Annotated in this window: 55 protein-coding genes; 24 read left to right on the forward strand and 31 right to left on the reverse strand. The window is 72.4% G+C overall.

The annotated features are described in order from the left end of the window. Window positions 1–716: 716 nt before the first annotated feature. Window positions 717–1,370, reverse strand: coding sequence for a DNA-3-methyladenine glycosylase (locus AB0A97_RS00005; RefSeq protein WP_361142163.1), 654 nt, complete (start codon window positions 1,368–1,370; stop codon window positions 717–719). Window positions 1,371–1,567: 197 nt separating this feature from the next. Between AB0A97_RS00005 and AB0A97_RS00010 the strand changes: the two genes are divergently transcribed. The 3 genes from AB0A97_RS00010 (at window position 1,568) to AB0A97_RS00020 (ending at window position 3,948) form a co-directional block, all read left to right on the forward strand. Continuing rightward, window positions 1,568–2,350 (forward strand): sporulation protein, encoded by a 783-nt coding sequence (locus AB0A97_RS00010; RefSeq protein ID WP_361142166.1) that lies wholly within the window; start codon window positions 1,568–1,570, stop codon window positions 2,348–2,350. Window positions 2,351–2,447: 97 nt separating this feature from the next. Further along, the gene (locus AB0A97_RS00015; protein ID WP_361142169.1) at window positions 2,448–2,987 is read left to right on the forward strand and encodes a YbhB/YbcL family Raf kinase inhibitor-like protein; all 540 of its coding nucleotides are present in this window, start codon (window positions 2,448–2,450) and stop codon (window positions 2,985–2,987) included. A 457-nt stretch (window positions 2,988–3,444) separates the two neighbouring features. Next, the gene (locus tag AB0A97_RS00020; RefSeq protein WP_361142171.1) at window positions 3,445–3,948 is read left to right on the forward strand and encodes an HNH endonuclease; all 504 of its coding nucleotides are present in this window, start codon (window positions 3,445–3,447) and stop codon (window positions 3,946–3,948) included. 12 nt (window positions 3,949–3,960) lie between these two features. Here AB0A97_RS00020 and AB0A97_RS00025 read toward each other — a convergent pair whose 3' ends face one another. The 4 genes from AB0A97_RS00025 to AB0A97_RS00040 form a co-directional block, all read right to left on the reverse strand. Continuing rightward, window positions 3,961–4,728 carry a sulfite exporter TauE/SafE family protein gene (locus AB0A97_RS00025; RefSeq protein WP_361142174.1) on the reverse strand — a complete coding sequence of 256 codons (768 nt, stop codon included), beginning with the start codon at window positions 4,726–4,728 and terminating at the stop codon, window positions 3,961–3,963. A 134-nt stretch (window positions 4,729–4,862) separates the two neighbouring features. Continuing rightward, window positions 4,863–5,813, reverse strand: coding sequence for an SPFH domain-containing protein (locus AB0A97_RS00030; RefSeq protein ID WP_361142177.1), 951 nt, complete (start codon window positions 5,811–5,813; stop codon window positions 4,863–4,865). A 139-nt stretch (window positions 5,814–5,952) separates the two neighbouring features. Next, window positions 5,953–6,363 carry an NfeD family protein gene (locus AB0A97_RS00035; protein ID WP_030021396.1) on the reverse strand — a complete coding sequence of 137 codons (411 nt, stop codon included), beginning with the start codon at window positions 6,361–6,363 and terminating at the stop codon, window positions 5,953–5,955. A gap of 103 nt (window positions 6,364–6,466) precedes the next feature. Continuing rightward, complete coding sequence (locus AB0A97_RS00040) at window positions 6,467–7,258, reverse strand: ABC transporter ATP-binding protein (RefSeq protein WP_030021395.1); 792 nt, start codon at window positions 7,256–7,258, stop codon at window positions 6,467–6,469. Between the two features lie 108 nt (window positions 7,259–7,366). On the opposite strand from AB0A97_RS00040, the gene AB0A97_RS00045 reads away from it, so the two are divergent. Further along, window positions 7,367–8,188, forward strand: coding sequence for a hypothetical protein (locus AB0A97_RS00045; protein ID WP_361142180.1), 822 nt, complete (start codon window positions 7,367–7,369; stop codon window positions 8,186–8,188). 129 nt (window positions 8,189–8,317) lie between these two features. Here AB0A97_RS00045 and AB0A97_RS00050 read toward each other — a convergent pair whose 3' ends face one another. From AB0A97_RS00050 to AB0A97_RS00065, 4 genes are all read right to left on the reverse strand, one after another. After that, window positions 8,318–8,563 (reverse strand): chaplin, encoded by a 246-nt coding sequence (locus AB0A97_RS00050; protein ID WP_361142182.1) that lies wholly within the window; start codon window positions 8,561–8,563, stop codon window positions 8,318–8,320. A gap of 112 nt (window positions 8,564–8,675) precedes the next feature. Then, window positions 8,676–8,915 (reverse strand): chaplin, encoded by a 240-nt coding sequence (locus AB0A97_RS00055; protein WP_361142185.1) that lies wholly within the window; start codon window positions 8,913–8,915, stop codon window positions 8,676–8,678. A gap of 191 nt (window positions 8,916–9,106) precedes the next feature. After that, complete coding sequence (locus AB0A97_RS00060) at window positions 9,107–9,805, reverse strand: response regulator transcription factor (RefSeq protein ID WP_361142187.1); 699 nt, start codon at window positions 9,803–9,805, stop codon at window positions 9,107–9,109. Window positions 9,806–9,824: 19 nt separating this feature from the next. Next, window positions 9,825–11,000 carry a GAF domain-containing sensor histidine kinase gene (locus tag AB0A97_RS00065; protein ID WP_361142190.1) on the reverse strand — a complete coding sequence of 392 codons (1,176 nt, stop codon included), beginning with the start codon at window positions 10,998–11,000 and terminating at the stop codon, window positions 9,825–9,827. A gap of 202 nt (window positions 11,001–11,202) precedes the next feature. Between AB0A97_RS00065 and AB0A97_RS00070 the strand changes: the two genes are divergently transcribed. From AB0A97_RS00070 to AB0A97_RS00085, 4 genes are all read left to right on the forward strand, one after another. Next, complete coding sequence (locus tag AB0A97_RS00070) at window positions 11,203–11,847, forward strand: SDR family oxidoreductase (protein ID WP_361142193.1); 645 nt, start codon at window positions 11,203–11,205, stop codon at window positions 11,845–11,847. Further along, entirely contained in the window at window positions 11,844–12,962 is a 1,119-nt protein-coding gene (locus AB0A97_RS00075; protein WP_361142195.1) for an S-adenosylmethionine:tRNA ribosyltransferase-isomerase, read from the forward strand. Before AB0A97_RS00070 ends, AB0A97_RS00075 begins: the two co-directional genes overlap by 4 nt. A gap of 16 nt (window positions 12,963–12,978) precedes the next feature. Then, the gene (locus AB0A97_RS00080) at window positions 12,979–13,680 is read left to right on the forward strand and encodes a nitroreductase family protein (RefSeq protein WP_361142198.1); all 702 of its coding nucleotides are present in this window, start codon (window positions 12,979–12,981) and stop codon (window positions 13,678–13,680) included. 364 nt (window positions 13,681–14,044) lie between these two features. Further along, window positions 14,045–14,791 carry a transglycosylase SLT domain-containing protein gene (locus tag AB0A97_RS00085; protein ID WP_361142201.1) on the forward strand — a complete coding sequence of 249 codons (747 nt, stop codon included), beginning with the start codon at window positions 14,045–14,047 and terminating at the stop codon, window positions 14,789–14,791. A gap of 120 nt (window positions 14,792–14,911) precedes the next feature. Here AB0A97_RS00085 and AB0A97_RS00090 read toward each other — a convergent pair whose 3' ends face one another. Next, window positions 14,912–17,575 (reverse strand): FHA domain-containing protein, encoded by a 2,664-nt coding sequence (locus AB0A97_RS00090; protein ID WP_361142203.1) that lies wholly within the window; start codon window positions 17,573–17,575, stop codon window positions 14,912–14,914. A 230-nt stretch (window positions 17,576–17,805) separates the two neighbouring features. Here AB0A97_RS00090 and AB0A97_RS00095 point away from each other — a divergent pair, with 230 nt between their 5' ends. Further along, entirely contained in the window at window positions 17,806–19,875 is a 2,070-nt protein-coding gene (locus AB0A97_RS00095) for a streptophobe family protein (RefSeq protein ID WP_361142206.1), read from the forward strand. A 183-nt stretch (window positions 19,876–20,058) separates the two neighbouring features. Beyond that, window positions 20,059–21,306: a phosphoserine phosphatase SerB gene (gene serB, locus AB0A97_RS00100; RefSeq protein ID WP_361142209.1), complete on the forward strand. Its 1,248-nt coding sequence runs from the start codon at window positions 20,059–20,061 to the stop codon at window positions 21,304–21,306. Between the two features lie 163 nt (window positions 21,307–21,469). Here serB and AB0A97_RS00105 read toward each other — a convergent pair whose 3' ends face one another. From AB0A97_RS00105 to AB0A97_RS00120, 4 genes are all read right to left on the reverse strand, one after another. Continuing rightward, window positions 21,470–21,988: a histidine phosphatase family protein gene (locus AB0A97_RS00105; protein ID WP_361142212.1), complete on the reverse strand. Its 519-nt coding sequence runs from the start codon at window positions 21,986–21,988 to the stop codon at window positions 21,470–21,472. A 111-nt stretch (window positions 21,989–22,099) separates the two neighbouring features. Further along, entirely contained in the window at window positions 22,100–22,309 is a 210-nt protein-coding gene (locus tag AB0A97_RS00110) for a hypothetical protein (RefSeq protein ID WP_361142214.1), read from the reverse strand. Between the two features lie 233 nt (window positions 22,310–22,542). After that, complete coding sequence (locus AB0A97_RS00115) at window positions 22,543–22,659, reverse strand: SGM_5486 family transporter-associated protein (protein ID WP_275126387.1); 117 nt, start codon at window positions 22,657–22,659, stop codon at window positions 22,543–22,545. A 4-nt stretch (window positions 22,660–22,663) separates the two neighbouring features. Beyond that, window positions 22,664–23,989 (reverse strand): MFS transporter, encoded by a 1,326-nt coding sequence (locus AB0A97_RS00120; RefSeq protein WP_361142217.1) that lies wholly within the window; start codon window positions 23,987–23,989, stop codon window positions 22,664–22,666. Window positions 23,990–24,130: 141 nt separating this feature from the next. On the opposite strand from AB0A97_RS00120, the gene AB0A97_RS00125 reads away from it, so the two are divergent. Beyond that, complete coding sequence (locus AB0A97_RS00125; RefSeq protein WP_361142220.1) at window positions 24,131–24,802, forward strand: FCD domain-containing protein; 672 nt, start codon at window positions 24,131–24,133, stop codon at window positions 24,800–24,802. A 76-nt stretch (window positions 24,803–24,878) separates the two neighbouring features. On the opposite strand, the gene fabI is transcribed toward AB0A97_RS00125, so the two are convergent. Together fabI and fabG are read right to left on the reverse strand one after the other, a co-directional pair. After that, the gene (fabI, locus tag AB0A97_RS00130; protein ID WP_030021378.1) at window positions 24,879–25,655 is read right to left on the reverse strand and encodes an enoyl-ACP reductase FabI; all 777 of its coding nucleotides are present in this window, start codon (window positions 25,653–25,655) and stop codon (window positions 24,879–24,881) included. Window positions 25,656–25,660: 5 nt separating this feature from the next. Continuing rightward, window positions 25,661–26,365 (reverse strand): 3-oxoacyl-[acyl-carrier-protein] reductase, encoded by a 705-nt coding sequence (fabG, locus tag AB0A97_RS00135; RefSeq protein ID WP_361142223.1) that lies wholly within the window; start codon window positions 26,363–26,365, stop codon window positions 25,661–25,663. A 207-nt stretch (window positions 26,366–26,572) separates the two neighbouring features. Here fabG and AB0A97_RS00140 point away from each other — a divergent pair, with 207 nt between their 5' ends. The 3 genes from AB0A97_RS00140 to tyrS all read left to right on the forward strand — a co-directional run bounded on the left by AB0A97_RS00140 (window position 26,573) and on the right by tyrS (window position 31,044). Continuing rightward, window positions 26,573–28,105, forward strand: a complete 1,533-nt coding sequence (locus AB0A97_RS00140) for a TldD/PmbA family protein (protein ID WP_361142226.1) — start codon at window positions 26,573–26,575, stop codon at window positions 28,103–28,105. Further along, the gene (locus AB0A97_RS00145; RefSeq protein WP_361142229.1) at window positions 28,102–29,505 is read left to right on the forward strand and encodes a metallopeptidase TldD-related protein; all 1,404 of its coding nucleotides are present in this window, start codon (window positions 28,102–28,104) and stop codon (window positions 29,503–29,505) included. The genes AB0A97_RS00140 and AB0A97_RS00145 overlap by 4 nt, the downstream gene beginning before the upstream one ends. 135 nt (window positions 29,506–29,640) lie before the next feature. Further along, on the forward strand, window positions 29,641–31,044 hold the full coding sequence (tyrS, locus tag AB0A97_RS00150) for a tyrosine--tRNA ligase (RefSeq protein ID WP_361142232.1): 1,404 nt from the start codon (window positions 29,641–29,643) through the stop codon (window positions 31,042–31,044). 100 nt (window positions 31,045–31,144) lie between these two features. Here tyrS and AB0A97_RS00155 read toward each other — a convergent pair whose 3' ends face one another. Further along, on the reverse strand, window positions 31,145–31,423 hold the full coding sequence (locus AB0A97_RS00155; RefSeq protein ID WP_361142235.1) for a GlsB/YeaQ/YmgE family stress response membrane protein: 279 nt from the start codon (window positions 31,421–31,423) through the stop codon (window positions 31,145–31,147). Between the two features lie 218 nt (window positions 31,424–31,641). Between AB0A97_RS00155 and AB0A97_RS00160 the strand changes: the two genes are divergently transcribed. Both AB0A97_RS00160 and AB0A97_RS00165 read left to right on the forward strand, forming a co-directional pair. Continuing rightward, window positions 31,642–32,016, forward strand: a complete 375-nt coding sequence (locus tag AB0A97_RS00160) for a DUF3099 domain-containing protein (protein WP_361142238.1) — start codon at window positions 31,642–31,644, stop codon at window positions 32,014–32,016. Between the two features lie 262 nt (window positions 32,017–32,278). Next, window positions 32,279–32,578 (forward strand): hypothetical protein, encoded by a 300-nt coding sequence (locus AB0A97_RS00165; protein WP_361145090.1) that lies wholly within the window; start codon window positions 32,279–32,281, stop codon window positions 32,576–32,578. A 262-nt stretch (window positions 32,579–32,840) separates the two neighbouring features. On the opposite strand, the gene moaA is transcribed toward AB0A97_RS00165, so the two are convergent. The 3 genes from moaA to AB0A97_RS00180 all read right to left on the reverse strand — a co-directional run bounded on the left by moaA (window position 32,841) and on the right by AB0A97_RS00180 (window position 36,016). Continuing rightward, window positions 32,841–33,830 (reverse strand): GTP 3',8-cyclase MoaA, encoded by a 990-nt coding sequence (gene moaA, locus AB0A97_RS00170; protein WP_361142241.1) that lies wholly within the window; start codon window positions 33,828–33,830, stop codon window positions 32,841–32,843. A 177-nt stretch (window positions 33,831–34,007) separates the two neighbouring features. Beyond that, the gene (locus AB0A97_RS00175) at window positions 34,008–35,672 is read right to left on the reverse strand and encodes a cation acetate symporter (RefSeq protein ID WP_361142244.1); all 1,665 of its coding nucleotides are present in this window, start codon (window positions 35,670–35,672) and stop codon (window positions 34,008–34,010) included. Beyond that, a complete protein-coding gene (locus AB0A97_RS00180) occupies window positions 35,669–36,016 on the reverse strand; it encodes a DUF485 domain-containing protein (RefSeq protein WP_361142247.1) in 348 nt (115 codons plus the stop codon). The genes AB0A97_RS00175 and AB0A97_RS00180 overlap by 4 nt, the downstream gene beginning before the upstream one ends. Before the next feature lie 581 nt (window positions 36,017–36,597). Here AB0A97_RS00180 and AB0A97_RS00185 point away from each other — a divergent pair. Further along, window positions 36,598–38,121: a S8 family serine peptidase gene (locus AB0A97_RS00185; protein ID WP_361142250.1), complete on the forward strand. Its 1,524-nt coding sequence runs from the start codon at window positions 36,598–36,600 to the stop codon at window positions 38,119–38,121. Window positions 38,122–38,199: 78 nt separating this feature from the next. Here AB0A97_RS00185 and AB0A97_RS00190 read toward each other — a convergent pair whose 3' ends face one another. The 3 genes from AB0A97_RS00190 to AB0A97_RS00200 form a co-directional block, all read right to left on the reverse strand. After that, window positions 38,200–39,753: a TIGR03086 family metal-binding protein gene (locus AB0A97_RS00190; protein ID WP_361142253.1), complete on the reverse strand. Its 1,554-nt coding sequence runs from the start codon at window positions 39,751–39,753 to the stop codon at window positions 38,200–38,202. Between the two features lie 91 nt (window positions 39,754–39,844). Continuing rightward, window positions 39,845–40,552, reverse strand: a complete 708-nt coding sequence (locus AB0A97_RS00195) for a lysoplasmalogenase (protein WP_361142254.1) — start codon at window positions 40,550–40,552, stop codon at window positions 39,845–39,847. Next, window positions 40,549–41,505 carry a sterol desaturase family protein gene (locus tag AB0A97_RS00200; protein ID WP_361142257.1) on the reverse strand — a complete coding sequence of 319 codons (957 nt, stop codon included), beginning with the start codon at window positions 41,503–41,505 and terminating at the stop codon, window positions 40,549–40,551. The genes AB0A97_RS00195 and AB0A97_RS00200 overlap by 4 nt, the downstream gene beginning before the upstream one ends. Window positions 41,506–41,850: 345 nt before the next feature. Between AB0A97_RS00200 and AB0A97_RS00205 the strand changes: the two genes are divergently transcribed. The 5 genes from AB0A97_RS00205 to AB0A97_RS00225 all read left to right on the forward strand — a co-directional run bounded on the left by AB0A97_RS00205 (window position 41,851) and on the right by AB0A97_RS00225 (window position 46,747). Next, a complete protein-coding gene (locus AB0A97_RS00205) occupies window positions 41,851–42,882 on the forward strand; it encodes a DEDDh family exonuclease (protein ID WP_361142260.1) in 1,032 nt (343 codons plus the stop codon). A 63-nt stretch (window positions 42,883–42,945) separates the two neighbouring features. Beyond that, window positions 42,946–43,179: a hypothetical protein gene (locus tag AB0A97_RS00210; RefSeq protein WP_063726112.1), complete on the forward strand. Its 234-nt coding sequence runs from the start codon at window positions 42,946–42,948 to the stop codon at window positions 43,177–43,179. 48 nt (window positions 43,180–43,227) lie between these two features. Then, entirely contained in the window at window positions 43,228–44,172 is a 945-nt protein-coding gene (locus AB0A97_RS00215) for an SURF1 family protein (protein ID WP_361142263.1), read from the forward strand. 29 nt (window positions 44,173–44,201) lie between these two features. After that, window positions 44,202–45,986 carry a glycoside hydrolase family 15 protein gene (locus AB0A97_RS00220; RefSeq protein ID WP_361142266.1) on the forward strand — a complete coding sequence of 595 codons (1,785 nt, stop codon included), beginning with the start codon at window positions 44,202–44,204 and terminating at the stop codon, window positions 45,984–45,986. A 5-nt stretch (window positions 45,987–45,991) separates the two neighbouring features. Then, a complete protein-coding gene (locus AB0A97_RS00225; protein ID WP_361142269.1) occupies window positions 45,992–46,747 on the forward strand; it encodes an SDR family oxidoreductase in 756 nt (251 codons plus the stop codon). A 399-nt stretch (window positions 46,748–47,146) separates the two neighbouring features. Here AB0A97_RS00225 and amaP read toward each other — a convergent pair whose 3' ends face one another. The 5 genes from amaP to AB0A97_RS00250 all read right to left on the reverse strand — a co-directional run bounded on the left by amaP (window position 47,147) and on the right by AB0A97_RS00250 (window position 49,725). Further along, window positions 47,147–47,752 carry an alkaline shock response membrane anchor protein AmaP gene (gene amaP, locus AB0A97_RS00230; RefSeq protein WP_361142272.1) on the reverse strand — a complete coding sequence of 202 codons (606 nt, stop codon included), beginning with the start codon at window positions 47,750–47,752 and terminating at the stop codon, window positions 47,147–47,149. A gap of 8 nt (window positions 47,753–47,760) precedes the next feature. Further along, complete coding sequence (locus tag AB0A97_RS00235) at window positions 47,761–48,549, reverse strand: DUF6286 domain-containing protein (RefSeq protein WP_361142275.1); 789 nt, start codon at window positions 48,547–48,549, stop codon at window positions 47,761–47,763. After that, window positions 48,546–48,950 carry a hypothetical protein gene (locus AB0A97_RS00240; RefSeq protein ID WP_361142278.1) on the reverse strand — a complete coding sequence of 135 codons (405 nt, stop codon included), beginning with the start codon at window positions 48,948–48,950 and terminating at the stop codon, window positions 48,546–48,548. Before AB0A97_RS00240 ends, AB0A97_RS00235 begins: the two co-directional genes overlap by 4 nt. Before the next feature lie 6 nt (window positions 48,951–48,956). Continuing rightward, the gene (locus AB0A97_RS00245) at window positions 48,957–49,154 is read right to left on the reverse strand and encodes a hypothetical protein (RefSeq protein ID WP_361142281.1); all 198 of its coding nucleotides are present in this window, start codon (window positions 49,152–49,154) and stop codon (window positions 48,957–48,959) included. Window positions 49,155–49,242: 88 nt separating this feature from the next. Beyond that, entirely contained in the window at window positions 49,243–49,725 is a 483-nt protein-coding gene (locus AB0A97_RS00250; protein ID WP_361142284.1) for an Asp23/Gls24 family envelope stress response protein, read from the reverse strand. A gap of 192 nt (window positions 49,726–49,917) precedes the next feature. On the opposite strand from AB0A97_RS00250, the gene AB0A97_RS00255 reads away from it, so the two are divergent. Next, window positions 49,918–50,706: a hypothetical protein gene (locus AB0A97_RS00255; RefSeq protein WP_361142286.1), complete on the forward strand. Its 789-nt coding sequence runs from the start codon at window positions 49,918–49,920 to the stop codon at window positions 50,704–50,706. Window positions 50,707–50,730: 24 nt separating this feature from the next. Here AB0A97_RS00255 and AB0A97_RS00260 read toward each other — a convergent pair whose 3' ends face one another. The 3 genes from AB0A97_RS00260 to AB0A97_RS00270 all read right to left on the reverse strand — a co-directional run bounded on the left by AB0A97_RS00260 (window position 50,731) and on the right by AB0A97_RS00270 (window position 53,810). Next, window positions 50,731–51,510, reverse strand: coding sequence for an enoyl-CoA hydratase/isomerase family protein (locus tag AB0A97_RS00260; protein WP_361142289.1), 780 nt, complete (start codon window positions 51,508–51,510; stop codon window positions 50,731–50,733). A 121-nt stretch (window positions 51,511–51,631) separates the two neighbouring features. Further along, window positions 51,632–51,853: a helix-turn-helix domain-containing protein gene (locus AB0A97_RS00265; protein ID WP_030021347.1), complete on the reverse strand. Its 222-nt coding sequence runs from the start codon at window positions 51,851–51,853 to the stop codon at window positions 51,632–51,634. Window positions 51,854–52,211: 358 nt separating this feature from the next. Beyond that, window positions 52,212–53,810 carry an ABC-F family ATP-binding cassette domain-containing protein gene (locus AB0A97_RS00270; RefSeq protein ID WP_125057036.1) on the reverse strand — a complete coding sequence of 533 codons (1,599 nt, stop codon included), beginning with the start codon at window positions 53,808–53,810 and terminating at the stop codon, window positions 52,212–52,214. Between the two features lie 352 nt (window positions 53,811–54,162). On the opposite strand from AB0A97_RS00270, the gene AB0A97_RS00275 reads away from it, so the two are divergent. Further along, entirely contained in the window at window positions 54,163–55,053 is an 891-nt protein-coding gene (locus AB0A97_RS00275; RefSeq protein WP_361142292.1) for a neutral zinc metallopeptidase, read from the forward strand. The last annotated feature ends 16 nt before the right edge of the window (window positions 55,054–55,069 follow it).

Consider the following 55,069-nt stretch of genomic DNA (forward strand, 5'->3'; position numbering starts at 1 on the left):
TTTCCGGGTTCTCCCGGTAACACACACGAGAGCGGAACAGGAAGCGGAATAGGCTTCCCGTTCACAGCGTCCTCGCTGTGTGTGCCACCCGCACCGTGAAGGTGCTGGTGGGCTTTTCAAAGGAACCTCATCCTCCGGCGTGTGCCGGTGGACGGGGTATCAACATATTTGGCGTTGACTTTTGGCACGCTGTTGAGTTCTCAAGGAACGGACGCTTCCTTTGTGCCTGTTTCACCAGGCTCTCCGGGCGCTTCCCTTCGGTCTTGCGTTTCCGACTCTATCAGATCCTCGCGGTGCTGATTTTCGCCGGTGCGTTTCGGCCTTTCGGCTTCTTCGCGGTTCCAACCTTACCAGATCCGTTCGGCGTTTCCGCTTTCCGTTTCCGGCCCCTGCTGGAGCGGGGCGGCCGTTCAGCTCTCGCTTTCCGGCCCTTCCGACGTTATCAGATCCGATTCCCGGTCCGTTGCCGGATCGAATTCGTTTCCGATGCCCCGTCGGCGGGGTGTGTTACGCCTTTCGGCGTGATCACTACTTTAGGCGAATTCCCGTGCGGCACATAATCGCGCCGTGGCGGCTTCGAATTTCGGCAAGCGAAACAAGACCCCGCCGGGGGTGATCGTTCGTAGGTAGTGGGTTTGCGTCGCTCGGCGGCCCGCGCAGACAGCGCTGCCCGTGTCAAGCGGCTCGGGCCACGTTAGGCGGTCCGGAGCGCAGAGTCAAGCAGCCCTGCTCCGGCGCTTGCGCGGCACGTGGGCGCGGTACGGGCTGACGGTGGGGTCGCCGTCGATCCAGAAGCGCCACGGGTGCACGGCGCCCTCGCCACTGATGCCCGTACGCGGCCCGTTGAGCACCTCGGCGGCCTCCGCCGGGTGGCCGTGCAGGACGGTGAGCGGCTGGTCCGGGTCGGTGGAGCAGATGTCCGTGCCGTCCAGGGAGCGGTCGATGTCGAGGGCGGTGGCGAGCCGGGCCGGGCCCTTGGCCAGTTCGCGGGCGTTGCGCGCCTTCGGACGGCGTTCGGCTGCCTGCTCCGTTCCGGTGAGCACTTCGCCGGCCCGGAGCAGCACACCGCTGGCGGTGTCCTCCTTGTTGCAGACCAGGTTGAGGCTGAACCACATGCCGTAGATGAAATACACGTACGCGTGACCGGGAGGTCCGAACATCGAGGCGTTGCGCGCGGTACGTCCCCGGTAGGCGTGGGAGCCCGGGTCCGAGGAGCCGTTGTATGCCTCGACCTCGGTGATGCGCAGTTCGATCGGCCCCTGCGGGGTGCGGCGTACGAGAGTGCGGCCGAGCAGCTCAGGCGCGACGTCCAGGACGGGACGGTCGAAGAAGTCCCGCGTGAGCGGTCGGCGGTCCGGTGCGACGATCATGCGGATCAAGGGTAACGGAGAGCGACGCGAAGCACCGGGGGGCGACTGGCCACCGGGGCGTTCCGTTGGGAGGGTGGCGCCCACGGAACCGGTCGCCGCGGAACCGGCGGCGGCCGTCCGGCGTGGGTAGGGAACGGACCGGCCGGGATCACGGCGCATCACACGAGGTACAGGCGTCTGCCTGGGGAGGAACGAGCATGGGGTTCAAGAAGCTGCTGGCCAGCTTGGGGGCCGGAGGCGCGTCGGTGGAGACGGTGCTCTTCGAGGAGAACGTCGTGCCGGGCGGGGTCGTGCAGGGCGAGGTGCGGATCGAGGGCGGTTCGGTCGCCCAGCAGATCGAGAAGCTGTCGGTGGGCCTCCAGGCGCGGGTGGAGGTCGAGGGCGGTGAGCAGGAGTACAAGCGGGACGTCGAGTTCACCAAGCTCCGGCTCGGCGGGGCCTTCGAGGTGCAGGCCGGCGCGGTGCACACGGTGCCGTTCGGGCTGGAGATCCCGTGGGAGACGCCGGTGACGACGTTCCTCGGGCAGCAGCTGCACGGGATGCACGTCGGGGTGACGACGGAGCTGGCGATCGCCCGTGCGGTGGACTCCGGCGACCTCGACCCGGTCAACGTGCATCCGCTGCCCGCGCAGCAGGCCCTGCTGGACGCCTTCGGCCGGCTCGGGTTCCGGTTCAAGAGCGCGGACCTGGAGCAGGGGCACATCCGCGGTACCCGGCAGCGGCTGCCCTTCTACCAGGAGATCGAGTTCCACGCGCCGCAGCAGTACCGGGGCCTGAATCAGGTCGAGCTGTCCTTCGTGGCGGACGACCGGGAGATGGACGTGGTGCTGGAGATGGACAAGAAGCCGGGGCTGTTCAGCGAGGGCAGCGACACGTACCGCTCGTTCGTGGTGCCGCTGGACGGCTATCAGGCGACCGACTGGGCGGCGTACCTCAACCAGTGGCTGGCCGAGGTCGGCGGCCGGCGCAACTGGCTCTGACGGGCCCGTGTCCGCACCCCGGCCGGGCGCCGGGGGTCGCGGCGCAGGATCTAACCTGGCCGGACAGGTGTCCATTCGCGACTCAGGAGGTGCCCAGGTGTCCGAGCTCAAGCGCCGGCCGCTCCCGCACGATTTCCATCCGCCGGTGGCCGGGTTCACCGTGGTGAGCGACGAGGTGACCGACGGCGGCAGGCTTCCGTCGGCGCAGGTGCAGGCGGAGGGCAACACCTCGCCGCACCTGCGGTGGGAAGGCGCGCCGGAGGGGACCCGCAGCTACGCGGTCACCTGCTTCGACCCGGACGCGCCGACCGGCAGTGGTTTCTGGCACTGGACGGTGTTCGACATCCCCGCGTCGGTCACCGAGCTGCCCGCCGGTGCCGGCAGCGGTGCCATGAAGGGGCTGCCGGAGGGCGCCGTGCACGTACGCAACGACGCGGGGTCGCCGGACTTCACGGGTGCGGCGCCGCCGCCCGGTGACGGGCCGCACCGCTACGTCTTCACCGTGTACGCGGTGGACCAGGAGAAGCTGGGCCCGGACGCGGACGCGACGCCGGCCGTGGTCGGCTTCAATCTGCGGTTCCACGCGATCGGGCGGGCGCAGCTCATCGGCGAGTACGAGGTGCCGGCCGGTAGCTGAACAGGGGGCCGGTGTCCGTACCGGGCCGTTTCCGCCCGGTACGGACACCGGCCCTAATTCCGTTGCGCCCCGGCGCTTCCGCTCGCACAGTGGTGCATGGCTGGCAAACGGCGCGCAGGACGGCCGTCGGGCAGCCGGTACCGCAGCGGCGGGGACGGCGGGCGCAGGTGTGTCGCCGGCCGTCTGCCGGAGTCCGTTCTCGTGTCGGACGGCCGCATCGGCTGCCATACGCTCCGGGGTCCCGGCGAACGCACGGGGGTGGGGCCCCGGAGCGTGCCGCCCGCTCCGCGCCGCGGCGTGCTTCCTTCCGCCCCCTTCCGCGCACCCGTACCTTCACCTCCCCGTCATCTCCCATCTCCCTTGTGGCGTGCGGAAATTGCGTTGTCCAGGGGATCACTGGAGCTGCACAGTGGAGCCACTTCGCCGAGCGGCGAACGGGGACCGGGAGGTGGACGGGATGCGCGAGACACTGGTGCTCAACGCGAGCTTCGAGCCGCTGGCGACGGTGTCGCTGCGGCGGGCGGTGGTGCTGGTCATGCAGGACAAGGCCGTGGTCGAGCAGGCGCATCCGGGGCTGCGGATCCGGGCCGCGGCGGTGGAGGTGCCGGTACCTCGGGTGATCCGGCTGAGCCGGTACGTACGGGTGCCGTTCCGAAGACAGGCGGCGTGGTCGCGGCGGGGTGTGCTGGTGCGTGACCAGCACCGGTGCGCGTACTGCGGGCGGCGGGCGACGACCGTGGACCACATCGTGCCGCGGTCGCGCGGCGGCGGGGACAGCTGGCTGAACACGGTCGCGTCCTGCGTCGAGGACAATCACCGCAAGGCGGACCGGACGCCGGAGCAGGCGGGGATGCGGCTGCTGACCCGGCCGTTCGAGCCGACGCCCGCCGATGCGCTGGTGGCGGCGCTGGCCGGTTCCGTACGGGAGGAGCTGCCGGAGTGGCTGGGGCTGTCGGCGTAGCGTCCGGACGGGTCACCTCAGCAGCAGTTGGGTGATCGCCGCGATGCCGACGGCGACGATCACTCCGCGCAGTACGGCGGGTGGCAGCCGGCGGCCGATCCTGGCGCCGAGCAGGCCGCCGAGGGCCGAGCCCGCGGCGATGAGGACGACGGCGAGCCAGTCGATGGGCGCGGCGAAGAGGAAGAACAGCGCGGCGACGCCGTTGACGAACAGGGCCAGTACGTTCTTGACGGCGTTGAGGCGTTGCAGGTCCTCGCTGAGCAGCAGGCCCATCAGGGAGAGGTAGATGACCCCTTGGGCGGCGCCGAAGTAGCCGCCGTACATGCTCGCGAAGAAGAGTCCGGTCAGCAGCAGGGCACCACCGTCCGTCCGGACGGTGGTGCCGTTGCGTTCGCGGCGGGCGCGCAGGGCGGCGGCGAGCCGGGGCTGGAGGACGACGAGGACGAGCGCCACGGCGATCAGGGCGGGCACGATCGCGTCGAAGGCGTCGGACGGCAGCACCAGGAGGAGGGCCGCGCCGATCAGGCCGCCGGCCAGGGCCGCGGCGCCGAAGCGGCGTATGCGGTGTGCCTGGCCGGCCAGTTCGCGGCGGTAGCCGAAGGCGCCGCTGAGCGAACCGGGCACCAGGCCGAGGGTGTTGGAGACGTTGGCGGTGACCGGTGGCAGACCGACGGCCAGCAGGACCGGGAAGGTGATCAGGGTTCCGGAGCCGACGACGACGTTGATCGCGCCGGCCGCACCGCCCGCGCCGAAGACGGCGAGCGCTTCCCAGACGGTCATACGGGCTCCCTCGTACATGATCGGTACGGTCCGGCCTGATCATGCACCAGGGCCCGCCCCCGGTAACAGCACTGCGCGCGTGCTGCCGGGGGCGGGCCCTGGGAGGAACCGGGCCGGTCCTGGGAGGAACCGGGTCAGTCGATGGGGGGCTGTTCGCGGTGCGGGGCGGACTTGGTCATGCCGGGGCCGCCGGCCGGGGCGCCGCCGCCCGCGGGGTTGAAGCTGTTGATGGCGCCGCCGAGGCCCTTGAGGGCGTCGCCGATCTCGCTGGGCACGATCCAGAGCTTGTTGGCGTCCCCCTCGGCGATCTTCGGCAGCATCTGGAGGTACTGGTAGGACAGCAGCTTCTGGTCCGGGTCGCCGGCGTGGATGGACTCGAAGACCACCCGGATCGCCTGGGCCTCGCCCTCGGCGCGCAGCGCGGCGGCCTTGGCCTCACCTTCGGCGCGCAGGATCGAGGACTGCTTCTCACCTTCGGCGGTGAGGATCTGGGACTGCCGGACACCTTCGGCCTGGAGGATGGCGGCGCGCTTGTCACGGTCGGCGCGCATCTGCTTCTCCATCGAGTCCTGGATGGAGGTCGGCGGCTCGATGGCCTTGAGCTCGACGCGGTTGACGCGGATGCCCCACTTGCCGGTGGCCTCGTCCAGAACGCCGCGCAGGGCCGCGTTGATCTCCTCGCGGGAGGTCAGGGTCCGCTCCAGGTCCATACCGCCGATGATGTTGCGCAGGGTCGTGACGGTGAGCTGCTCGATCGCCTGGATGTAGCTGGCGACCTCGTACGTCGCGGCGCGCGCGTCGGTGACCTGGTAGTAGATGACGGTGTCGATGTTCACGACCAGGTTGTCCTGGGTGATCACCGGCTGCGGCGGGAAGGGGACGACCTGTTCGCGCAGGTCGATGCGGTTGCGGATGGAGTCGATGAACGGGACGACGATGTTCAGGCCCGCGTTCAGGGTGCGGGTGTAACGGCCGAAGCGCTCGACGATGGCGGCGCTGGCCTGCGGGATGACCTGGATCGTTTTGATGAGTGCGACGAAAACGAGCACCACCAGGATGATCAGGACGATGATGATCGGTTGCACTGCGGCTCCCCGGTACCCCTCGGTTGCTGACTGCGGCGGCCTGTGCCGGCCTGGTCTTGATCGAGTCTTTCAGAGCGGCCGGCCGCCACGCAGGCGCTTCGCCTCATCCGTGCGCTCGTACGACGACTGGCTTGAACGCTCACATGACGACCGCGGTGGCACCTTCGATCTCCACCACGTCCACCTTCTGGCCCGGTTCGTAGACCTGGTCCCCGTCCAGCGCTCGGGCGGACCAGACCTCGCCGCCCAGCTTGACCCGGCCGCCCGAGGCGTCGACCCGTTCCAGGACGGTGGCGGAGCGGCCCTTGAGGGCGTCGATCCCCGAGGCCAGTTGCGGGCGTTGGTTCCGGTGGCGGTTGGCGATGGGGCGTACCACCGCGATGAGCGCGACCGAGACGGCGGCGAAGACGACGAACTGCATGACCGTGCCTCCGCCGAGTCCCGCGGTGACGGCACCGGCGACGGCACCGACCGCGAGCATGCCGAACTCGGGCATCGCGGTCACGACGAGCGGAATGCCCAGTCCTACGGCGGCGATGAGCCACCACACCCATGGATCCACGCCTTCATGGTAGATCCGCCGGACGGCCCGGGACAGGGGCCGTCCGGTCAGGAAGGGCGCGGTGGTGCCGCGCTCTTCAGGAAGGGGCCCTTCAGGAGAGCGGCAGGCCCTGCGCGGTCCAGCGGTCGCCGTTGCGCTCGACGACCAGCGGCAGGCCGAAGCAGTGCGAGAGGTTGCTGGAGGTCAGTTCCAGGTCGAGCGGTCCGGCGGACAGGACCTTGCCCTGGCGGATCATCAGGACGTGGGTGAAGCCCGGGGGGATCTCCTCGACGTGGTGGGTGACCATGATCATGGAGGGGGCGTACGGGTCGCGGGCGAGCCGGCCGAGGCGGCGTACGAGGTCTTCGCGGCCGCCGAGGTCGAGGCCGGCCGCGGGCTCGTCCAGGAGGAGCAGCTCGGGGTCGGTCATCATCGCGCGGGCGATGAGGGTGCGCTTGCGCTCGCCTTCGGAGAGGGTGCCGAACTTCCGGTCGAGGTACTCGTTCATGCCGAGCCGGTCGAGGAAGGCGCGGGCGCGCTGCTCGTCGATGTCCTCGTACTGCTCGCGCCAGCCGGCGGTCATGCCGTAGGCGGCGGTGAGCACGGTCTGCAGGACGGTCTGGCTGCGCGGCAGCTTGTCGGCGAGGGCGATGCCGGCCACGCCGATGCGCGGGCGCAGGTCGAAGACGTCGACCTTGCCGAGGGTCTCGCCGAGGATCGAGGCGGTGCCGGTGCTCGGGAAGACGTAGCTGGAGGCGACGTTGAGCAGGGTGGTCTTGCCGGCGCCGTTGGGGCCGAGGATCACCCAGCGCTCGCCCTCCTTGACCGACCAGGAGACCTGGTCCACCAGAGCCCGTCCTTCGCGGACCACGGATACGTCCACCAGCTCCAGCACATCGCTCATGAGCGCGTTGTCTCCCATTGCATATCGGTCGGTCTCGTGCGCCTGTGGGCGCATCCCCCCTGCAAACCTACGCCACTCGATGTCAGTGCCTGTCCTTAGGCTGGGGACATGCTCGATGAACCTCGTTCGGGACGGCTGGCCGCGTGGGGAAATGCCCTGTTGGCCGGGCTTGTCTCACCTGATGAAGCCGCGCAGCGGATCGCGGACGACGACGCGGTGCACCGCGTGCGGGGCCTGCCCGGGGAGCCGGGCCCGGTCGGGCTGACGCTCGCCCTGGGGCGGTTGCGGGCGCTGGGGGCGACCGGCCTGCGGGTGGCGCTGCCGGTGCCCGGGCATCCGCTGGGGCTGAGCGGCCCCGCGGAGTTCAATGCGCGGGCGATGGAGGCCGAGGAAGCGGTGCTGGCGTCCGGGGCGGGGCTCGGGCTCGTCCCGGAGGTGTGGGAGTCCGGACCCGAGGGCGCCGGGGTGCCGCGCGAGGACGTGCATGTGGAGGTGGTCTGGCACTGCCTGCCCGTACGGGACGCTCCCCCGGCGGACGTGCCCTCCCTCGGCGAGGCGGAGCGGGAGCTGGCGGAGGCGCTGCGGGAGGCGACCGAGGTGCTCTCCCGGCTGGACGTGGCGGGTTCCGGGCCGGTCGCGCAGGCGGCGCTGGAGGCGTACCGCGCGCGGGCCGAGGCCGGACGGCAGGTGCTGGCGCCCGGATATCCGCCGCGGGCGGTGCGGGTGCTGGAGCTGGCGCAGCGGGTCGGCGCGCTGATCGGTATCGCGCGGGGCGCCGGCGGGGACGGGCGGGAGCACGGCGGTGCGGTGAGCGCGTCCGAGATGGCGGCGCGGGCCGAGGCGCTGCGGCCGGTGGAGCGTACGGCCCGGCGGGCGCAGGTGGCGGCGTACAACGCGTATGTGGAGGAGGCGGAGCGGCGCCGGGGGTGAGCGCCGGCGGGCGGGGCCGGGCCGCCTCCGTACGGAAAAGGCCCCGCCGACCGGGGTGCGGTCGGGCGGGGCCTTCGGGTGGCCGCGGGTGCCGGCGCGGTCCGGGGGTGCGGCGGAGTGTGCCGTGGGTCAGCGGTTCGCGGCGGCGTTGCCGTGGGCCGGGTTGAGGAGGCCGACGACGTTGACGGTGTTGCCGGAGACGTTGACGGGCACGTTCACGGGGATCTGTACGAGGTTGCCCGAGAGGACACCGGGGGACTTGGTGGCCGCGCCGTTGGCGTGCGCGTTCCCGGTCGCGGCGGCGGACCCGGCGGCGGCACCGGCGGCCAGTCCGGCGGTGGCGAGGACGAAGGCGGCCTTCTTGGCGGTGTTCATGGAAGTGTTCCTCACGTGTCGGCGCGGGGCCGTGGGGTGGTGGTCATCGGGTGCTCGGCGAGGCCGGCCCGTCGGGGGTGGGTGGCCGGGCCGGCCCGTCGCGCGGAGGCGGTCAGGAGTTGTGGCTGCGGTTCCCGAAGGCCGGGTTCAGGACACCGATGACCGAGACGGTGTTGCCGGTGACGTTGACCGGGACGTGCACCGGGACCTGGAGCAGGTTGCCGGAGGCGACGCCGGGGGAGTTCACGGCGTGGCCCTGCGCGACACCCTGGGCGGAGGCGATACCGGCACCGGCGACGGCGAGTCCGCCCGTGGCGATCGTGACGGCCACGGCCCTCTTGATGTTCTTCACTTCTCTGACCTCTCCTAACGACGGCCGCGGTCGACTTCCGCGGCACGTCATGGAGAACGGCCGGACGCCTGACGGGTTGCGCCACACGGGTGACGTACACCCGACGGTATGAATCTCGGATGGGATGACGGCGAACCGGCGCACGTCCTGATAGTCGGACCGGCGCCGGTGCGGCTCCCGGCCGCCGTCCCTCAGGCGCCGATGCCGTGCCGGACCGCCCAGAGGGCGGCCTGGGTGCGGTCGGCCAGGTCCAGCTTCATCAGGATGTTGGACACATGGGTCTTGACGGTCTTCTCGGACAGCACCAGCGCGCGGGCGATCTCGCGGTTGGAGCGGCCGTCCGCTATCAGGCCGAGGACCTCACGCTCCCGCTCGGTCAGCGAGGTGCCACGCCCCTGCCCGTTGTTGCCGTCCTCCTGGGAGAGGAGGGCGCCGGCCACCTCGGGCTGGAGGAGGACGTGTCCGGCGTGCACGGAACGGATGGCGCCGGCCAGCGCGTCCGGGTCGACGTCCTTGTAGACGTAGCCCGCGGCGCCCGCGCGGAGTGCCGGGACGACGGTGCGCTGTTCGGTGAAGCTGGTGACGACCAGCACGCGGGCCTGGTTGTCCAGTTCGCGCAGCTTGCGGAGGGCTTCGATGCCGTCCATGCCCGGCATCTTGACGTCCATCAGGACGACGTCCGGGCGCAGTTGCTCGGCGGCGGCGATGCCCTCGGCGCCGTCGGACGCCTCCCCCACCACCTCGATGTCGTCCTGGACCTCCAGGAACGTGCGCAGTCCGCGGCGGACGACCTGGTGATCGTCGACCAGCAGGACCCTGATGGCCCGCCCGTCGCCCGCCACCGCCCTTCGTTCGGAACTCCCCCGGGCTTCGCCCGGGGGGACCCCCATCGCGCTGCCCCTCGTGTCTTCACCCACCGGGTACCTCCATCTCCACAGCAGTGCCCTTGCCGGGCTCCGATTCCACGGTGAGCCGGCCGCCGACACCGCTCGCCCGGTCCCGCATCGACACCAGGCCCAGGTGACGGCCCGCGCGGCGGACCGCGCCGGTGTCGAAGCCGCGGCCGTCGTCGGCGACGCGCAGCAGGGCGCCCGGGCCGTGGCGTACGAGGGTGACCTCGACGCGGTCGGCGCCGGCGTGCCGCAGGGCGTTGTGCAGGGCCTCCTGGGCGACCCGCAGCAGTGCTTCCTCCTGGGCGGCGGGCAGGGCGCGTACGCCCTGGGCCTCGAAGGTGACCTGTGCGTGGTGGGCGCGGTCCAGGACCTGGGTCTGGGAGCGCAGGGTGGCGACGAGGCCGTCCTCGTCCAGGGCGGCGGGCCGCAACTCGACGACGGCGGCGCGCAGTTCGTCGGCGGCTTCCGCGGCGAGGGCGGCGACCTGCTGCAACTCGTCCTTGGCGCGGGCCGGGTCGCGGTCCACCAGGGCGGTGGCGGCCTGGGCGGTCAGCCGGAGCGAGAAGAGTTTCTGGGCGACGGCGTCGTGCAGTTCGTGGGCGAGCCGGGCCCGCTCCCCCGCGATGGTCAGTTCGCGGCTGCGCTCGTAGAGGCGGGCGTTGGTGAGGGCGATGGCGGCGTGCTGGGCGAGTATGCCGAGCAGCCGTTCGTCCTCGGCGGTGAAGCCGCAGCCGCCCGCGGGCTTGGGGCACTTCTTGTTGGCGAGGAAGAGCGCGCCGAGGATCTCGTCGCCGTCGGCGACCGGCAGGCCGATGAAGTCGGACATGTCCGGGTGGGCGGCGGGCCAGCCGCCGAAGCGGGGGTCGGTGCGGACGTCGGCGAGCCGCTCCGGGGTGGCGTGGTGCAGCATCGCGGCGAGGACGCCGTGCTGGCGCGGCAGCGGGCCGATGGCCTTCCACTGCTCCTCGCTGACGCCGTCGACCACGAACTGGGCGAAGCCTCCGTGGTCGTCGGGCACGCCGAGGGCGGCGTACTCGGCGTCGAGCAGTTCGCGGGCGGAGGCGACGATCGTCTTGAGCACGTCGCGCACCTCCAGGTGCCGGCTCATGGCGAGGATCGCGCTGCTCACGGCGGGGATCCCGGCGCCCGGCCCGTCTCCCGGCCCGTGTCCGTCTCCCGGTCCGTTGGTCATGGCTTCACGGTACCGGCGGGCACTGACAGCCGTATCGGACCACCGGCGGCCTTCGCTTAGGCCCACCGGCCTAGGGCGAAGTGCCCTGGGCCGTCCCGCCCGCTGCCCGAGGCGGCCCGGGCCGTCCGGTTCCTAGCGTGAGCGGCGAGGACGCGGATCGGGGCGGCGACGGCGCCCGACGAGGCGAGAGGTGGTGCGGGCCATGCCGGTGGCGGTCGTCACGGGAGCATCGAAATCGAAGGGGCTGGGGCGAGCGCCGGGCGCGGCGCTGGCCGGGCGTGGCTGGGACCTGGTGGTGGACGCCAGGTCGGCCGGGCCGCTGGAGGAGGCACGGGGGATGCGCCGGGCGGGGGCGCGGGTGATGGCGCTGCCGGGGGACGTGGCGGACGCCGCGCACCGGGCGGAGCTGGTGGCCGCGGCGCGGGAGCTGGGCGGGCCGGACCTGCCGGTGAACAGCGCGAGCGTGCTGGGTGCCGAGCCGCTGGTGCGGCTGGAGGCGCACCCGCTGGACGGGCTGCGGGCTGCGCTGGAGGTCAATGCGGTGGCGCCGTTGGGGCTCGTACAGAAGGCACTGCCGTTGCCGCGGGCCTCGCAGCTCTTCGCGGCGTCCGCCCCTTCCCCTTCTATAGGGGATGGCGCTGCACCTATACGGACAGAAACCACCAAAGCGCCCGGCTCCGGTGGGGCCGTACTGAACATCGGCTCCGACGCGGCGGCCGTGCCGGACGGCGACGGCTCCGGGCGTCCGCTGCCCGAGACGGTCGTACCGGCGCCGGGGCGGCTGCTGGACGCCGGTGCGGCCAGTGGGCGGCACGCGGCGCCGGGCCTGCTGGGCGGTGCCCGGTGACCGCCGAGGTGCTGCGGGTGCCGGTCGAGCCGGCGGCGCGGGAGCCGGCCGAGCAGCGCGCGCCGGGCCTGGGACGGAACGCGGTGCGTCTCCTGGTCAGCCGGGGTACGGCGGAGCCGGCGCACCACGCGTTCCGGGAGCTGCCGGAACTGCTGTCGGCCGGGGACGTGCTGGTGGTGAACACCTCGCGCACCCTGCCGGCGGCGGTGGACGGCCGGATCGGGGACGGGCGGGGCCGCGGCGAGCCGGTGGTGGTGCACTTCTCGACGCGGGCGGACCGGCGGTATCCGCGGCCGGAGGCGGCGGCCGGGGACTGGGCGGTGGAGCTGCGGACGCCGGACGGTTGCGGCAGTACCCGGCAGCGGGCGGGCGGCCCGGCGGGCGCGGTGGTGCGGCTGCCGGGCGGCGCGCGGCTGACGCTGCGGGCGCCGGTGGACCCCGGGGGCGTACGGCTGTGGTGGGCGCGGGTGTCGGGGGCGCCGGTCCTGGACGTGCTGCGGCGGTACGGGCGGCCGATCCGGTACGGCTGCACGGACCGGGACCAGCCGCCGGCCGCGTACCGGACGGTGTTCGCGGTGGGCTCGCCGGACGGCGGGGGCAGTGCGCGGATGCCGAGTGCGGCGCGGCCGTTCACCGCGTCCCTGGTGGCGCGGCTGGTGAGCCGGGGGGTGCAGATCGCGCCGGTGACGCTGCACACGGGGGTGGCGTCGGCGGAGGCGTACGAGCCGCCGTACCCGGAGCGCTTCGCGGTGCCGCCGTCCACGGTGTGGCAGATCAACGCGGCGCGGGCGGGCGGCGGCCGGGTGGTGGCGGTGGGGACGACGGTGGCGCGGGCGCTGGAGAGCGCGGCCGGGCCGGACGGACGGATCCGGGCGGCCTCCGGGTGGACGGATCTGGTCGTCACCCCGGAGCGCGGGGTGCGGGCGGTGCACGGGCTGCTGACCGGGCTGCACGAGCCGGGGGCGTCGCACCTGCTGACGCTGGAGGCGGTGGGGCGGGCCGCCGCGGGCGGCGCGGGCTTCGGCGACGCGCTGAGCCGGGCGTACGCGGAGGCCGCACGGCAGCGGTACCGGTGGCACGAGTTCGGGGATCTCCACCTCGTACTGCCGGCCTGACCTCCAGACTCGGAGCATGTCGACACCAACGAGGAACTGGACACCGACCCACGGCGATCCCTACCGGTCGGTGCCGTACCACCCGGAGCGGATGCCGGCCGGCGAATCGCTGGCCCGCGCCGCCGACCTGCGGGAGCGGATGGACCGGCGGCGGACCGTCCGGCAGTTCTCCGCCGATCCGGTGCCGGAGCAGGTGGTGCGGGACGCCATCGCCTGCGCGGCCACCGCGCCCTCCGGCGCGCATCAGCAACCCTGGACGTTCGTCCTGGTCAAGAACCCGGAGGTGCGGCAGCGCATCCGGGAGGCCGCGGAGGAGGAGGAACGTGTCTCCTACGCGGGGCGGCTCGGCGAGGAGTGGCTGGCGGCGCTGCGGCCGCTGGGCACGGACGAGATCAAACCGCATCTGACGGACGCCCCGCACCTGATCGTCGTCTTCCAGCAGCGGTACTGGCTGGGCCCGGACGGCAGCAAGCACAAGCACTACTACGTGGACGAGTCGGTGGGCATCGCGGTCGGGATGCTGCTGTCCGCGCTGCACCTGTCGGGTCTGTCGGCGCTGGTGCACACACCGAGTCCGATGCGCTTCCTCCAGGAGGTGCTGGGGCGGCCGGCCAACGAGAAGGCGTTCGCCGTGATTCCGGTCGGATATCCGGCGCGGGACTGTCGCGTACCGGATCTGGTCCGAAAGACCCTGGACCAGGTGCTGGTGGAGATCTAATTCACTGACGCAGTGTGCGAAGGCAATCACACCGGGCAACTAAACCTTGTGCCCGGTGTGACGCCGCACATAGGACCCAGGTCACTTACGAACGGCATTAGTGGCTTTCCGGCATGCGTACGACTTTTGGATGATGCGGGCTGTACCTGGGGTGGACCCGGTGATGACGCCGGGAGAACCCGGCCGTGACGCGATATCCGCGCCCCGGGTTCCACTAAGCGGCATCGTAAAGCGGCTCTTTGCTCGTCGAATTTTCGGCCGCTAACAATGACTCCCGTCGCTCGGCGCCGTGGACAGAACTCGGCGTTCACCGCCTTTCCCGGCCACAGCGGCGCACCCCCGTCGGATAGAGGTCAGTCCCCCCATGCCCAAGCACGCCATTCCCGGCTACGCCCGCCTGAACCGGACGCACAAGCTCTCGGCCGCCGGCGTCGCCGCGGCAGGTGCCGCCGCCCTGGTCTTCGCCGTCGTACCGGGCTCGGCCGACGCCGAGCAGGGTCACGACCGGGCCGCCGTCCAGAACGTCAAGCCGGTCGCCTTCAGCGCGGTCGACAACGCGGCCAAGACCCAGCAGGACACCATCGGCAAGCAGGCGGACGCCTCCGCCCAGCAGGCCGAGAAGGACGCCGCCGAGGCCAAGAAGAAGGCCGAAGACGCCGAGAAGGACGCCAAGGCCAAGGAAGAGGCCGACGCCAAGGCCAAGGCCGACCAGGAGCGCAAGGACCAGGAGGCCGCGAGCAGGTCCGCCGACCGCGCCGCCGCCCCGGCCCCGGAGCCGGCCAAGACGTACAGCAACGACCTGGACGGCTGGATCCGCGAGTCGCTGGACATCATGCAGAAGCAGGGCATCCCCGGCTCCTACGACGGCATCTACCGCAACATCATGCGCGAGTCGACCGGCAACCCGCAGGCCGTCAACGGCTACGACTCCAACGCGCAGCAGGGCACCCCGTCCAAGGGCCTGCTCCAGGTCATCGACCCGACGTTCCAGGCGTACCACGTCGACGGCACGTCCTGGGACATCTTCGACCCGGTCGCCAACATCACCGCCGCGTGCAAGTACGCCGCCGCGACCTACGGCTCGATGGACAACGTCAACTCGGCGTACTGAGCCGGACCGGCGCGCGCCGCGTAGGCCACGCCGTCCGTCCCCGTCAGGACGCGCGACCGCCGAGGGGCGGCACCCGCACCGGGTGCCGCCCCTCGGCGGTCGTCGTCGTGCCGTGCGCCCCTACTTGCGCATGACCTCGGGCTCGTGGCGGCGCAGCAGCCGGGCCACCACGAAGGCGAGGGCCACGCCGAGGGCGAGCAGGATGACCAGGTCCATCGCGTAGACGCTCGCCTCGTGCTTCCACAGCGGGTCGGGGTTGCCCGCCTCCCACGGCAGCAGCGTGTTCATGTCGGCGGTCGCGCCCATCGCGGCCACCGCCCAGCGCGACGGCATCAGCCACGCCACCTGCGCGACGCCGACCGTGTCGAAGAGCTGGAAGAGCACACCGGTGAAGACCACCTGCACGATGGCGAACATGACCAGCAGCGGCATGGTCTTCTCGGCGGTCTTGACCAGCGCCGAGATGATCAGGCCGAACATCATCGAGGTGAAGCCGAGCGCGATGACGGCGAGCCCCATCTCGACGGCCGGCAGGTTCTTGAGCAGCACGCCCTCGGTGGGCATCTTGCGCGGGCTGAAGCCGATCACCGCGATGATCACGCCCTGGAAGGCGGTGACCACGCCGAGCACGATCACCTTGGACATCAGGTACGCGGAACGCGACAGGCCGGTGGCCCGTTCGCGCTCGTAGATGACCCGCTCCTTGATCAGCTCACGGACCGAGTTGGCGGCGCCCGAGAAGCACATGCCGACCGCCAGGATCAGCATGATCGTACTGGCGTCGCGGTTGGGGCCCTTGGGCCCGTAGCCGAGGCCGTGCTGGCTGGGGATGAGGATGGACACCACGCCGAGCACCGCCGGCAGGATCAGCATCAGGCCGAGGAAGCCGCGGTCGGAGGCGAGCACGGAGACGTAGCGCCGCATCAGGGTCCACAGCTGCGCGCCCCAGCTCTGCGACTTCTGCATCCGGGCCGGGGGTGCCTGGACCGAGACCGACTGCGGGGCGACGGCGTCGATGTCCGCGGCGTACATCTGGTAGTGCGGGGAGCCGCGCCAGCGGCCCATCCAGTCGTAGTCGCGGTAGTTCTCGAAGGCGGAGAAGACGTCCGCCCAGGAGTCGTACTGGAAGAAGTTCAGCGCTTCCTCGGGCGGGCCGAAGTAGGCCACGCCGCCGCCCGGCGCCATCACCAGCAGCTTGTCGCACAGGGCCAGCTCGGCGACGGAGTGGGTGACCACCAGGACCGTACGGCCGTCGTCGGCGAGGCCGCGCAGCAGCTGCATGACGTCGCGGTCCATGCCCGGGTCCAGGCCGGAGGTCGGCTCGTCCAGGAATATCAGGGACGGTTTGGTCAGCAGCTCCAGGGCGACCGAGACGCGCTTGCGCTGGCCGCCGGAGAGGGAGGTGACCTTCTTGTCCTTGTGGATGTCGAGCTTGAGCTCGCGCAGCACCTCGTCGATCCGGGCCGTGCGCTCGGCCTCGGCGGTGTCACCGGGGAAGCGCAGCTTGGCCGCGTACTTCAGGGCCTTCTGGACGGTCAGCTCCTTGTGGAGGATGTCGTCCTGCGGGACCAGGCCGATGCGCTGGCGCAGCTCGGCGAACTGCTTGTAGAGGTTGCGGTTGTCGTACAGGACGTCGCCCTGGTCGGCGGGCCGGTAGCCGGTCAGCGCCTTGAGCAGGGTGGACTTGCCGGACCCGGACGGGCCGATCACCGCGACCAGCGACTTCTCCGGGACGCCGAAGGAGACGTCCTTGAGGATCTGCTTGCCGCCGTCGACCGTGACGGTCAGGTGGCGGGCGGAGAAGGACACCTCACCGGTGTCGACGAACTCCTCCAGCCGGTCGCCGACCAGCCGGAAGGTGGAGTGGCCGACGCCGATGATGTCGTTCGGACCGACCGGCGCCTTGCCGGACTTGGGGACCGGCTGGCCGTTGATGTACGTACCGTTGTGGCTGCCGAGGTCGTGGATCTCGAAGCGGCCGTCGGGCGTGGCCCGGAACTCGGCGTGGTGCCGGGAGACCTGGAGGTCGGAGACGACCAGCTCGTTCTCCAGCGCGCGGCCGATGCGCATGACGCGGCCGAGGTCGAGGCGGTGGAACGTGGTCGGGCTGCGGTCGCCGTAGACCGGCGGGGCGGCGGCGCGGGACCGGTCCCCGGGGGGCTGCTGGGACGCGGGGGGCTGCTGGGCCACGGCGGGCCCGCCGTGCGGGGGCTGTTGGGCGTACGGGGCCTGCGGCTGCTGATTCCAGCCCTGCTGCGGCACCTGGTGGGCCGGGGGCTGGCGCGGTGCCTGGTGGGCGGGTGCCTGACGGGCCGGGGCGTGGTGGGCGGGGGCCTGGTGGGCGGGCGCCTGATGGACCGGCGGCTGCTGGGCGTGCGGCGGCGCGGCCCAGCCCGGCGCGCCCTGCTGCTGCGGCGCGGGCCTGGCGGCCTGCGGCGGAGCCATCGCGGTCGGCGCGCCGTGCACGCCGGCCGGCGCGGCACTGCCGGACAGGGTCAGCCGCGGGCCGTCCGTGGCGTTGCCGAGATGCACCGCGGAGCCGGGGCCGATCTCCATCTGGTGGATCCGCTGCCCCTGGACGTACGTGCCGTTGGTGCTGCCCTGGTCTTCGATGACCCAACTGCGCCCGCCCCAGCGCACGGTGGCGTGCCGCCAGGAGACCCTGGCGTCGTCCAGCACCATGTCGCCCTGCGGATCCCTGCCCAGGCTGTAGGACCGGGACGGGTCGAGCGTCCAGGTCCGTCCGTTCAATTCGAGTACGAGTTCAGGCACTCCATGCCCCATTACATAGTCCCCCGAGTGACGCCCTGTATGGGAAGTCTAGGGATGGCGAACATCGTGAGGAACTATTTCAGGCGCGGTGCCCGGAGCCAAAAAACCGGTCGCGCAAGGTCCTGAGCCGGCTGCGTTGACGACGGCGAAAGGCCCACGGAGAGTGGTAAGCGCCCACGGATGCGCACGGATCATGGCATCTCGCGCGTTCGGGGCGAGCCGTCTGGGAACGGGGGCTGTCGATGACCGCCGCGAGGACCGCGGGAATCCGCTGGGGCGATGTGCTGCTGTCCGCCGTCGCCGCGGTCAGCTGGGCGTTCCTGGCGATGGCCGGGGTGGCCGCGTTGGGACTGCACCTGCTGGGCGCCGACTCGGCGGCGTCGCTCGGGCCGCTGACCGCCGCGGCGGTGGTGCTGGCCGTGGGCGGCTCGGTGACACCGTCGGGCGATGTGAGCGCCTTCGGTCTGGAGGGGCAGGCCGCCCGGGCCGCCGTCGACCTCGCCCCGCTGGGCGTGGGGCTGGTGGGCGCGCTGGTGCTGGGGTGGGTGTTCGCCCGCTCACTGCGCCGGGCCGGCGCGACGATCGGGTGGGGTGAACTGGCCGCCAGGATCGGTGCGTCGGCGGGGTTGTTCATCGCGTTGCTGGCCTTCCTGGCCTGGGCCGGCCACGACTCCGTGACGATCGACGGCAAGACGCTGGCCGGACTGGGCGGGCTGATCGGCGGCGGTGGCAGCGGCTCGGGAGGCGGCAGCGGCGACGGCGGACTGCTGGACCGGCTGCGCGACGGCCTAGGCGACCTCGGGATCGGCGACGGCGGGGACAGCGGTGGGCTGCCCGGCCGGATCGCCGATCTCATCGGCGCCGAGGCGTCCGTCGGGTTCGCCGTGGACACCGGCGCCTCCCTCGCCGGCGGCACGGTGTGGATCTTGGGGGTACTGGCCGTCGCGGTGCTGGCGTCCCGGCGTGCGCCGCTGCCCCGTGCGCTGGAGGCGGCCCACCGATACGTGCGGCCCGCGGCGTCGGCGCTGGTCACGGTGGCCTTGGTCGCGGTGGCCGCGGGTCTGGCGGCAGCCGGGTACGCGGCCGTCGGCGACGACCATCCGCGGCGGGTCCTGGGCGCGGCGCTGCTCGCCGCCCCGAACGGCGTCTGGCTCGGCATTCCGCTCGGCCTGCTCGTCCCCTGGCACGGCAGCGCGTCCGGCGTACTCACCCGGTTCCTGCCCGACCCCGTGGACCGGCTGCTCGACGGGCGGAACGACATCCCGCTGACCGTCGGAAGGCTCGCCGAGCTGGACGGCAGGGTGTGGCTGCTGCCGGTGGCCGCCGCGCTGATGATGCTGCTCGCGGGCGTGCTCACGGCGGTCCGTACGCCGAGGGCGGGCGTCCGGACGCTGCCGTTCGCCCTGCGGTGCGCGGCCGGTCTGGGCGGACTGACGGCGCTGACCCTGCCGCTGTGGGCCCACCTGACCGGCGTCTCGGCCGACGCGAGCCTGTCCGTCTTCGGGTTCGACGCCTTCGGCGCGGGTCTGGAGCTGCGCGGGAGCGTGCCGGCGGCGTTCGCGCTGGGGGCGGTGTGGGGAGCGGCGGCGGGCCTGCTGGGAGGGCTGCTGGCATGCGCCACCGGGGCCGCGGGGCGACGTGCGGTACGGCTGCCCGGAGACGCGGAGCTGTTGGCGGAGGGCGGGCGTGAGCACGGGCGGGAGGGCGCCGGGGATCATGGGGGCCGTATGCGGGAGCACCGTACGCAGGATTCCCGGATGCGGGGCTCCCGTACACACGATTCCCGCGCCCAGGGCTCCCGGATGCAGGACGCTCGGATGCAGGATCACGGGCAGCCCGGCGCCCAGGACTACCCGGACGCCGCCTACCGGCCCGGCCCGTACACCCCCTCCCCCGCCTACCGGCCACCGCACGCCGACACCAACCCCTACATGCGCCCGCCACAGGAGGCGAAGCCGCCCGGGACGTCCCCCGGCGGGCCGCCGGCAGCCGGTGAGCCGCCGCGCAGGCAGAGCTGGCCCACGCCACCGCCGGGGCCCATGCCGGAGACCCAGACCTGGCCGCCACCGCCGGAGCAGCCCCCGCACACCCCGGACTGGGGCCCGCCGCCCGCCGGGCACGCGGCGCCGACGGTCCGTCGGCCCGGGAGCAGGCCGCCGGAGGCCCCGCCGCCGCCCGAGTCGCGTCCCACGGTGGGTGGCGGGCACCGGCCGCCGCCTCCCCCGCGTCCCCCGGTGCCGCCGAAGCCGCGCGGCAGGCCGCGGCAGCGGCGCGAGGACCCGGCCGACGGCCCGGCCGAGGAGGATGTCTGAGGGGACTCCCGAGAGGCCGCCTGAGCAGCCACCTCAAGGGCCGCCGCCACCCGGACAGCCAGGAGAAGGCCGCTGGGCAGGAGGTGAGCGGGCGGAGGGCTGAGCAGGGCGCCGGGCAGGGGCCCGTCCGTACCACGGACACCTGTACGGCGGCCGGCGCGGGCCGGTTACCGTAAGAGCACCATGAGCGCATCGCAGATCCCGCCTGCCACCGCCGTACCGGGCGACGACGTACCGACCCTTCTCGTCAAGATCTTCGGCAAGGACCGGCCCGGCATCACCGCCGGGCTCTTCGACACTCTCGCCGCCTACTCCGTCGACGTCGTCGACATCGAGCAGGTGGTCACCCGGGGCCGCATCGTGCTGTGCGTCCTGGTCACCACCCCCGTACCGGCCGGCGGCTCGTCCGGCGTCACCGAGGGCGACCTGCGCGCCACCGTGCACAGCTGGGCCGAGTCGCTGAACCTCCAGGCTGAGATCATCTCCGGCATCGGCGACAACCGGCCGCGCGGCACCGGCCGCTCGCACGTCACCGTGCTCGGCCACCCGCTCACCGCGGAGTCCACCGCCGCCATCGCCGCCGCGATCACCGGCACCGGCGGCAACATCGACCGTATCTTCCGGCTCGCCAAGTACCCCGTCACCGCGGTCGAGTTCGCGGTCTCCGGCACCCCGACCGAGCCGCTGCGCACCGCGCTGGCCACCGAGGCGGCCGCGCTCGGCGTGGATGTCGCGGTGGTCGCCTCAGGGTTGCAGCGCCGGGCGCAGCGGCTGGTCGTCATGGACGTGGACTCCACCCTCATCCAGGACGAGGTCATCGAGCTGTTCGCGGCGCACGCGGACTGCGAGCGGGAGGTCGCCGAAGTCACCGCGGCCGCGATGCGCGGCGAGCTGGACTTCGAGGAGTCGCTGCACGCGCGCGTCGCGCTCCTGAAGGGGCTGGACGCGGGGGTGGTGGAGCTGGTGCGCAAGGAGGTACGGCTGACTCCCGGCGCGCGGACGCTGGTGCGCACCCTGAAGCACCTGGGCTACCAAGTCGGTGTCGTGTCGGGCGGGTTCACCCAAGTCACCGACGCGCTCCAGGAGGAGCTGGGGCTGGACTTCGCGTCCGCCAACACGCTGGAGATAGTGGACGGCAAGCTCACCGGCAAGGTGACCGGCGAGATCGTGGACCGGGCGGGCAAGGCCCGGCTGCTGCGCCGCTTCGCGCACGAGGCAGGTGTGCCGCTCGCGCAGACCGTCGCGATCGGCGACGGCGCCAACGACCTGGACATGCTGAACGCGGCGGGCCTGGGCGTCGCCTTCAACGCCAAGCCGTTGGTGCGCCAGGCCGCGCACACGGCGGTGAACGTGCCGTTCCTGGACACCGTGCTGTACCTGCTGGGCATCACCCGTGAAGAGGTCGAGGCGGCGGACACGCACGACGACTGAGAGCCGCCTCCCCCCTCCGGGCCCGCACGACGACTGAGAGCCTTCCCTCCCTCCGGGCCCGCACGACGGCTGATCCTGCCTCCCGCTCCCCCGGACACGCACGAGGGCTCCGGCGCACACGGCGCCGGAGCCCTCGTCCGTCCGGTGCGGCCGGGGCACCCGGTCAGGCGTGCGGCGCCCAGAAAGCCACCAGGCGGCCGACGCCGTGCTCGACCGTCTTCCAGGAGCCGGTGAAGGTCAGTACGGCGATCGAGGAGGTCGGGAAGCCGCTGCGGTTCATCCGCGCCAGCAGGTCGCCCTCGGCCTCGCCCGCCAGCGCGTCGGCGAGGGCGTGCATCCCGGGGTTGTGGCCGACCAGCATCAGGTCGGTCACGTCGTCGGAGGTCTCGTTCAGCACGGCGATCAGTTCACCGAGGGAGGCTTCGTACAGCCGCTCCTCGTAGACGGTCCTGGGACGCTGCGGCAGCTCGCTCACGGCGAGCTTCCAGGTCTCGCGCGTCCGCGCGGCGGTCGAGCACAGGGTCAGGTCGGGGGTGATCCCGGCTCCGGCCAGCCAGTGACCGGCGACCGGGGCGTCCTTACGGCCTCGCTCCGCGAGGGGGCGCTCGTGGTCGCTCTCCTGCGACCAGTCGGCCTTGGCATGGCGAAGAAGGACAATCCGGCGAGGTGTTTCGGCGCTCATGTGTCCAGCTTCGCACGAAACGCAGCGCGGGGCGCGAGGTGTTGAGGCGCTCCCTCCGCAGGGTGAACGCTCTTCCGGGACGGCGCCGTCACCGGGCTGTGCCCGAGGCTCTCAGCCGCCGATGCCGACGAGGCGGGCAAGGAATTCCAGTACGGGCGCCAGGCTCTGGGACGCGCTCACCGCGTGCGCCGTGGACGGTGCCGTCATCACGCCGAGCAGCGCGACGAAGGAGACGACGGCGAGGGCCACGGCCCACCAGGACAGGCCCGTGCGCGCGCCCGGACGGCGGGATACGGACGGCCTGCTGGAGACGGCGGACATCGGTGGCCTCCGGGGACTTCGGCGGGGACGACGCGGCCGCGTGGTGCGACCGCGCCCACCGCAGCGGCACGGTGTGCTCCGAACCTACGGTCCCGCGGGGGCCGTTCCCATCCGGTACGCCACCCACTTGCCCCTGACCCTGGCCCCCTAGGGGACGGTGGGGCTGTCCCCACCGTCGCCCTCTTCCCCCGGCACGGCCGGCCGCCGGCCGGGGCTCCGGTACGTCGGCCGGGTCAGGGGGAGGCGAGGCTCGCGATGACGGCGATGACGGCGGTCACGGCGAGCATCGCGCCCAGGACGATGAGCAGCTTCTTCTGTCCGCCCGGCGGATTCGGTTCGAGCACTGGCATGGCTTCAGTGTCGCACCTTGGCCTCGTCCTCCATCCGGCGGTCCCGGCCCGCGAGCATCCCGACCGCCATCTGGGGCACCATCAGCCCGGCCATCAGCGCGATGGGCTGCCCCCAGCCGCCGCTGTGCTGGTAGAGCGTGGCCACCAGGAGCGGGCCGGGGATGGAGATCAGGTAGCCGACGCTCTGTACGAAGGCGGACAGCCGTACGACGCCCTCGGCGCTGCGCGAGCGCATCCCGATCATCGTCAGGGCCAGCGGGAAGGAGCAGTTGGAGATGCCGAGCAGCAGCGCCCAGGCCCAGGCTCCGGAGGCGGGGGCCAGCCACAGCCCGGCGTAGCCGGCCAGCCCGCAGATGCCGAGCCCGACGGCCAGCGGCCCCTGGTTGCGCATCCGGGCGGCCACCCGGGGCAGCACGAAGGACAGCGGTACGCCCATCGCCATGGTGACGGCGAGCAGGACGCCCGCGGTGCCCGCCGGGACCCCGGCGTCGCGGAAGATCTGCGGCATCCAGCCCATGGTGATGTACGCGGCGGTGGCCTGGAGGCCGAAGAAGACGGCCAGCGCCCAGGCGGTCGGCGACGTGCTGACCCGCAGCGCCGCGGCCGGTGCGGCGGGCTGCCGGGCGGCGGGCCCGCCGTCTCCCCCACGGCCGCGGACGACCGTGAGCCAGGGCAGGACGGCGAGGACGGCGAGCACCGCCCACACCACGAGGCCGGACTGCCAGCTACCGCCGAGCGCGGACGTGACGGGGACGGTCAGTGCCGCGGCCAGCGAGGTACCCAGGGCGAGCGCCATCGAGTACAGGCCGGTCAGCGGGCCGACGCGGTCCGGGAACCAGGTCTTGATGACCACCGGCAGCAGGACGTTGCTGACCGCGATGCCCGCGAGGGCCAGCGTGGTGGCGGCGAGGAAGCCGGCGGTGCTGCCGGTGTAGGGCCGTACGACGACACCCGCCGCGATGGCGGCCATCCCGGCGCAGACGATCGCGCCGGGGCCCCAGCGCCGGGCCAGCCGCGGGGCGGCGGTGCCGAAGACCGCGAAGCACAGGGCGGGTACGGAGGTGAGCAGCCCGGCCACGGTGGCGCTCATGCCCAGGCCGGACCGGACCTCCTCCATGAGCGGGCCGAGACTGGTGATGGCGGGGCGGAGGTTGAGGGCGGCCAGGACCAGGCCGGCGACCATGAGGAACGGCAGTCCTCGCCGGGCGGCCGGGGCGCGGGCCGGCTCCGGCGCCGCGGCGGGCCCGGGCCGTTCGGCCGGGTGCCGCTCCGGTGGGATGTCCGGGGCTCCCGCTCCGGGGCCGAGGGTTGCGAGGGAGTCGTCTGTCATGGACAGCATCATAGAATCATGGGATGAATGCCTGTCCAATGAATTCGCGCCCGGGCACCCGGCCCCCCGGCCCCGGCGCTCGCTATCCTCTCGCGGTGCCCCCTGCCGGACTTCCGGTTCCCGTCTTTCTGGAGCGCTGACATGCCACTGACCTCGCCCCGGCGCTCCGCGCTGGCGGACCAGGTGATCACCCAGCTACGGGCCCAGATCACGTCCGGTGAATGGCCGGTGGGCTCCCGCATTCCGACCGAGCCCGAACTGGTCGAACAGCTCGGGGTGGCCCGCAACACCGTCCGCGAGGCCGTACGGGCCCTGGCGCACAACGGCCTGCTGGACATCCGCCAGGGGTCGGGCACGTACGTGGCCGCGACCAGCGAACTGGCCGGGGTGATGAACCGCCGCTTCGCGGACGCCGACCCCGAGCACGTGGCGGAGCTGCGCAGCGCGCTGGAGGCGACGGCGGCCCGGCTGGCCGCCCGGCGCCGCACCGACCAGGACCTGCGGCAGCTCGACGCCGCGCTGGAGCGGCGCGAGCGGGCCTGGGAGTCCGGCGCGGCGACGGCGTTCGTGGAGGCCGACGCGACGCTGCACATGGCGGTCGTGGCGGCCTCGCACAACGAGGTGCTGGCCGAGCTGTACGCCGACCTCGGGGGCGTACTGCGGGAGTTCCTGCGCGCCGACGTGGGCGACGTGCTGCGGCCCGAGGCGCACGTGGACCACGCGCGGCTGGTGGCGGCGATCCGCGCGGGCGACGACGAGCGGGCCGCGACCGAGGCGAGCCTCCACCCCTTCGGCTGCCGGGCCGGTGGCTGAGCCCCGTACGACGCACGCTGCCCGCCCCGGCGGACCGGGACGGGCAGCGTTGCGGCTGTTCAGGCGCTGACGGGCGTCAGGCGCCCATCATGTGCACGCCACCGTCGACGTGGACGATCTCGCCGGTGGTCTTCGGGAACCAGTCCGAGAGCAGCGCGACGACGCCGCGGCCGGCCGGCTCCGGGTCGGTGAGGTCCCAGCCGATCGGGGCGCGGGTGGACCACACGTCCGTCAGCTCCTCGAAGCCGGGGATCGAGCGGGCGGCCATCGACTTGATCGGGCCCGCCGAGACCAGGTTGCAGCGGATGTTCTTCGGGCCCAGGTCACGGGCCAGGTAGCGGGAGGTGGCCTCCAGCGCCGCCTTGGAGACGCCCATCCAGTCGTACTTCGGCCAGGCCATCTGCGCGTCGAAGTCCATGCCGACGACCGAGCCGCCGCGCTTCTCCAGCAGCGGGAGCAGCGCCATGGTCAGGGCCTTGAGGGAGTACGCCGAGACCTCGACGGCCGTGGCGACCGACTCCCACTCGGTGTTCAGGAAGTTGCCGCCCAGCGCGTCCTGCGGGGCGAACCCGATGGAGTGCACGACACCGTCGAGCTGGTCGTCGCCGAAGTGCTCGGTGACCTTGGCGGCCAGGCCGTCCAGGTGCTCCTTGTTCTGCACGTCCAGCTCGATGACCGGAGCGGGCTTCGGCAGCCGCTTGGCGATGCGCTCGACGAGGGAGAGCCGGCCGAACCCGGTCAGCACGACCTCGGCACCCTCCTCCTGCGCCAGCTTGGCGACGTGGAAGGCGATCGAGGCGTCCGTGAGGACCCCGGTGACCAGGATGCGCTTGCCTGCGAGGATTCCACTCATGCTGATCAGTGACCCATGCCCAATCCGCCGTCGACGGGAATGACGGCTCCGGTGATGTACGCGGCCTCCTCGGAGGCCAGGAAGCGGACCGAGGCGGCGATCTCCTCGGGCTGCGCGTAACGCGCCAGCGGCACCTGCTTCATGATGCCCTCCCGCTGCTCGTCGCTGAGCGCGCGGGTCATGTCGGTGTCGACGAAACCGGGCGCGACGACGTTGACGGTGATGTTACGGCTGCCCAGCTCACGGGCGAGCGAGCGGGCGAAGCCCACCAGCCCGGCCTTGGAGGCGGCGTAGTTCGCCTGGCCCGCGGAGCCCAGCAGGCCCACGACGGACGAGATCAGCACGACCCGGCCCTTGCGCGCCCGCAGCATGCCGCGGTTGGCGCGCTTGACCACCCGGAAGGTGCCGGTGAGGTTGGTGTCGAGGACCGAGGTGAAGTCCTCCTCGGTCATCCGCATGAGCAGCTGGTCGCGGGTGACGCCGGCGTTGGCCACCAGCACCTCGACCGTGCCGTGCTTCTCCTCGATCTCCTTGTAGGCCTGCTCGACCTGCTCGGCGTCCGTGATGTCGCACTTCACGGCCAAAAATCCCTCGGGCGGCTCCCCCGAGCGGTAGGTGATGGCGACCTTGTCGCCTGCCTCGGCGAAGGCCCGGGCGATGGCGAGGCCAATGCCGCGGTTGCCTCCGGTGACCAGAACCGAGCGGCTCAAGAGATCACCCTTTCCGTGTCCTGTCCGACCTGCGTTCGCTACGAAACTATCGGTCACCGGCCTCGTACGGAGAATCGAGCCCGGACAGGCGCGCACGCCGGTCACTGTCGGGTCCCTACAGAAGACGCCGCGGCGGGGTTCCCCCACGGGGTGGGCCGGGGGCTCCGGGCAGGGCATGATTCATGGCGCCGACCACGGGAGGACGCCTTGCCTGTCACACCTCGTTCGATCGACGAGACCTTCCTCGCGCTGCCGCTCCACGCGCTGGCCGACGCCGCGCTGGCGCGGGCCCGCGCGCTGGGCGCCACCCATGCGGACTTCCGCCTGGAACGGGTGCGCAGCGCGTCCTGGCGGTTGCGGGACGCCCGGCCCTCGGAGGCGTCCGACACCACGGACCTGGGCTACGCGGTGCGCGTGGTGCACAACGGGGCCTGGGGGTTCGCGTCCGGCGTCGACCTGACGATGGACGCCGCGGCGCGGGTGGCCGGGCAGGCGGTGGCGATGGCGAAGCTGTCCGCCAAGGTCATCGAGGCGGCGGGCGCCACCGAACGGGTCGAGCTGGCGGACGAACCCGCCTATCCGGACCGTACATGGATCTCCTCGTACGAGATCAACCCGTTCGACGTACCGGACGCCGACAAGACCGGCCTGCTGGCGGAGTGGAGCGCCCGGCTGCTGGCCGCACCGGGCGTGGCACACGCGGACGCCTCGCTGATGACCGTCCAGGAGAACAAGTTCTACGCGGACACCGCGGGCACCGGCACCACCCAGCAGCGGGTACGGCTGCAACCGCAACTGACGGCGGTGGCCGTGGACCCGGCGACCGGCGAGTTCGACTCGATGCGCACCCTCGCCCCGCCGGTGGGCCGCGGCTGGGAGTACCTGACCGACGGCAGTTACGACTGGGCCGCCGAGCTGGACCGGATGCCGGACCACCTCGCCGAGAAGCTGCGCGCGCCGGGCGTCGAACCCGGCCGCTACGACCTGGTCGTCGACCCGTCCAACCTGTGGCTGACCATCCACGAGTCGATCGGCCACGCCACCGAGCTGGACCGCGCGCTGGGCTACGAAGCGGCGTACGCGGGCACCTCCTTCGCCACCTTCGACCAGCTCGGCACGCTGGCGTACGGCTCCGAGGTGATGAACGTGACCGGCGACCGCACCGCCGAGCACGGCCTGGCGACCATCGGCTACGACGACGAGGGCGTCGCCGCCCAGTCCTGGGACCTGATCAGGAACGGCACCCTCGTCGGCTACCAACTCGACCGCCGCACCGCCGCCCTCACCGGCTCCCCCCGCTCCAACGGCTGCGCGTTCGCCGACTCCCCCGCCCACGTCCCCGTCCAGCGCATGGCCAACGTGTCCCTGCAACCCGCCCCGAAGGGCCCGTCCACCCGCGACCTGATCTCCGGGGTGGAGCACGGCATTTACGTCGTCGGGGACCGGTCCTGGTCGATCGACATGCAGCGGTACAACTTCCAGTTCACCCAGCAGAGGGCATATCTCATCCGGAACGGCCGCCTTTGCGGGCAGCTCCGGGACGTTGCCTATCAGGGAAGCACCACGGAGTTCTGGGGATCGATGGCGGCCGTCGGAGGACCGGAAACGTACGTCCTCGGAGGGGCCTTCAACTGCGGGAAGGCGCAGCCGGGGCAGATCGCGGCGGTGTCGCACGGGTGTCCGTCGGCGCTGTTCACCGGCGTCAGTATCTTGAACACGGCACAGGAGGCGGGCCGATGAGGAGTCGTACGCCGCGGGGGAACGCGCCCCACGAGATCGTCGAGCGGGCCCTGGAGCTGTCCCGGGCCGACGGGTGTGTGGTCATCGCCGAGGAGCGGTCCAGTGCCCATCTGCGCTGGGCGGGCAACGCGCTGACGACGAACGGTGTCACCCGTGGGCGGTCGCTGACCGTCGTCGCCACCGTCGACGGCGGGCAGGGCACCGCGTCCGGCGTGGTGTCGCGGGCCGCGGTGACCGCCGCCGATCTGGAGCCGCTGGTGCGGGAGGCGGAGGCGGCCGCCCGGGCGGCCGGGCCCGCCGAGGACGCCGTGCCGCTGGTTTCCGGTGCGCCGCCGGCGCCGGACTTCACCGATGCCCCCGCCGAGACGTCCTCCGCGGTCTTCGACGCCTTCGCGCCGGCGCTGGGCGAGTCGTTCAAACGGGCCAGGGACGGGGGACGTGAGCTGTACGGGTTCGCGTTCCACGAGGTCGTGTCGTCCTACCTCGGCTCGTCCACGGGGCTGCGGCTGCGGCACGACCAGCCCACCGGGACGCTGGAGCTGAACGCCAAGTCCCCGGACCGCGCCCGGTCCGCCTGGACGGGGCTGTCGACGCGTGACTTCCGTGACACGGACCCGCTGGCCATGGACGCGGAGCTGGCCACCCGGCTCGGCTGGGCGGCGCGCCGCGTCGAGCTGCCGGCCGGGCGGTACGAGACGCTGCTGCCGCCGTCCGCCGTCGCCGACCTGCTCGTGTACCAGCAGTGGTCGGCGACGGGCCGAGATGCCGCGGAGGGCCGTACGGTCTTCTCGCGGCCCGGCGGCGAGACTCTCGTCGGGTCGAAGGTCGCGGAGCTGCCGCTGACGCTGCGCAGCGACCCGGGCGCCCCCGGCCTGGAGTGCGCGCCGTTCGTACTGGCCCATGCCTCCGGTGACGACGCCTCCGTCTTCGACAACGGGCTGCCCCTGGAGCCGACCGACTGGGTCCGCGACGGTGAGCTGCGGCGGCTGGTGACCACCCGGCACAGCGCCGGGCTGACCGGGCTGCCGGTGGCTCCGGGGGTGGACAACCTGATGCTGGAGGGCGGCGGCAGCCGGTCGCTGGAGGAGATGGTGGCGGGCACCGAGCGGGGGCTGCTGCTGACGTGCCTGTGGTACATCCGCGAGGTGGACCCGGCGACGCTGCTGCTCACCGGGCTGACCCGGGACGGCGTCTACCTGGTCGAGAACGGCGAGGTGACCGGTGAGGTCAACAACTTCCGGTTCAACGAGTCGCCGGTGGACCTGCTGGGGCGGGCGGTGGAGGCGGGCCGTACGGAGCGCACGCTGCCGCGGGAGTGGAGCGACTACTTCACCCGCGCGGCGATGCCGGCCCTGCGCGTCCCGGACTTCAACATGAGTTCGGTCAGTCCGGGGGTGTGACGTCGGTGGGGCCCGTGGCCGGGCCGGGCGGACGCCCGACGGGCCCGGCCACGGGCTCCACCGGGGCCGCGCGGCGGCTCTAATAGACTCTCCCTCTGTCCTCCCGTACGGGAACACCGACCGATCAGGAACGCCATGACACGCCTCGGCGAATCCGTCGCCCGCGCCAGCTCGCTGCTCTCCGCAGACCTCTCCGCCGACGCCACCGTCGCGGAGCTGCTCAAGGAGACGGGCGAGCGGCGCTATCTCGACCTGACGGACCTGCCCGCCAAGGAACAGGCCGAGCTGATCGCCTCCCGTACCGTCGAGGTGCTGCCGGGTGTGGACCGGCTCGCCGAGCGGATCGAGGAGCGCCGCGCCGCGGGCCGGGGTCTGCACATCAAGCTGGGCATCGACCCGACCGCCACCGACGTGCACCTCGGGCACGCGGTGCCGCTGATCATCCTGAGCCGGTTCCAGCGGCTCGGGCACGACGTGACGCTGATCATCGGTGACTTCACCGCCAAGATCGGCGACCCGTCGGGCCGTACCGCCGAGCGCCCGCCGCTGACCGACGAGGACATCGCCGCCAACCTGGCCAGCTACCGCGACCAGGTCCGGCCGTTCTTCGACTTCGAGAAGGTCAGCTTCCGGCAGAACAGCGAGTGGCTGGCGCCGTACACCTTCCCCGAGCTGCTGGGCCTGCTCGCCCAGGTGCCGGTCTCGCAACTGCTCCAGCGCGAGGACTTCAGGAACCGCCTCGCGTCCGGCTCCGGGCTGACGATGACGGAGCTGCTGTACCCGGTCGCGCAGGGCCTGGACTCGGTGGCGCTGGAGTGCGACGTGGAGCTGGGCGGCGCCGACCAACTGCTCAACCTCCAGATGGGCCGCAAGCTCATGGAGCTGCGCGGGCAGCGGCCGCAGCTCGTCGTCACGATGCCGCTGATCGAGGGCACCGACGGCACCGGCGCCAAGATGTCCAAGTCCAAGGGCAACTACGTGGGGCTGAGCGCCCCCGCCGACGACGTCTTCGGCAAGATCATGTCGGTGCCGGACCGGCTGATGGAGCCGTACCTGAAGGCGTGGACGGAGTGGACGGACGAGGAGATCGCCGTCGCGCTGGGTCGGGTGGCGGACAAGACGCTGCACCCGATGGACCTGAAGAAGATCCTGGCGGGCGAGGTCGTGACGGCGCTGTACGGGCTGGAGGCGGCGATGGCCGCGCGCGCCGGGTTCGTGGCGCAGTTCTCCAAGAAGTCCTTCGCCGACGTCGGCACCCTGCCGGCGGTGGACGTCGCCGAGCACGGCGCGGAGACGGTGGCCACGGTCCTGACCAAGGTCCTGGAGTTCACGCCGAGCGCCTCGGCGGCCCGGCGGCTGGCCAAGCAGAACGCGCTGCGCCTGGTCGTGGAGGCCCCGGAGGGCCAGCAGACGCTGACGCTCGCCGAGTCCGAGGTGATCCGGCCGCTGGGCGAGGTCCTGGCCGAGCAGCTCGCCGGTCTGTCCGGCGCGGCCTACCTGAAGGCCGGCCGCAAGCTGGCGCAGCTCGAAGGCCGCTAATCGTTACGGACCGGGGCGCGCGGACGAACGTTCCGCCCCCGGGTACGGCGACGGCCGGTGCGCATGCTGTGCGCACCGGCCGTTCCGCGTGCGGGGCCGGTCAGGTCGTTTCTCTCCCGTGCCCGCGGATGGCCGTCCAGAGCCGGTCGCCGATGGCGACCACCACGACCGCTCCGACCAGTTGCAGCAGGTGCCGCGTCCAGTCGATGCCCTTGGTGTCGTTCACCCCGATGCCGGTGGCCAGCCAGTTGCCCAGGACGCTGCCGAGCATGCCGAAGACCACGGTCAGCCACAGCGGGATCTGCTGCTTGCCCGGGAGGATCGCCTTGGCGATCAGGCCCAGGACCAGGCCGACGATGATTGCCCACAACCAGGTCATGTCGCCTCCTAATGCGGCGCGCGCACGTGAGCGTGCCCAGCCAGTTTCGCCCCGGACCGGCTACGCCGCACGCCGGAGCGGACCGTACGCGGGTCGGCGGTGCGGACCCGGCCACGGCGTATCGCGCCCCGGTCTCGAAGGCGGCGCAGGCGCGGCGTAACGTGGGAGCGGTGCGGAACCGGGGAGAATCCGGCACGACAAGCAGGTGGTGGAACGTGATGCGGAAGCAGACCGGCGCCCAGGCCTTCCGGATCACGGGAGCGCGGCAGGGGCTGACCGAGGATGTGCGGGGCCGGCAGCGGCGCTATGTGATCTCGATGTCGCTGCGGACGGTGGCCGTCGTGCTCACCGCCGTGCTCTGGAACATCGAGCGTCACGTGGCCATCGCCACACTGGCGCTGGGCATCCTGCTGCCGTACGTCGCGGTCGTCATCGCCAACGCGGGGCGGGAGAACGTACGTTCACTGCCGTCCACCTTCATACCGGCTCCCACCCGGCCGATGCTGGGCCCCGGGAGCACCGCCGGCCCGGCGGAACCGGTCCCGGAAGCGGCCGGGCCGGAAGCGGACGGGCCGCGGCGGGAGCCGAGTTGAGCCGAGCGTGATCTGCAAAGCTCAAGAAAAGCTCAGATCAATCATGCGGTTCCGGTGCACCGGGCCCACTCTCGCGTGACATACTGCGTACGCGCTCCGCATCCCCCGTCGGAGCGACGGACCGACGCCGGGCGGCTCCCCCCGTGGCTGCCCGGCGTCGCCATGTCCGCTCCGGCGGCGACGTAGGGTTGAGGCCGTGAACTCCCCTGACGCCCCGAATTCCGCCTCCTCCGGCGATGCCGCACCACCGCACTTCCCGGGTCTGCCGGGCTTTCCCGGTCTCCCCGGCACGGCCGGCGGGGCGCCGGAAGCCGCGGCCGGAACCCCGGTCTGCTCGGCCAAGGGCTGCCGCGCCGACGCGGTGTGGGTGCTGGCCTGGAACAACCCGAAGCTGCACACGCCCGAGCGCCGCAAGACCTGGCTCGCCTGCGAGGAGCACCGCGAGCAGTTGTCCCACTTCCTCGGTCTGCGCGGGTTCCTGAAGGATGTCGTGACGCTGGAGGAGTGGGAGAAGGGCGCCGCCGACCGCCCGGCCGAGGGCGGGGACCCGGCCGACGGCTGATCGCCCGGTCGGTGCCCGGAGCTGTCGACGGCTGCCCCGGCCGGTGGCCGACTGCCGCCATTGGTCCGTCCTCTGGCACAGCCGGTACGGGCGAGGGGCTTCCGTCGGCCGGTCCGGGCCGCGATCAACCGCGGTCAGCCCGGTTTGCGTTGCGGTCAGCCCCGGTTCGGGCCTCGGTCAGTTCCGGTCCGGCCGCGGCCCTCCAGTCCGGGCCTCGGTCAGTTCCGGCCGGGACGCGGCCGGCACCCGCCCAGGGCCGCGGTCAGCCGCCGATCGCCGACATCGGGCGCGCGGGCTGGAGGAACGACGGGTCGTCCAAACCCGACCCGGCCTTCTTGCCCCACATCGCCTGCTTCCATATGCGCGCGATCTCCGCGTCCGGGGCGTCGGAGCGCAGTGCCGCCCGCAGGTCCGTCTCCTCGGTGGCGAACAGGCACGTACGGATCTGTCCGTCGGCGGTGAGCCGCGTACGGTCGCAGGCGCGGCAGAACGGGCGGGTGACGGAGGCGATGACGCCGACGCGGTGCGGGCCGCCGTCCACGGTCCAGCGCTCGGCGGGCGCCGAGCCGCGCTCCTCCTGGCCCTCGGGGGTCAGCGTGAAGCGGGTGCGCAGCGAGGCGAGGATGTCACCGGCGGTGATCATGCCCGTGCGCTTCCAGCCGTGCTGGGCGTCGAGCGGCATCTGTTCGATGAACCGCAGCTCGTAGTCGTGGGCGATCGCCCAGGCCAGCAGGTCGGGCGCCTCGTCGTCGTTGAAGCCGGGCATCAGGACGCTGTTGACCTTGACCGGGGTGAGACCGGCGGCGCGGGCCGCCTCCAGGCCGCGCAGCACGTCCTCGTGGCGCTTGCGGCGGGTCAGGGCGCGGAAGACGTCCGGGCGCAGCGTGTCGAGGGAGACGTTGACGCGGTCCAGTCCCGCGGCGCGCAGGGCCGTGGCCGTGCGCTCCAGGCCGATGCCGTTGGTGGTCAGCGACATCCGGGGGCGGTTCTCCAGGGCGGCGACGCGCTCCACGATGCCGACGAGCCCGGGGCGCAGCAGCGGCTCGCCGCCGGTGAAGCGGACCTCTTCGACGCCCAGGTCGGTCACGGCTGTACGGATCAGGCGGACGATCTCGTCATCGGTGAGCAGGTCGGGCTTGGCGAGCCACTGCAGGCCCTCTTCCGGCATGCAGTACGTGCAGCGCAGGTTGCACCGATCGGTCAGCGATACGCGCAGGTCGGTGGCCACGCGCCCGAATGTGTCGATGAGCACTGAAGCCCCCAGCCCGAGTCCGATCAGTTCGCTTTCGAGCCTACGCGATGGGTCTGACAGCGAGCACGGGTGAGATGTCACGAGGCGGGCGGGGCGACGTCGTAGGGAGCTACGACGTCGCCCCGCCCGCCGTCGGTACGGACGTACGGATCGCTACGGACGTACGGAGCGCCGCGGTCAGTGCGCTCCGGTGCCGGTCAGGGAGCGGACCTCCAGTTCGGCGTACTTCTGCACGTCCGGCTCCTCCTTGGACAGCAGCGAGCCCAGCCAGCCGAGCAGGAAGCCCAGCGGGATGGAGATCAGGCCCGGGTTCTCCAGGGGGAAGAAGTGGAAGTCCACGCCGGGGAACATCGAGGTCGGCTTGCCGGAGACGACCGGTGAGAAGAGCACCAGCAGGACGGAGGAGGCCAGGCCGCCGTAGATGGACCACAGCGCGCCCTGGGTGGTGAACCGCTTCCAGAACAGGCTGTAGAGGATCGTCGGCAGGTTGGCGGAGGCCGCGACGGCGAAGGCGAGGGCCACCAGGCCCGCGACGTTCAGGCCGCGCGCGAAGACGCCGAGGACGATGGCGACGGCACCGATGCCGACGGTCGCCCAGCGGGCCGCGGACACCTCTTCCTTCTCGGTGGCCTGCCCCTTGCGGATGACGTTGACGTACAGGTCGTGCGCGAAGGACGAGGACGAGGCGAGGGTGAGTCCGGCGACGACGGCGAGGATGGTCGCGAAGGCCACCGCGGAGATCACCGCGAGCAGGATCGCGCCGCCGGTGGAGTCGGCGCCGCCGCCGATCTCCTGGGCGAGCAGCGGGGCGGCCGTGTTGCCCGCCTTGTTGGACGCGATGATCGTGGCGGGCTTGATCAGGGCGGCGGCGCCGAAGCCCAGCGCGATGGTCATCAGGTAGAAGACGCCGATGATGCCGATCGCCCAGTTCACCGACTTCCGGGCGGCCTTGGCGGTGGGCACGGTGTAGAAGCGGATCAGGATGTGCGGCAGTCCGGCCGTGCCCAGGACCAGGGCGATGCCCAGCGAGATGAAGTCGATCTTCGAGGTGGCGGTCACGCCGTACTTCAGGCCCGGCTCCAGGAAGGCGGCGCCCTTGCCGCTCTCCTCGGCCGCCCGGCCCAGCAGCGTGGAGATGTTGAAGTTGAACTTGAGCATCACCAGGAACGTGATGAGCAGGGTGCCCGCGATCAGCAGCACGGCCTTGACCATCTGGACCCAGGTGGTGCCCTTCATGCCGCCGATGGACACGTACAGGATCATCACGATGCCGACCAGCACGACGACCAGGATCTTGCCGGTCTCGCTGGTGATGCCGAGCAGCAGCGTGACCAGGGCGCCCGCGCCCGCCATCTGGGCGAGCAGGTAGAAGATCGAGACGATGATGGTGGAGACACCGGCGGCGGTGCGCACCGGGCGCTGGCGCATCCGGTAGGCGAGCACGTCGCCCATGGTGAACCGGCCCGAGTTGCGCAGCGGTTCGGCCACCAGCAGCAGCGCCACGAGCCAGGCGACGAGGAAGCCGATGGAGTACAGGAAACCGTCGTAACCGAAGAGGGCGATGGCTCCGGCGATGCCGAGGAAGGACGCGGCGGACATGTAGTCGCCGGAGATCGCCAGGCCGTTCTGGAAACCGCTGAACTGGCGGCCGCCCGCGTAGAAGTCCTCCGCGCCCTTGGTCTGCCGCCCGGCCCAGACGGTGATGCCCAGCGTCGCGGCGACGAAGACCGCGAACAGGGTGATGATCAGCGTCCGGTGCTCGCCCGCGCCGCCCGCGGCGAGCTGGGCGGCGCCGTCGGCGAGCCGTCCCGTGCCGGCGGTGATCCGCTCGGTCGCGCTCATGCGTCACCCTCCACCCGGGACTTGATCGCCTCGGCCTTGGGGTCCAGCTTCGCGGCGGCGTGCCGGGCGTACCACCAGGCGATGAGGAAGGTGGTCACGAACTGCGCGATGCCGAGCACGAAGGCGACGTTGACGTTGCCGAAGACCTTGGTGCCCATGAAGCCGCCCGCGTAGCTGGAGAGCAGCACGTACAGCAGGTACCAGAGGATGAAGGCGACGGTGAGCGGAAAGGCGAACGAACGGTACGAACGGCGCAGTTCGCCGAACTCCTCGCTCGCCTGGACCTCGGCGAAGTCCGGCGGCCGGTGCGACCCCGGGCCGGTGGGCGGTGGTGCGGTGCTCACGGAATCTCCTGGTGGCGTAGGGCGGACGGCGGAGCCCGGCGGTAAAGGGTGCGTAAGTGATCCGGATCACGCATCGTAGAGGGGCGGCATCCGAAGGGACAGAGGTTGGTTGGTTGAATTCCGCAGGAAGCACGGGTGCCGGCCGCCACCGCGGCCGGGCCCGTTCGTCGGGCAGAGTGTGATGTCCACACCGCACACCGAGCCCCCGGACCCGGGCCGCCGCCCGTACGGAACCGCGCGGCTGCCCGCTCCCGTCGCCGCGCCCCCGGCCCGGCGGCGGCCCGTGCGGACGGGCACCGGGCCGTTGGTACGGCCACCGGCCGGTGCTGCCGCCGCTGAGCCTGGCGGCGTTGCGGCGCGAGTCCTGAGGCTCCGCGACCCGTTCGTGACGCCAGTGCCTGACGGGGCATCAATCCGCGGCTTGTGACAGGTTTTCTCCCTGATCCATTGATGTTCCGTGGTCGACACGGATAACTTCACGGGGACTTGCCGCGCGTGGGGGCCATTCCCCCGGACGGCGGTATGCACCTGCCCGTGCGCAATCGGCGTACGGGCGGTCTTACGGATGATGTGGAGTACCCATGGCGCATCCCCGATCCAGACGGGTGCGGGCGCTTGCCGTGCCGCTCGGTCTGGCTCTGACGGCATCCCTCGGCTTCCTGCCGGCCGCGGCCACCGCCGCGTCCCAGGACGCGGCCCCGGCGGCCGCCGCCACCGCTGACGGACCGCAGCTCTCGTACGTCGTGAACGCCACGCCGGGCCACGCCTCGGTCGGCAAGGTCACGAAGGCGATCAAGGCGGCCGGCGGCAAGGTGATCGTCGCCCACGAGAAGATAGGCGTGATCGTCGTCCACTCGGCGAACCCGCTCTTCGCGGCCACCATACGCAAGGCGCCGGGCGTGCAGTCCGCCGGCGCCACCCGTACGACCCCGCTGAAGGCGTCCGCCACCACGGACGTCGGCAAGCCCCAGAAGGTCGAGCGCCTCACCGCCGACAAGGCGGCCAAGGCGGCCCGCGTGGCCAACGCCGCGGGCGACGACAAGGAGCCGCTGGAGCCGCTCCAGTGGGACATCCCCGCGATCAAGGCCGACAAGGCCGCGAAGATCGACGAGGGCAGCAAGAAGGTCACCGTCGCGGTCATCGACACCGGTGTGGACGACACCCACCCGGACCTGAAGGCCAACTTCGCCCCCAAGCAGTCCGCGAACTGCGTGGGCGGCGTGCCGGACACCTCCCCCGGCGCCTGGCGTCCGTACGACCCGGCCGAGGACTACCACGGCACGCACGTCGCGGGCACCATCGCCGCCGCCCGTAACGGCGTGGGCGTGGCCGGTGTGGCGCCGGGCGTGAAGCTCTCCGCCATCAAGGTCAGCGAGCCGCAGACCAGCCTGTTCTACGCCGAGAGCGTGGTGTGCGCCTTCGTCTTCGCGGCCGACCACGGCGCCAAGGTGACGAACAACAGCTACTACGTCGACCCGTGGATGTTCAACTGCAAGGACGACCTGGACCAGGGCGCCATCGTGGACGCCGTCGGCCGGGCCGCCAAGTACGCCGAGGGCAAGGGCGTGGTGAACGTCGCCGCGGCCGGCAACTCCAACATGGACCTGGCGGCGGCGCAGCTGACCGACACCTCCAGCCCGAACGACTCCACGCCGGTCTCGCGGACGATCGACCCGAAGAAGTGCTGGGACGTCCCGACCCAGCTCCCGGGCACCGTCACGGTGGCCTCGACGGGCGTCAAGGGCCTGAAGTCGTACTTCTCGAACTACGGCAACGGCGTGATCGACGTGGCGGCGCCGGGCGGCGACTCCCGCCAGGTCCCGGAGCTGCCCGCCAAGCACGGCGGCATCCTGTCGACCATGCCCGGCGGTGACTACGGCTACCTCCAGGGCACCTCGATGGCCAGCCCGCACGTGGCCGGCGTCGTGGCGCTGCTGAAGAGCACCCACCCCAAGTCCAGCCCGCAGGAGATCCAGTGGCTCCTGAAGATGCAGGCTGACAACCCGGGCTGCCCGACCGCCGACAAGACGTGCACCGGTACGCAGCACGTCAACGGCCACTACGGCTACGGCATCGTGGACGCACTGGACGCGGTCCAGGACTGACGTGGCCGACGGACCGGTGAACGGTCCCGGGGCACGGGGCCGGGCGGCACTCCGCCCGGCCCCACCCCTGTTTCCGCTTCACCTGCCCAGGTAGGCGGCCAGCCGGTCCGCTCCGCTCGCTCCATCGGCCGCGGACCGCTCCGGGGCGAACGATCCGCCCTCCGTGCGCGGTGCCGCCCCGTAGATGCCACGGGCCGCCGCCAGCACCTCGTCGGCGACCTCCGGCGCCAGACCGGTCGGCGCGCCGAGCGCGCGGGCCAGGTCCCAGCCGTGCGCGAGGAGTTCCACCGCGGCCTGCTGCGCGAAGAGCGCGCCGGGCGCCTCGTAGGGACCGTACGTACGCTCCAGCATCCCGCTGCCGGTGAAGACGGCCAGCAGCCCCGCCACCGAGTCCCGGAAGGCGGCGGCGTGGTCGGCGCCCAGGTGGTCGGCGTCCTGGTCGGTGCGCGGCGTGTCCCGGGCGATCGCGGTGATCATGAGGTTCTCCCACGTCATGTGGTCGATGAGCTGCCGTACGGTCCATCCGTCGCACGGCGTGGGCCGCTCCAGCGCCTCCCCCGGTACGGCGTCGACCAGCGCGGTGACGTGTGCGGCCACCCGCTCGTACACGTACAGCGCGCGCTGCGCGTCCGGTACGGGCGGCAGGACAAGGCCGGGGCCGGGCTCGGGGTGGGCACGCAGCGCGGCGGCGGTCCAGGCGCCCGCCGCGCCCCAACGCGGTGGCTGCGGGCGGCCGGTGGCGGCGCACATCAGCCGCCAGTACCGCTCGATGTGCGGCTCGGCGGCGGCTTCCAGTTGCTCCAGCAGTGCGCGGCGCGCGCAGGCGTCGTCCCGCTCGGGCGGGTCGGCCGTACCGCCACCGGCTTGGGTCGGCAGCCAGGCGGCGACCAGCTCGGCCACGACGGGCTCCGCCGCCGGTGAGTCCGCGGCGAGACCGGCAGCGAGGGCCGCCGCGCCGCGCTCGCGCATCAGGTGGGCGACGCGCGCCGCGTCCTCGGCGGCCGTCGCGGACGGTACGGCGGGGGTCACGCGGCCGCTGTACTCGGCCAGCCGCCGCAGCGCGGCCCGCACCTCGGGGCGCTGGACGTGTCCGGCGAGGTCGATCCAGGCGCCGAGCTGCTCGGGCGCCGGGTCCTCGGGCAGGTCCGGGGCGGCGGCCAGCAGGCCGGCACGGTAGGCGGGGGCGTCCACGCCGTCCAGAGCGTCCGTGACGAACTCCTCGACGATGCGGCGCCGTTCGGCGGCGGTCAGGCGGGCCAGTCGGTGCACGTCCGGTAGCTCCTCGGCTGCGGTCCCCCGCGCGGCCACCGCCAGCAGAACGGCGCGTCGCAGCCGCAGGGCGCGGATCTGCGCGTCCAGCGCGTCCGCCCAGTGCCGGGCGGTGTCGGCGACGGTGCGTTCGCTGTGCAGGACGGCGCGGATCTCCGCGGTGCCGATGCCGAGTTCGCGCAGGGTGCGCACGGTCTCCAGGCGGGCGGGCGCGTCGGGGCCGTACAGCCGGTAGCCCGCGGGGGTACGGGCGGCGGGCGGCAGCAGGCCCTCGTCGGACCAGCGCCGGACCGTCTTCACCGTGACTCCGGTGAGCCGGGCCAGCGCGCCGATCGTCAGCAGGCCGTCGCCGTCCTCGTTCATGCCGTCCACTGTCGGGTCTCCCCCGGTGGGAGACTCAAGTCCGCGGCCGTCGTCGCAGGTCAGGACAGAGGCCGGTATGGGCCGGGCCGGCTCAGGCAGGGGTACTACGCACCTCACCGTACGTCTGCGGGGCACCCGCGTCCCCGGTCCGCTCCCCTGCCGTGTACGTCCGCCGTACGCCGTCGGCCAGCGCGTACTGAGCCGCCGCGTAGGTCAGCATCACCCAGAACTGGGCGGCGGGCGGCTGCCGCCAATGGGCCAGACCGGTGGCGAGCAGCGAGTCGGAGAGCAGGAAGAGCAGCCCGCCGAGCGCGGCCCGCGGCCCGAGCCGCAGGGCACTGAAGGCCGTCGCGGTGAGCAGCAGGCTGTACGCGGCGACCGGCAGCCGCATGTCCGCCGCCAGGCCGGGCCACAGCAGGGCGACGAAGCCGAGCCAGGCGGCCGCGTAGCAGGCGGCGAGCGGTCCGGAGCGCCGGAGCCCGCCCGGGAAGGCGCCGCGCCGGGTGAGGAGGACCAGGTAGCAGACGTGTCCGGCGGCGAAGGAGCCCATGCCGACGAGGAACAGCCCGTCGTCGCCGGTCTGGAGGAGGGTGTCACCGCCGCAGCCGAAGAGCAGCGCGACGGCGAGCAGCCGGGGCGCTCCGGCGGCCAGCACGTACCCGGCCAGTACCGGCATCAGGGCCGGTTTGGTCAGATGGACGACGGTGGTGGTTCCGGCGAGCAGTGCACCGAGGTGGACGGCGGTCAGCACGGCGAAAGCTCCGAGCAGGACCCGCGCGGTGCGCGCGGCGGTCGTCACGCTACGGGCTCCTTCGTGGCGCCGGTGGGCTCGGTGGTCCCGGGGGCTCCGGCCCTCTCGGGGGTCCCGGTCTTCTCGGTGACCTTGCCGGTGGCCTTCTCGGGGGTCTTGCCGACCACGGACCCCGCCGGCTGCCACCCCGGCCCCCGGAACACCCGCCCGGCCCGCTCGCTCCAGCTGCCCGCCGCCCGGACGTCGCGCGCGATGGCTGCGTACTCGTGGGTGGCGACGCGCAGCGGGTTGAAGGTGTGGATGTTCTTGGTGAGGCCGTACACGGGGCGGTCCGTCTCCGGTACGAACGAGCCGAACATCCGGTCCCAGATGATGAGGATGCCGCCGAAGTTGCGGTCCAGGTAGCCGCCCTGCGAGGCGTGGTGCACCCGGTGGTGCGAGGGCGTGTTCAGGACGTACTCGAAGGGCCTGGGCAGCTTGCCGACGCGCTCGGTGTGCACCCAGAACTGGTAGACGAGGTTGGCGCCCGAGCAGAACGCGACCGCGGCCGGGTGCACGCCGAGCACGATCATCGGCAGGTAGAACGGCCAGACCGTCCAGGTCGTCCAGGGCTGGCGCAGCGCGGTGGTGAAGTTGAACTTCTCGCTGGAGTGGTGCACGACGTGGCACGCCCACAGGACGCGGACGACGTGGTGGCCGCGGTGCGACCAGTAGTAGAAGAAGTCCTGGACGAGCAGCATCAGCGGCAGCGTCCACCACAGGACGGGCACGCGCAGCGGCGTCAGCGTGTAGACGGCCGAGTAGACGGCGACGATCGGGATCTTCCACAGCGCGTCGAAGACCAGGCTCCCCAGTCCCATGCCGACGCTCGTCGCCGCGTCCTTGGCCTCGTACCCGGCGGCGTCCTCGTCGGGATGGAGGCGGTAGCTCACCATCTCCACCACGGTGAGGACGACGAAAGCGGGCACGGACCACAGCACGACATCGGGCAGGTGCGGCATGTCGGCACCATAAAGGCGTCGACGGGGCCCCCGCTAGGGGTTGTTACCGAGAAGTATGTAAGAAGGAGTGTCAGCTACGGGCACCATCAGGACCGTACCCCTCCCCTCCCGAACCGGACCTTTGTGACGTAACACCACAGGAGGGGCCCGGTTGGCCGCGCCACACGGGAGAGGGCCGCGCGCCGTCGCATCGCCGCGTCCCCCGATCGGGGCCCAACCGGCGGCCGGCGGCGCACCGTTCGCGCACGTCCGCGCACGCCCGTACGGACGCGGACGGTACCGGAGCGCCGGACGGTACGGGGAGGGCGGTGGCGCTGTCAGTGGGGGCCCGTATCCTCAGTGACCATGCTCGAAGACCGTATGGCAGCAGCCCGCCCGATCACCCCGGCGATCGGGCAGCAGCCGTCCCCTCCGGAGGCGGCCGCCTCCTGGCCGGCCGCGTATCCGCAGGGGTACGCGGTCGTCGACGTGGAGACCACCGGCCTGGCCCGCGACGACCGGATAGTCTCCGCCGCCGTGTACCGCCTCGACGTCCACGGCGAGGTCGAGGACCACTGGTACACCCTCGTCAACCCGGAGCGGGACCCGGGCCCGGTCTGGATCCACGGTCTGACGAGCGACATGCTCGCCGCCGCGCCGCTTTTCCCGGAGATCGTCCCCGAGCTGTCGAAGCGGCTGGAAGGGCGCGTCCTGGTCGCCCACAACGCGATGTTCGACTGGTCGATGATCGCCCGCGAGTACGCCCGCGCCGAGGCCGAGGCGCCCGTACGGCAGCGACTGTGCACGATCGCGCTCTCCAAGGAGCTGCGGCTGCCGCTGCCCAACCACAAGCTGGAGTCCCTCGCCGCGCACTACGGCGTCACCCAGCAGCACGCCCACCACGCGCTCGACGACGCCCGGGTGCTGGCGGAGGCGTTCCGGCCCAGTCTGCGGCTGGCCGCCCAGGCCAATCTGCGCCTGCCGCTGCTGGCCTGCCAGCCGCTCACCGAGTGGGCGGACGGCCCGGCGGCGCCCCGGCAGCGGTCGGCCGCGGCCGCCTACCGGCCCACCAGCTGGCGCCCGTCGCGCAAGCGGCCCGCCTGCCCGTACCCGAACCCCGGACGGTACGAGCCGGGTGCCCGGCTGGTGCAGGGGATGCGGGTGGCGTTCTCCGGTGACACCTCCGTCGACCGCGAGCTGCTGGAGGACCGCGCGATCGAGGCCGGACTGCACGTGGCCACCAGCGTCTCCCGGCTGACCAGCCTGCTGGTCACCAACGACCCGGAGGCCCGGACCTCCAAGACCGCCAAGGCCGCCTCCTTCGGCACGCCGGTGATCGACGAGGCGGCCTTCATGCAGCTCCTCCAGGACGTGGCCCCGGCGCCTGCGTCCGGGTGAAGCCCCACAACACAGCTGCCGCAGGCTCGCCCCGCCGCCCGCCGCACCCGCACGCTGTGGCGCATGGCACGTTGTGAGGTCTGCGGAAACGAATACGGCATGACGTTCGAGGTGCACGCGCAGGGCGCGGTGCACGTCTTCGACTGCTTCTCCTGCGCCATCCACCGCATGGCGCCGATCTGCGAGCACTGCCGGTGCCAGATCATCGGCCAGGGCGTGGAGGCCGCCGGGCGCTGGTTCTGCGGCGCCCACTGCGCCCGCGCCGAGGGGCAGGCGGGCATCGTCGACCGGGTCTGACGGACCCCGGCGGCGGGGTGCCGGATGCCTCGGTCGTACCCTCGTGGGGTGTACCGCTTCCTGTTGTCCCGGCAGTGGGTGATCCTCACCCTCGTGGGCCTCGTCCTGATCCCCGTCATGATCAAGCTGGGGTTCTGGCAGTACCACCGCCATGAACACCGGGTCGCGCAGAACCAGCTCATCGCGGACAACCTGCACGCCGCCCCGGTACCGGTCACCGACCTGACCGCCCCCGGCCGGACGCTGCCCCGCGACGACATGTGGCGCCGGGTCACCGCCTCCGGCACGTACGACACCCGGCACGAGGTCGTGGTCCGCCAGCGCACCGCCGCCGACGAGAAGACCATCGGCTACTACGTACTGACGCCACTCGTCCTGGACCAGGGATCGCGCAAGGGCAGCACCGTCCTGGTCAACCGCGGCTGGATCGCCGCGGGCAACGACCTCACCCGCTTCCCCGACGTCCCCGCCGCACCCAAGGGCCGGGTCACCGTCACCGGCCGGATGATGGCGGACGAGACCACCGAAGGCAGCGGCATCAAGGACAAGCGCGGCCTGCCCGACCGCCAGGTCATGCTGATCAACAGCGCGCAACAGGCCGAAACCCTGCACCGGCCGGTCCTCGGCGGTTACATCGAGCAGACCGCGCCGGACCCGCCCGGCGGCACGCCCGAGCTGGTGCCCGAGCCGGACCACGACAGCATCGGCCCGCACATGGCCTACGCGGTCCAGTGGTGGCTGTTCGCCGCGGCCGTGCCCGTCGGCTGGTTCGTCCTGGCCCGTCGGGAGCGCAAGGACCGGCTCGCCGCCGCCGCGAACGGCGCCGAAGCCGCGGGCGACGGCGGTGCAGGCGATGACGGTAACAACGGCGATGACGGCGACGGCGACGGCGACGGCAAGGACGACAGCAAAGGCACCGGCACCGCCGCATCCCGCACCGCCGAATCCGCACCCCCCGAGCCGTTGAGCCGTACAGTCGCCAGCACCGACTAGCCACCGGCAGCCGACGGAAGGGACGCCGCGTGCACGCACCCATCGAGGACTACGCGCTCATCGGCGACCTGCAGACCGCCGCCCTGGTCGGCCGGAACGGCTCCGTCGACTGGCTGTGCCTGCCGCACTTCGACTCCGCCGCCTGCTTCGCCGCGCTCCTCGGCGACCAGGAGAACGGACACTGGCTGCTCGCCCCCACCGACCCCGACGCGCGGGCCGAACGCTCCTACCGGGGCGACTCCCTCGTCCTGGACACCGTCTGGCACACCCCCACCGGCTCGGTGAAGGTCACCGACTTCATGCCGCAGCGCGACCACGCGCCCGACGTCGTGCGCCTCGTGGAGGGCCTGGAGGGCGACGTCCCCATGCAGGGGGTGCTGCGGCTGCGCTTCTACTACGGGCTGGTCGTGCCCTGGGTGCGGCATGTCGGCCGGTGCCGGGTCGCGGTGGCCGGGCCTGACTCCGCGTGGCTGCGCACCGAGCCGGAGGTCAAGACGTACGGGCAGGGGCTCAGCACCCGCTCGGACTTCGGCGTCACCGCCGGCGAGCGGGTGGCGTTCATCCTGACCTGGCACCCCTCGCACGAGCCGCGCCCGGCCGGGATCGATCCGTACGAGGCCCTGGAGCACACCCTGGAGGACTGGCGGGCGTGGGCGGCGCGCTGCCGCTACGACGGTCCGTACCGGGCCGAGGTGCTGCGCTCCCTGATCACGCTCAAGGCCCTGACCTTCGCGCCCACCGGCGGCATCGTCGCGGCGCCCACCACCTCGCTGCCCGAGGAGCTGGGCGGCGTACGCAACTGGGACTACCGCTTCTGCTGGCTGCGCGATGCCACCCTGACCCTCAACTCGCTGGTCACCGCCGGGTACACCGAGGAGGCGTCGGCCTGGCGGGACTGGCTGCTGCGCGCGGTGGCGGGCAACCCGGCCGACCTCCAGATCATGTACGGCCTGGGCGGCGAGCGGCGGCTGCCGGAGACCGAGCTGCCCTGGCTCGGCGGTTACGCCGGCTCCACGCCCGTACGCATCGGCAACGCCGCCGTCGAACAGCGGCAGCTCGACGTGTACGGCGGGGTGCTGGACTCCTTCCACATCGCGCGCGTCGCCGGGCTGCCGTCCAAGCCGCACGCCTGGAACATCCAGCGCTCGCTGCTGGACTTCCTGGAGTCCCACTGGCGTGAACCGGACGAGGGGCTGTGGGAGGTCCGCGGGCCCCGTCGGCACTTCGTGCACTCCAAGATCATGGCGTGGGTCGCCGCCGACCGCGCCGTCCGGGCCGTCGAGGCCCGCCCCGAGCTGGAGGGCGACGTCGACCGCTGGCGCGCGATGCGCGACGAGGTGCACCGCGAGGTGTGCGAGCACGGGTACGACCCGGAGCGCAACACCTTCACCCAGTCCTACGGCTCGGACCTGCTGGACGCGGCGACGCTGCTGATCCCGCGCCTCGGCTTCCTGCCCGCCGACGACCCGCGGGTCGTCGGCACGGTCGACGCGGTCCGCGAGGAGCTGGCGCACGGCGGTCTGATACGGCGTTACAGCACCGACGCCACCGGCGTGGACGGGCTGCCGGGCGACGAGGGCACCTTCCTCGTCTGCTCGTTCTGGCTGGCCGAGGCCCTGCACCTGACCGGGCGGCGGGAGGAGGCGCGGGAGCTGTTCGACCGGCTGCTGCGGCTGCCCAACGACCTGGGGCTGCTGGCCGAGGAGTACGACCCGGTCGCCGGCCGCCAGTTGGGCAACTTCCCCCAGGCGTTCAGCCACATCGGCCTCATCAGCACCGCCTTCACCATGTTCGGGTGCGACGGGGCAGACTGACCCCCATGGATCTAGGACTCACCGACCGGACCTACATCGTCACCGGCGCCACCCGCGGCCTCGGCTTCGCCACCGCGCGGGAACTGGTCGCCGACGGCGCCAACGTCGTCCTCAGCGGCCGCAGCGAGGAGAGCGCCCGGGCCGCCGCGGCCTCGCTCGGCGAGCGCGCGCACGGCGTCGCCGCCGACAACGCCGACCCGGACGCCGCCGCGCGCCTGGTCGACACGGCCCGCGAGCGCTTCGGCCGCCTCGACGGCATCCTCGTCAGCGTCGGCGGCCCGCCCCCGGGAGCGCCCACCGGCAACACCGACGACCAGTGGCAGGCCGCCTTCGAGTCGGTCTTCCTCGGCGCGGTACGGCTCGCCCGCACGGCGTCCGCCGCACTCGGCGACGGCGGCGCCATCGGCTTCGTCCTCTCCGGCTCGGTCCACGAGCCCATCGACGGCCTGGCCATCTCCAACGGCCTGCGCCCCGGTCTCGCGGGCTACGCCAAGGCCCTCGCCGGCGAACTGGGCCCGCGCGGCATCCGCGTCTTCGGCGTCCTGCCGGGCCGCATCGCCACCGACCGGATGACCCAACTGGACGCCCTGTCCGGCGCCCCGGAGGAGTCCCGCGCCCGCAACAGCGCCTCCATCCCCCTGCGCCGCTACGGCGAACCGGAGGAGTTCGGCCGCACCGCGGCGTTCCTGCTGTCGCCTGCGGCGTCGTACGTCACCGGGGTGATGGTGCCGGTGGACGGCGGGGCTCGGCGGGGGTTCTGAGAGGGCGGAGAGCTGCGGGGCCGGGCCGGCGACGGCGCGTACCTTCTGGGGGCCACGCGCATCGGCCTCTGGAGTTACCGGACCGTCATGCTCCCGTGTGGCGGCGGCGCGCGGGAAGCACCTCCCGAACCGAATTCGACATGCCGGTCTTTCGGCCCCCGCACAGCCTCGGAGGAGCAGGAGGCAGGGCACAGGCCCCGGCCGCCGCGGTCCTGTCGGCCTTCCCTGCCCGCGGGGAGGCATCCCGCCAACCGTGTCTCCGGCCGGGACCTCACGCCGTACTTCGAGAGCTGGCTCTACGGGAGTCCACGCCGCCGCTGCCCGGACACCCGGACTGGAAGGAAGCCGGACAGAACGGATTGGGAGCAATCCCGGAAGCCACCGCTCCCGTACGCCCCGTCAACTCACCCGCTCAGCCCGGTGCTTGACCGCCCGCAGCCGTACCTCGGCGGGCAGTCGTTCCAGGCCGGCCGAGGTGCGGGCGTGGGCGATCGCCTCTGCGGAGAGGCGGGCGATCACGGCGCAGGGGTTCGCGTGCGGGGCGAGGGCCAGGCCGGCTCGTACGCGGGGTTCGGTGCGGCGGCCGGTGAGGTGGACGCGGGCCCGGTCGACCCCGTCCAGCGACTCGGACTCGGCCGTCAGGACGTTCTCCATCGCGCGGCCGCGCAGTTGGGCGCCCTCGCCGTCGCCGCTGTCCACGAGGATCTCGCGCAGCCGGTGCCGCCGGAACTGGGACAGCAGCCACCACAGCGCCAGCAGGACGAGCACGGCCAGCGCCGCGATGACCACCGGCCACCACCAGCCGCTGTCCGTCCAGCGCGTCCGGTCCGAGTCGCGCAGCAGCACCTCGTCGGGCCGGGACCAGCGTCCGCCGGTCGGCATGTCGAAGCCGGCCTTGCGCGGCAGGTCGAAGCCGCCGAGCAGCACCGTGCCGCCGACGCCGATCAGGACCAGGCCCGTCAGGGCCAGCAGCACCCGGTTGACCGTTCGCAGGACCTTGCGCATCGCCGTGCTCACCTCTTCGCCGACCGGCGTACCCGTACGGACAGCGCGGGACGCCGGGCGAGGCCCAACTGCCGCAGCCCGTCGCCGAGCGCCGTGTTCAGGTCGCTCCGTACCTCGTCCAGTTCGCGGAAGTGCGAGACCGCGCGTGCCTTGGCCCTGCGGCGGCCGACGGCGACCCGCACGGACTGCACGCCCGGCACCTCCATGGCCCGGTCGCGCAGCACCAGCGCGGCCGCGGCGCGGTCCAGGCCGCCGCGTACGTCCGGTGTCGTACGCCGCATCGGCAGGACGCCGCGCAGGCCGGGCGTGAGCGCGAGCACCAGCAGCCAGATGCCGAGGGCCACGGCCACCGCGGCGCCCGCGAGGACCCAGACGTCGTCCAGGTGACGGGTCGCCAGTTCGGTGGCGAGGCGCTTGCGCCAGGCCATCGCGGGGCGGTCGGCGCGTACCGCGGCCACGTCGTACAGCAGCAGTCCGGCGGCGCCGAGCACGACGAGCGCGACCAGCGTGGACGGTACGCGCCTGGCCGCCCAGAAGCGCCGGGCCCGGCCGCCGCCGTCGGTCTCCTCGCGGGGAGTCCGGCCGGTGTCCGCCGGGCCGGTGTGCCCGGGGCCGTCCGGAGGGCCGGAGCCACCCCGGCCGTCCGGGTTGTCCGGACTGTTCGGAGTACCGGAGCCGTTCCGGCCGGAAGATGCGCCGGAGCCGTCCGGGCCGGACGGAACCGCCGTCGCGCCCGCCGACTTGTCGAGGGTGGGAAGCCGCTGGGTGTTCCGCAGATCGGGATCGTCGTCGTTCATCGCACCCTCCCCCGGCCGTCGCGCTCCGTCTGGGGCGCGTGCAGCCGCTCGACCTGGACGGTGACCTCGGGCACCGTCATGCCGGCCAGGTCGCGGACCCGCTGGGTGACCTGCCGTCGTACGGCGCCGCACTGGGCACCGATGTCGGAGGGGTAGCCCAGTTCGACGGCGACCCGTACCCGGGCCTCGCCGAAGTCCCGCCGCCCTTCGCGCCGGCGCACCGTCACCGACGCGTGGGCGTCGGTGTGTGCCGTGGACGCGTCGCGCAGGGCCTCGCGGGCGGCCTGCGCGGCGATCTTGGCCACGACCCGGTCCGCGATCCTCGTGGCACCCCGTTCACCGGCCGGTACGGCCGGCTGGGCGGCGCCGGGTGCCGCGGCCGCGGGAGACACGGTCGCCACCGGGCGTCACCTCCGCCGGTCGTCGCGGTCGCCCGTACGGGGCCGGAAGAACTCCCCGGCCTCCAGATCGCCGTCCACGAACTTCCCGACGATGAATCCGATGGCGCCCAGCGCCGCCACCAGTACAAAGGCACCGAAACCGCCGAAGTATCCGGCGAAGCCCAGCGCCATTCCGGCCAACAGACCGACCACGGCCATGTTCATCTACGCGCTTCCCTTCGCTACCACCCCGGCCGGGCCCTGCGGAGCGGAGCCCCGGCGCTGTCTCTGTCGCAACGGCAACCGGCCCGCCCTACTGGAGGCGCGGCTCCTCGTCGTCCTCGTCCTCCTCGTCGTCGGGCAGTTTCACGTCGCTCACCGCGATGTTGACCTCGACGACCTCCAGGCCCGTCATCCGCTCCACGGCGGAGATGACGTTCTCCCGTACGGCCCGCGCGAGGTCCGCGATGGAGACGCCGTACTCGACCACGATCTCCAGGTCCAGCGCGGTCTGCACCTCGCCGACCTCGGCCTTCACGCCGCGGGTCACCGACTTGCTGCCGCCGGGCACCCGGTCGCGCACCGCGCCGAGCGTGCGGGCGAAGCCGCTGCCCATCGCGTGTACGCCCAGCACGTCGCGGGCCGCCATCCCGGCGATCTTCTCCACGACACCGTCGGCGATGGTGGTACGCCCGCGGGTCGCGGGGTCGCCGCCGCCCCGCTTGGCTCCCAGCGTCTTGCCCTGCGAGTCGCCGGTCCGCGGCTCGGGCCGGTTACCTTGTGCGCTCTCGGTCATCGCCGATCGTCCCTTTCCGAGGGGTCGGAGCTGCAAGCCGCTCCGTTTTCCACAGTAAGTCGGCTTCCCCCGGCCCGCTGCGGGGATGCGGCAGGCGGGTGGTCCGGTTGCCGCCATTCGGGTACCTGGTCCTGCCGCCCGGCCGGGTGTGCGGCAAGGTGGAAGGACTGTTCGGGAAAGAGGTGACGGCCGGTGGCCGGTGACCAGTTGGTGACGGCGGTACGGCGGCAGCTCGGACTCGGCCGGCTGCTGCCGCTGGGCGGCCCGGCGGACGGGGCGTGGATCGCCGAACGGGCGGCCGCCGGGGTGCTGCGGCAGGCGGGTGACGCGCTGCCGGGACTGCGGATCGGTACGCTCCGGCTGTCCTTGGCGGACCCGGACGCCGCGCCGGAAGCGGCGGTCCCGTCGCCGCCGAGCGCCCTGCCGCCGGGGCCGCTGCTGATCGAGGCGGACGTCGCGGCCACGGCCGGACGCCCGGTTCCGGCCTCCGCGGACCTGCTGCGGGAAGCGCTGCTGACGTGTGCTGCGGAGCGGCTGGGCCTGGAGGTGTCCGTCGTCGATGTGCGGGTCACGGACCTGCTCGACGAGGACGGGACAAAGACAGAAAAAGGGGAAAAGGCGGAAAAGGGGGAAGGGGAAGCGGGCGGCGGCCAGGGCGACGACGCTTTGCCCGGCGGCGCACCGGGCGGGGGCGGAGCCACTGCCGACGATGCCGGTCCCCTGGAAGCGGCCGTGCTGCGTGTCCCGGGGGCCGTGCGGCTCGTACCGGCCCTGGGGGCGCTGTCCCGGCCGGTGCGCGAGGAGGACGGGCACGTACTCGTCCAACTGGCCGTCGCGCCGGACCGGCGGACGCTGGACGTGGCGAAGGACGTACGCGCCGCGGTCGGGAAGGCGGCGGACGCCGGGCAGCCGCCGGACGACGGCAGGCGGCCCACCGTCGCGGTGCTCGTCGCCGCCCTCGAACCGCCCGCCGCTTCCTGAGATCCCGCGCCGCGCGGTGCGCGGCTACTCGCCCAGGCCCGCCAGGTCCCGCAGCCGGCGTGCCTGTGCGGCGCGTTCGGCGGCCCGCTGCTCCTCGTACGTACGGGAGGCGGCGCCCATCAGCAGGGCCTTGGTCTCGATGACGGCGTCCCGCGGCGCGGCGACGAGGGCCCCCGCCAGGTCCGTGACAGCTCCGTCCAGGTCGGCGGCGGGCACCACGAGGTTGGCCAGGCCGATCCGTTCGGCCTCGTCGGCGTGGACGAAGCGGCCGGTGGCGCAGATCTCCAGCGCGCGGGCGTAGCCGACCAGGGCGACCAAGGGGTGGGTGCCGGTCAGGTCCGGCACCAGTCCGAGGCTGGTCTCCCGCATGGCGAACTGCGCGTCGTCGGCGCACACCCGCAGGTCGCAGGCGAGCGCGAGCTGGAAGCCGGCACCGATCGCATGGCCCTGGACAGCGGCGATGGACACCACGTCGTTCCGCCGCCACCAGGTGAACGCTTCCTGGTACTCGGCGATGATGGCGTCCAGTTCGCTGTCCGGGCCGCGTGCCATGTCGAGGAACGACGGCTCGCCGTCGAAGCCTTCGGGCGTGAACGCCTGCCGGTCCAGGCCGGCGGAGAAGGACTTGCCCTCGCCGCGCAGCACCACGATCCGGACGTCTCCCGGTACCAGTGATCCGGCCTCGGCCAGCGCCCGCCACATGGCGGGCGACTGCGCGTTGCGTTTGGCCGGTCCGGCGAGGGTCACCGTGGCGATCACGTCGTCCACGGTGAGCCGCACACCGTCCTTGTCGAGCAGGGTCATGGAGCGCCTCCGAGTCAGTCAGCCGACCGCACGTGCGTGCTTAAGTGACTGAACAGTAACCACCCGGTCGCCTGCTCGACCGACCGGGTGGCACCGTAGCTCCCGGAGCGGAACGCCTCGGTCAGGCCGAGGCGGCCTTCTTGCCCCTGGTGGCTCCGCCACGACCACGCAGGGTCACACCGGATTCGCTGAGCATCCGGTGCACGAACCCGTAGGAGCGGCCGGTCTCTTCGGCCAGCGCCCGGATGCTCGCTCCGGAGTCGTACTTCTTCTTCAGGTCTGCCGCGAGCTTCTCGCGCGCGGCGCCGGTCACCCGGCTGCCCTTCTTCAGAGTCTCGGCCACCCGTGCCTCCTCGTGGGAAGTGCGCTCTGGACTCTCATGATCACCCCTTCCCGCCTTCCTGGCCACCCATTCAGCAAGGTCCGTGGCACATCGTTTGGCCCTGGAGGCGCCGTATTGACTCTTGGAATTAGGGGTTCCGTTAGGAATTCCACCGCTCCGACCATGGGTTTCCTCGCGAATGAGCAGGTCAGAGGGGGCTGGTACGAAATGATGACGGCCGGGCCCCTGGGGCCCGGCCGTCACAGGGAGGCTCGCCGATGTACGAGCCGCTCTCACTCAGATGATGGATCACCCGTCGGCCGAATGATCCATACGCCCTTGATCCCTCCCGGGTCTCAGGTGATCCCTCCCCCGGCCCTCAGGCCAGCGCGACGAGGTCCGCGTAGTCCTGGCCCCAGAGGTCCTCGACCCCGTCGGGCAGCAGGATGATGCGCTCCGGCTGGAGGGCGTCCACCGCGCCCTCGTCGTGGGAGACCAGCACCACGGCGCCGGTGAAGGTGTGCAGCGCGCCGAGGATCTCCTCGCGGCTGGCCGGGTCGAGGTTGTTGGTCGGCTCGTCCAGGAGCAGCACGTTGGCGGAGGAGACGACCAGGGTGGCCAGCGCCAGCCGGGTCTTCTCGCCGCCGGAGAGCACCCCCGCGGGCTTGTCGACGTCGTCACCGGAGAACAGGAAGGAGCCGAGCGTCTTGCGGATGTCGACCAGGTCCATGTCCGGCGCGGCCGAGCGCATGTTCTCCAGGACCGTGCGGTCCGGGTCCAGCGTCTCGTGCTCCTGGGCGTAGTAGCCCAGCTTCAGGCCGTGCCCGGGGCGCACCTCGCCGGTGTCCGGCTTCTCCACGCCCGCCAGCAGTCGCAGCAGCGTCGTCTTGCCCGCGCCGTTCAGGCCGAGGATGACGACCCGGGAGCCCTTGTCGATGGCCAGGTCGACATCGGTGAAGATCTCCAGCGAGCCGTAGGACTTCGACAGGCCCTCGGCGGTCAGCGGGGTCTTGCCGCAGGGCGCGGGGTCCGGGAAGCGCAGCTTGGCGACCTTGTCGGAGGCGCGCTTGGCGTCCAGCCCGGCGAGCAGCTTGTCGGCGCGCTTGGCCATGTTCTGCGCGGCGACGGTCTTGGTGGCCTTGGCCCGCATCTTGTCGGCCTGCGAGTGCAACTGCGCGGCCTTCTTCTCGGCGTTGGCGCGCTCGCGCTTGCGGCGCTTCTCGTCGGCCTCGCGCTGCTGCTGGTAGAGCTTCCAGCCCATGTTGTAGATGTCGATCTCGGAGCGGTTGGCGTCCAGGTAGAACACCTTGTTCACCACGGTCTCGACCAGGTCGACGTCGTGGGAGATCACGATGAAGCCGCCGCGGTAGTTCTTCAGGTAGTCGCGCAGCCAGACGATCGAGTCGGCGTCGAGGTGGTTGGTCGGCTCGTCCAGGAGCAGCGTGTCGGAGTCCGAGAAGAGGATCCGGGCCAGCTCGACGCGGCGCCGCTGACCGCCGGAGAGGGTGTGCAGGGGCTGGCCGAGGATGCGGTCCGGCAGGCCCAGGCTGGCGGCGATGGTCGCGGCCTCCGCCTCGGCCGCGTAGCCGCCCTTGGTCAGGAACTCCGTCTCCAGGCGCTCGTACTTCTTCATCGCCTTTTCACGGGTGGCGCCCTTGCCGTTGGACATCCGGTCCTCGTTCTCGCGCATCTTGCGCAGGACCTCGTCCAGGCCGCGGGCGGACAGGATGCGGTCACGGGCGAGGACGTCGAGGTCGCCGGTGCGCGGGTCCTGCGGCAGGTAGCCGACGTCGCCGGAGCGGGTGACCGTGCCGGCGGCCGGGATGCCCTCGCCCGCCAGGACCTTGGTGAGGGTCGTCTTGCCCGCTCCGTTGCGGCCGACCAGACCGATCCGGTCGCCCTTGGCGATACGGAAGGAAGCGGATTCGATGAGGACGCGGGCGCCGGCGCGCAGCTCCAGGCCGGAGGCGGTGATCAAGGGAAAACTCCAGGGCAGACGAGGACAGCGGAAAGGACGGGGGTGATCACAGCCGCGCGGCGCGCCCCGTACACGGCACAAGCCTGTGCGGACGGTCGGCGGGGGCGGCGTGCCGACGCCGTCTAATGCACGAGGAGAATTGCCATACGGACCAGTCTAGCGGTGACGTGCAACCAGTTTTTCCGGGCTGCCGGACGGCCGCGGTCCGGTCGTACAGGCCGCCGTGACCCGCCCCTCGCTTGCTCTTCCCTCGCCCGTTCGGCCGCCCGGGGTCGCGGCCCGGTGGCGGGCGCGGCTGGATGGGGCGAGGCGGTGTGCGCCGCCGGGGGGCGCGGCGGAGGGCGGTGCGGCCATGCAGTTCGACGACGACGCCGGGCTGGACACCTCGCAGGTCCAGGACCGGCGCGGCAGCCGGCTGCCCGGCGGGCGGGCCACGGTCGGCGGCGGGCTGGCGGGCCTGATCGCGCTCGTCGCCGGCCTGTTCTTCGGCATCGGCCCCGACGAACTGGGGCTGACGGAGTCGGACCACCCTCCGGAAGCCACCGCTTCCTCGGCGGAACGGGTCCAGGAACGGTGCCGTACCGGGCAGGACGCCAACAGCAAGGAGGACTGCCGGATCGTGGCGGTCGTCAACAGCGCCCAGTCCTTCTGGCAGCAGGAGTTCCGGCGGCGCGGCGCCTCGTACGGACGGGCGCCGACGGTGTTCTTCACCGGCCGGACCGATACCGCGTGCGGGGCCGCGACCTCGGCCGTCGGGCCGTTCTACTGCCCCGGCGACCGCAAGGTCTATCTGGACCTGGACTTCTTCCGCGAGCTGCGGACGAAGTTCGGCGCCGGGGGCGGGCCGTTCGCGCAGGCGTATGTGGTGGCTCACGAATACGGGCACCACGTGCAGAACCTGTCGGGCACGCTGCGCCGGTCCCATGGCGGGCGGCCGGGCGCGGACAGCGATGCCGTGAAGGTGGAGCTGCAGGCCGACTGCTACGCGGGGGTGTGGGCGCGGCACGCCACCGACACGCCCGAGGAGTCCACCGGGCGGCCGCTGATCACCAGTCTGACCGGGGCGGACGTACGGGACGGACTCGACGCGGCGGCCGCGGTCGGCGACGACCGGATCCAGGAGCGGTTCCAGGGCCGGGTCACCCCGGAGAGCTGGACGCACGGGTCGGCGGCGCAGCGACAGCGGTGGTTCTCGGCCGGGTTCCGCACGGGGGACGCCGGGCGGTGCGACACGTTCCGCTGAATGCGCCGTAGCGGCG

It is taken from the genome of Streptomyces sp. NPDC045470 (genome assembly GCF_040646595.1).
Lineage (GTDB): Bacteria > Actinomycetota > Actinomycetes > Streptomycetales > Streptomycetaceae > Streptomyces.

Excerpts from the sequence above, each read along its gene's own strand:
- AB0A97_RS00025 (WP_361142174.1), bottom strand. The coding sequence starts at position 4,728 with ATGACCGTCTGGGAAGCGCTCGCCGTCTTCGGCGCGGGCGGTGCGGCC.
- AB0A97_RS00005 (WP_361142163.1), bottom strand. The coding sequence starts at position 1,370 with ATGATCGTCGCACCGGACCGCCGACCGCTCACGCGGGACTTCTTCGAC.
- AB0A97_RS00145 (WP_361142229.1), top strand. The coding sequence starts at position 28,102 with ATGAGGAGTCGTACGCCGCGGGGGAACGCGCCCCACGAGATCGTCGAG.
- AB0A97_RS00185 (WP_361142250.1), top strand. The coding sequence starts at position 36,598 with ATGGCGCATCCCCGATCCAGACGGGTGCGGGCGCTTGCCGTGCCGCTC.
- AB0A97_RS00115 (WP_275126387.1), bottom strand. The coding sequence starts at position 22,659 with ATGCCAGTGCTCGAACCGAATCCGCCGGGCGGACAGAAGAAGCTGCTC.
- AB0A97_RS00225 (WP_361142269.1), top strand. The coding sequence starts at position 45,992 with ATGGATCTAGGACTCACCGACCGGACCTACATCGTCACCGGCGCCACC.
- AB0A97_RS00080 (WP_361142198.1), top strand. The coding sequence starts at position 12,979 with ATGTCGACACCAACGAGGAACTGGACACCGACCCACGGCGATCCCTAC.
- AB0A97_RS00245 (WP_361142281.1), bottom strand. The coding sequence starts at position 49,154 with ATGAACATGGCCGTGGTCGGTCTGTTGGCCGGAATGGCGCTGGGCTTC.
- AB0A97_RS00235 (WP_361142275.1), bottom strand. The coding sequence starts at position 48,549 with ATGAACGACGACGATCCCGATCTGCGGAACACCCAGCGGCTTCCCACC.
- AB0A97_RS00105 (WP_361142212.1), bottom strand. The coding sequence starts at position 21,988 with ATGAGCGCCGAAACACCTCGCCGGATTGTCCTTCTTCGCCATGCCAAG.
- AB0A97_RS00160 (WP_361142238.1), top strand. The coding sequence starts at position 31,642 with ATGCGGAAGCAGACCGGCGCCCAGGCCTTCCGGATCACGGGAGCGCGG.
- AB0A97_RS00200 (WP_361142257.1), bottom strand. The coding sequence starts at position 41,505 with ATGCCGCACCTGCCCGATGTCGTGCTGTGGTCCGTGCCCGCTTTCGTC.
- AB0A97_RS00050 (WP_361142182.1), bottom strand. The coding sequence starts at position 8,563 with ATGAACACCGCCAAGAAGGCCGCCTTCGTCCTCGCCACCGCCGGACTG.
- AB0A97_RS00065 (WP_361142190.1), bottom strand. The coding sequence starts at position 11,000 with ATGACCAACGGACCGGGAGACGGACACGGGCCGGGAGACGGGCCGGGC.
- AB0A97_RS00275 (WP_361142292.1), top strand. The coding sequence starts at position 54,163 with ATGCAGTTCGACGACGACGCCGGGCTGGACACCTCGCAGGTCCAGGAC.
- AB0A97_RS00250 (WP_361142284.1), bottom strand. The coding sequence starts at position 49,725 with ATGACCGAGAGCGCACAAGGTAACCGGCCCGAGCCGCGGACCGGCGAC.
- fabI (WP_030021378.1), bottom strand. The coding sequence starts at position 25,655 with ATGAGTGGAATCCTCGCAGGCAAGCGCATCCTGGTCACCGGGGTCCTC.
- AB0A97_RS00190 (WP_361142253.1), bottom strand. The coding sequence starts at position 39,753 with ATGAACGAGGACGGCGACGGCCTGCTGACGATCGGCGCGCTGGCCCGG.
- AB0A97_RS00120 (WP_361142217.1), bottom strand. The coding sequence starts at position 23,989 with ATGACAGACGACTCCCTCGCAACCCTCGGCCCCGGAGCGGGAGCCCCG.
- AB0A97_RS00060 (WP_361142187.1), bottom strand. The coding sequence starts at position 9,805 with ATGGGGGTCCCCCCGGGCGAAGCCCGGGGGAGTTCCGAACGAAGGGCG.
- AB0A97_RS00155 (WP_361142235.1), bottom strand. The coding sequence starts at position 31,423 with ATGACCTGGTTGTGGGCAATCATCGTCGGCCTGGTCCTGGGCCTGATC.
- AB0A97_RS00210 (WP_063726112.1), top strand. The coding sequence starts at position 42,946 with ATGGCACGTTGTGAGGTCTGCGGAAACGAATACGGCATGACGTTCGAG.
- AB0A97_RS00090 (WP_361142203.1), bottom strand. The coding sequence starts at position 17,575 with ATGGGGCATGGAGTGCCTGAACTCGTACTCGAATTGAACGGACGGACC.
- AB0A97_RS00020 (WP_361142171.1), top strand. The coding sequence starts at position 3,445 with ATGCGCGAGACACTGGTGCTCAACGCGAGCTTCGAGCCGCTGGCGACG.
- tyrS (WP_361142232.1), top strand. The coding sequence starts at position 29,641 with ATGACACGCCTCGGCGAATCCGTCGCCCGCGCCAGCTCGCTGCTCTCC.
- AB0A97_RS00125 (WP_361142220.1), top strand. The coding sequence starts at position 24,131 with ATGCCACTGACCTCGCCCCGGCGCTCCGCGCTGGCGGACCAGGTGATC.
- AB0A97_RS00040 (WP_030021395.1), bottom strand. The coding sequence starts at position 7,258 with ATGAGCGATGTGCTGGAGCTGGTGGACGTATCCGTGGTCCGCGAAGGA.
- AB0A97_RS00010 (WP_361142166.1), top strand. The coding sequence starts at position 1,568 with ATGGGGTTCAAGAAGCTGCTGGCCAGCTTGGGGGCCGGAGGCGCGTCG.
- AB0A97_RS00175 (WP_361142244.1), bottom strand. The coding sequence starts at position 35,672 with ATGAGCGCGACCGAGCGGATCACCGCCGGCACGGGACGGCTCGCCGAC.
- amaP (WP_361142272.1), bottom strand. The coding sequence starts at position 47,752 with ATGCGCAAGGTCCTGCGAACGGTCAACCGGGTGCTGCTGGCCCTGACG.
- AB0A97_RS00205 (WP_361142260.1), top strand. The coding sequence starts at position 41,851 with ATGCTCGAAGACCGTATGGCAGCAGCCCGCCCGATCACCCCGGCGATC.
- serB (WP_361142209.1), top strand. The coding sequence starts at position 20,059 with ATGAGCGCATCGCAGATCCCGCCTGCCACCGCCGTACCGGGCGACGAC.
- AB0A97_RS00045 (WP_361142180.1), top strand. The coding sequence starts at position 7,367 with ATGCTCGATGAACCTCGTTCGGGACGGCTGGCCGCGTGGGGAAATGCC.
- AB0A97_RS00110 (WP_361142214.1), bottom strand. The coding sequence starts at position 22,309 with ATGTCCGCCGTCTCCAGCAGGCCGTCCGTATCCCGCCGTCCGGGCGCG.
- AB0A97_RS00260 (WP_361142289.1), bottom strand. The coding sequence starts at position 51,510 with ATGACCCTGCTCGACAAGGACGGTGTGCGGCTCACCGTGGACGACGTG.
- AB0A97_RS00070 (WP_361142193.1), top strand. The coding sequence starts at position 11,203 with ATGCCGGTGGCGGTCGTCACGGGAGCATCGAAATCGAAGGGGCTGGGG.
- AB0A97_RS00085 (WP_361142201.1), top strand. The coding sequence starts at position 14,045 with ATGCCCAAGCACGCCATTCCCGGCTACGCCCGCCTGAACCGGACGCAC.
- AB0A97_RS00095 (WP_361142206.1), top strand. The coding sequence starts at position 17,806 with ATGACCGCCGCGAGGACCGCGGGAATCCGCTGGGGCGATGTGCTGCTG.